This window comes from Nonomuraea turcica (assembly GCF_030718205.1).
Lineage (GTDB): Bacteria > Actinomycetota > Actinomycetes > Streptosporangiales > Streptosporangiaceae > Nonomuraea.
Genome location: NZ_JAUZQF010000052.1, coordinates 1 through 40,415, shown reverse-complemented (window position 1 = coordinate 40,415; position 40,415 = coordinate 1). Strand labels below are relative to the sequence as shown.

The following is a 40,415-nucleotide window of genomic DNA, read 5'->3' as shown; positions in this document are numbered from 1 at the left end:
ACGATGATCACCGTCCAGGTCTGGACGGGACGAACCGGGGAGGTATCTGGCCGTACGTGGGGAATCCCGTGGCCGTCAGTGGGGCGCTAAATGGCCGCCTATGGGGAGTATGTCGTGGCCGCTGTCAATGCCGCCCTGCCAGCAGTCACCGACGACAACTACACCTGGCTCTAGATCACCCATCCGCCCATGCTGGTGCCCACTGGCAACATGTGTGGCGGATCCACTTCGGGTTCGCGCCTCAATCGTCAGCGCGTGGAGTCATTGTCACGTACGTGATGACCTGGCCATCTGTGCTGAATGCCACGGCAGCCATGCCTCCGCTGCTCACGTCCTGGGACCGAATCATCGAGCCGTGCTCGATATTCCAGAGTCGGATAAGGCCGTCGGCGCCGCCGGTCGCCAGAGTGCGCCCGTCTGGGCTGAAGGCCACCGCGGTGATCCCCTTGCCGTGTTCGGGCAGAGTACGCACGCGTTCGCCAGCCAGAGTAAGCACGGTCTTGCCGGTGCGGATGTCCCATAGCCGGGCGACCCCATCGGCGCCGCCGGTCGCCAGGGTGCGCCCGTCTGGGCTGAAGGCCACCGCGGTGATCCCCTTGCCGTGTTCGGGCAGAGTACGTACGGTCTTGCCGGTGCGGATGTCCCATAGCCGGGCGACCCCATCGGCGCCGCCGGTCGCCAGGGTGCGCCCGTCTGGGCTGAAGGCCACCGCGGTGATCCCCTTGCCGTGTTCGGGCAGAGTACGTACGGTCTTGCCGGTGCGGATGTCCCATAGCCGGGCGACCCCATCGGCGCCGCCCGTTGCCAGCATGCGTCCATCGGAGCTCAACGCCACAGTCGTGTCGTCAAGGTCGATACGGCGGAATTCGATGTCTTCTCCGCCCGGCCATAGCCCATTGACCTGCACGACCCCGTTCCGGACGCTGGCCAGCGTGCCAAGCGAGTACCTGAGCGGCGAATCCACATTGAAGGGCACCACCCTGTCGTGCGAGCTGAGGGCCGCCGCATCCGCGGTACCCAGACTGTAGAAGAACCTGGGCAAACCAGACTCCAGCCCCGCCGGCCCGAATCTCTCGGTCGTCTTGTCTACACCGCACGCGACAGGGTCGGTGCAAGCAGCGCTGAACAGCACGCTCATGCCGCCGACCATGGTCACTACTGCGGCGGTGGCCATGGCGAGGCGGACGGCTCGGCCACGCTCCCGCAGATGGACCAGGCGCGCCATCGGCATCCCTGACAGAAGAGAGCAAACCGGCAGTACCAGCCACTTCTCCCACCATCTGAGCCCATCTTGTGCGACATCCGCCGGTTGACGTGATTGACCGCCAGTGGCCTCATCGATGACGCCACGCAGTCCTGTACGCATGTTCAGCTGCCGAGTCACCGTCGCCTGGCCCGTGGTGTGGAAGTCGGCCAGGATCTGGTCCAGTTCGGTATCGAGCATCTCGACGCGAGTGTGGCTTGGCGTCGTCCGGCGGTCACGCATGAGGGCCTCCCTCAACGAGAAGGTTCTTCAGTGCGTTGCGGGCCTTGAGGAGGTTGACGCGCACTGTTCCGCCTCGCAAGCCGAGCATCTTCGCGATCTCTCCAGGCGCGTACCCGTCCAGAGTCCAAGCCATGATCTGGCGCTGACGCCACGGCAACTGTCTGATCATGTTGAGCACCCGCTGTTGTTGATCGTCGAACTCGATGTCATCGAGGGCGTTATCGGGCCTGGCGACATGGTCGGGAACTTGATCAACAGGAAATTCCTTGTCGGCGATGTTTCGTCTGTGCCGATAAGCCCGGGTGATGCTGGCCCTGACGTAGGCGCGAGGACGAGCGATGGTCGCCCAATGCGGGTAGGCGGCGACCAGAGCATCGTGGGTAAGGTCGAGTGCTTCGTGACGTCTGGCACCCAGCAGCATCGCGAACCAGACCAATGCGCCGAGGTTGTTCTGGTACCACTCGGCGAAGTCCAGGAGATCGCTGTCGAGTTCCTCAAGAGGATCCGAGGCGTTCGTGTCGATCGTCGAAGGCGCTCCTGATCGACCGTCTGGCCTCACAGCACCTCACCCGTCGGCTTGCCGGGAGCCAATCCGCTGGGGGCGGATCCGATCTGTATTCTCACGCCCGCTCGTGCGTCGGCGTACTGGCTCCCCGGCGGGAGCATGGCCATGGCCAGCACGCGCTGCTGAATCGAACGCTCGCGAACCCAGGTGGTCAGCAGCTTCAGCAGATAGCCGACAGCCGCTAGCGCGGCTGTGATGAGTACAGCGTCCATCAGTTGTCCCGTCGACGTTGGCGAGAAAGGGGGTGTGCCGACCGCGCAGTTGAAGGCTTGTGCCCCATGCTCTACTTAGAGTCGCCGTCTCGTATCGCGTTAACTGCCCAGGCCTAGCCCGGGATGCCATTGTGCGCCGCCGTTCGGGGACGTCAGTCCCGAACGGAATCCCGACAAACCGGCGGCCGCGCCTGCCCGCCCGAAGACAGCGGTGGCCCGGAAGGGTTCGCCGACCTGCTGCGCGTGCTGCGGCACAAGAAGGGCTGGAAGTACCGCCAGGCGCGCAACGTGCTGGGCACCAGCTGCTGGGACGTCGCGGCCTGGGACCGCCACGAGGTCAACGCTCAGCTCGCCGAGCTCGGCAAGCAATGGACCTGGTATCGGCCAGCGGCCCGGCCGCGCCGTCGACCAGGGCGTGCAGTTGGGGGGCGGGCACGGGAGCATTGCCTGGTCCGCCACTTCGCCGGGCTGGCGCCGCCCCAACAGCATCTTGGGATGGCGACGACCCGCACCCGCTTGGGTCAGTGGAGCGGTCGCCCGCAAGGGCGCTCCCAAGGAGAAGGAGCCGCGATCATGAAACTGACGACTACCACGCAGGTTTCCGTCGAGTAAGCGAACCGCGGCTTCCCGCCGCGGCGGGACCGGCATCAATGCAGGTCAGCGAAATCCGACCAAAATTTCCCGGGACTACAGGAACCCCTCGATGGTGAACCTGTTCGACGGCCGGGCCGAGCTCTCCGATGGCCCCGCCAGAACTCGTCGCAGCCCAGCGGGAACGTGAAGCAAGGCTGTCGGAGCTGCACAGCCTCGCCTGGTGCGAGACGGTCGAGAACCTGCTCATGGCGCAGAGGGCGCTGATGCGGGCGGCCAGGGGCGGGCCGCTGGACGCCGCCTAGCCGGTGGCTGGGAAGGGGATGACCTCGACTAGGTCGCCGAGGTCCACCCACGGCAGCAACCCGTCCACGTCTGAACTGTAGGCGAGGAAGTAGCGACGGCCGTTCACCCTTTGTGTGATCTTGTAGAGCGGCGCTCTGTTGAGCATGATGACCTCGACCTGGATGCCGTCGGGTCCTCGCCATGTCGCCACACCCAAAATCTATACAAAGCGGACACTAGGTCTGTAATGTGGCGTCCGCTCCAGTCGGCGGCTGGCGCACCAAACGATCAAGCCCCCGCCACCTCGTCCCCACAGCGGCAGCCGGCCGACACCGATCAGCTATCGGGACGACCCGAGTGGAGACGTCCGATCGGGCTCCCGCACGTGCTGCCGACCGGGCGCCTCAGGTGCGAGCGCCCCTCCAGACACGCCACCGCACACGCTCATGCTTACCAGTGGCCGCCCGGCAGCAAGCACCGAACCATCGAACTCCGTACCCCTGCCGGCTACTTGGGCACGTACGCAGGTAGCGCCTGCTCGGCGGCCGCCGCGAAGGTCGCCACTTGGTCAGCGGTGTACTGACGCGGATGGCGTGCGATCCAGCCGCGCAAACGCGAGGCCCGAAGGAGCGTGGTGCCCCCCGCGTTGATGGCTCCCCAGCGGGGCATGCGAGCACCGTGTACAGCGATGACGGTGACGACGTCGACCGGCCGTCCCATGGCGTAGCGCAGCGCCTCGCTGACGGCGCGCGCCTCGAACGCCACAGAACGAGTGATCTTGTCGATCGGGGTGCGGCCGACCCAGAGCGCGCCGCCGCCGGACCTGATCGTCGTCCGGCGGTCCCACTTCTTGGAGTCGACGACGAACACACCGGTCGGGCCAATGACCAGGTGGTCAATATTGGCGCGGCTGCGTGGAACCGCGCGGTCGTGCAGCACGGTGTAGCCGGCCAGTTCCAGAGACCGGAGCCGGCGGGCGGTGGCCCGTTCTCCGGCGGCGCCCTTGCGCCAGGCCGTTGTTGAGGAGTGACGGCGCCAGTGATGGAGGAAGTCCGTGGCAGCGACGGCGGCGGCGGTGACGAGGGCGGCCTGCCAGCCGAGCAGCCACCACACCACGACACCGGCGAGCAGGGACAGCGCGGCGCGGATGGTCCATCGGCGGGTGCGTGTGGCGTCCAGGCGCGTACGGTAGGCGGCTTGTGCAGAGGCGCCCGCCTTGGAGGTGTTTGCCGGTTGTGGGATGGTCACTGGGCACCTCGCCTTCGTGGTTGAGGTCCGTGTCCGACGCCGCAACGGTACGCGCCGGCTCCGACAGTCGCCCCTGCTGTTCGTGCCTGTTCCCAAGCCTGTGATCTTGCCCCTGGCGATCAGCCCATGTTCGGGTCGAGCCGAGATAACGGGAATTCCGGCCATGGGTGGATCTTGAGCGCTCTGACCTGCTGCAACGTCGAGAGGGTTCGAGCTCCGCCGTACGACTCGGGGCCAGCCGTACTTCCGAGATGAGCCAATCTCGGAAGTGGATTCCAGGCCGTACTTCCGAGATTCCGCACTCCAGGACTCCGAAACTAGCCCAGTCCACTTCCGAGATCACGAACATGAGCGACCGTTGGCCGCTTCTGCTCGCATCTCGGCTCGACCCCTCCGGGGCCGGGCCGCCGGTCCTGTCTATGCTCAAGCCCATGGCACTGGAATGGGAACAGATCATCGTCGACTCCGCCGACCCTGTCGCTCTCGGGCGCTGGTGGGCCGAGGCTCTCGGCTGGGTTGTGGTCGACGAATCTGAGGAGATCATCGAGATCCGGCCTGAGCCGGACCGGATGCCGGGGCTGCTCTTCGTGCCTGTCGCCGAGGGCAAGATGTCGAAGAACCGGCTCCACCCCGACTTCCGCCCCGACGACCAGGAGGCCGAGGTCGCCCGACTGCTCTCCCTCGGTGCCCGGCGCGTCGACACCGTGCAGGACGAGCAGCACTGGGTGACCCTCCTCGACCCGGAGGGCAACGAGTTCTGCGTCCTGGGTGAGCGGAAGAGCTGAGCGGAAGCACTGGCGGAAGCGCTGGCGGAAGCGCTGAGCGGAGGCGGGCAGTTATTCGGGGCCCCGAGTCGTACGGCGGAGCTCGAACCCCCTCGACGTTGCAGCAGGTCAGAGCGCTCAAGATCCACCCATGGCCGGAATTCCCGTTATCTCGGCTCGACCCGATGTTGACCGTGCAGATCACGGCGGTCAGTGAAGAAGATGTTGATTGCGTTGATGGCCGGCGTCAGCAGATCCAGGTAGCGGCGATTAGCTCGCCGGATTGCGACAATCAGTGCTGTGGCCCAACGCGCGCGAGTTCGGGGTCAGCAGGATGCAAGCATGCTGGTCAATGCGCTCTTCTCGGCGGAGTCCACGCTGAGGCCCCAGTACCACTTCACCTGGATCCAGGCCCTGGCGTAGGTGCAGTCGAAGGAAGCCAGTGGTGGCTGCCACTCCGCGGGATCCTGGTCGGATTTGGATTGGTTGACGTTGTCGGTTACCGCCCACAGTTCGGGTCCGCCGAGGTCGTTGGCGTAGGTCTGGCGCTTGGAGGTGGTCCAGGCCCAGGCGCCGGAGCTCCATGCCTCGGCGAGCGGCACCATGTGGTCGATGTCGACGTCGGAGGCGGCGGTCCAGGTGGCGCCGTCGTAGGGGCTGTACCAGGAGCCGGAGACGGCGGCGCAAGAGGAGTCGGTGACCACGTTGATGCCGTCCCGCTTGAGCACCTGCTCTCGCGTGTTGCAGGTGCCGCTGATGGTGATCCAGTGGGGGAACAGGTCCCGGTCGTAGGTGGACTGGTGAGATTCGGCGGCAACGGTCAGCGCGGCGAGCCGGCTGGTGGCCGTAGAGGCGCTGGGGATGTTGGACGGGGTCGCTGACGTTGGTCCTACGATGAGCGTGAGGGCAAGTAAGGCCGTGACGGCGGAGGCGAGCATGGCGGCAGCTCGTCGCATCGGGGACCCTTCCTGGCAGCGGTCCTCGGCCAGGAAGATCCTGGTCAAGGGGGCGAGGCCGATACCAGAAGGACCATCTCAAAAAATCTCGTCGCCGGGACCGGTCGGACACGACAGATTCATGAACGCCAAGTGGCCGCACGGGACGGACGCACGAGGTCGGCTGGGCGCGTAGCCGTCGGCCCGGAGGGGCCGGCAGGCGAAGTGCTTCGCCCCAACCCCCGGAAGACTGGCGGATCCCTCCAGCTCGGGCAGGCCCGGCCGTTGATCATCACCGGGTCCCGTGGCCGGCTCTGACCAGCCCTATTAGCCCCTTCCGGCTTACTTGGTCTGCCCCCTTGGGGGCGTTGGGCTGGAGCTGGACGACGCGCGTCCACACCTGCGCCTGGCGATGGGGCCCCAGCTGAGTGCTCTCAACGATGACATTGCCTCGGTGTTCGGGACATTGCCGCCGCGGCATTGATGCCCTTTGGGGCCTGGTACGACAGTGGTCAGCAGACAGCCCCGCACGCGGTTCCCACATCCCCGCTTCAGCGTCAGCTCAATCAGCCGCGCTACTCCTGGGGCGCGGTGATCATCCTTCGGCTCAAAGGAGAAATTCGGTGCGCAAGACTGCTGCCCGCCCGTCCCATCCATCTGCCCGTCTACGCCCGGCCGTTCCACCGGACCTCGATCCGGGCATCCACGTCTCCACGGAGGCGCTCCGGGTGATCGTGAAAGGCGGGGTAATCGTCGTCGGTCTCATCGTCGGAGGGCTGATGGCCTACCTCGGCATGGACGCGACGTTCCTTGCCACCCTTTTCAAGATCAAGATGTGATGAGGTCGGTTTCTGATCGCCGTCACGGGCGCGCGCCGCTACGGACCGGGCAGGCGAGTAACCAGGCAATTTGTGAAAACGCGCCCCCGGTTCTCCTCAGTAGCTGGGAGCTCCAGATTTCGATGCCGAACATCTCGTTCTCGCACGTGCAGCGTTACAGCCAGCGCAGCTCGTCCACGACCAGCGCGAGTGCGGCGGTGTCGTCGCGGCGAGCCCCGTCGGGATGGTGGCCCTGGCCGCAGGGGCGTAGCCGAACCTCGATCCGGGCGACGGCGCCGGGCAGCCACCGGTCGAGAAACTCCGCCGCGTCGCCGGCGGTGGCCTCCTCCCACAGATAGGCAGTCCGCCAGCAGCAGTAGAGCATCGACAGCTCCTCGATCACGTCCCAGTGGCGCATCCAGCACGGCAGGATCGCGCGCTGGGCAGCGGGCCAGGCGAACAGCACCTGGGTCAGCCAGTCGCCGAGCTCGGCGAGCCGGTCGGCCTTGTCGGCGTGCGGCATGCGCAGCCACGACCAGGGCCGCGGGGGCGGCTCGGACGGCGTGGCTCGGTTCTTGGGCGGGGCGGTAGCCAGGCCAGCCACGACGGTGGCGAGTTGCTCAAGTTCGGCGGCGAGGTCGGCGATGATCTCGGCGTTCGCATCGCCCGCGGCGCCGCCGACGCCGCTTTCGTGGCGGGGTGTGCTGGTCACAGGTCGCTGCCCGGCCCGGCGGCGTGCCACGGTCGGGCGGTGCGTGCCTGGCGGCCGCCCGCCCGGGGCCCGCCGATCTGCTGCTGGTCGGCCGGGCGACCGATGGCATGACCAGCTGCTGGGGGCGGGCCGAGGCGCTGCAGCGGGATGTGGCCGTCCTTGGCGCGCCATCGTTTGTAGTCGCCTCGCTTCCACACCTTCTCGATGCGGACGATGGTGGGCAGCGCGTTGCGGCGCACGACCAAGGCCCGCCAGGTGCGCAGCATCCGGGCCTCTTCCGGGGGCAGGACCGGCACCATCTCCCAGCGGCGGGTGCGCATGCGTTTGCCGGAGGCGTCGACGGAGGCCTCCCAGTACGGCAGGGAGATCTGGCCGCAGAGCTTGGACATGGTTTCGGTGTCGTCGACGTCGCTGGTCGCGCCGAACAGCATCTTGGCCTTGGTGTTGTTCCAGATGGTCTTGGCACCGTGCGGGCCCCAGCGGTGTTCGAACTGCGACCAGGACTGGCCGCCGACCAGGAAGCAGAACCCGGATCCGGCGGCGGTGGCCAGCCATTTGGGCAACTGCGTAATCGGGCAGATCTCGGGGGCCTCGTCCAGGATGAAAGTGACGGGCGGGTCCAGGCGGCGGCTGGGTCGGCGGGAGGCGAGCTCGCGAGCGGTGTGGTGGATCTCCGCCACCAGGGCGCTGAACAGGATGGGCGTGGCCGGGCTGAGGCTGTCTCCGGAGATGAGGTAGAGGGTTTCGCGGCGGCGCAGCAGGTCTTCCAGATCGAGGCCATCGCCGGGGGGCGGGCACAGGGTCCAGGCGGTGGCCGGATCGTCCATGCACTGCAGCACCTGGCGCAGGGTCAGGAAAATGCTGTCGCGGGTGCGGACGTGCAGGGCGTGGTAGCGGCGCACCTGGGCGGCGGCGCGGTCGGTGTTGAGGCCGGGCCTGCGCCGGCTGAGGATCGTCAGCGGGGTGGGGTCCTCGTCCAGCGCCCAGGCGTCGACCTCGGCCATGGTCAGGCCCTCCAGGGCGGCGGCGTGCAGCAGGGCGGCCAGCACCATGGCCGCCTGGTTGGTCCAAAAGCCCTGGTCGGACAGGCCGCCGGTGTCGGTGGCGGCCACCATGTGGGCGGCCCGCCGGATCGCGGTGGCGGGGTCGTCGCATCCGTCGACGGGTGACCAGCGGACCGTGCTGCGCCACTCGCCGACCTGTTCGGGGTTGAACAGGTGCACCAGGCCGCGGCGTAGCCCGGCGGTGAGTTCCACGATGTCGTCGCGGATGCTGGTGACGATCACCGCTCCTGGGGCGTCGATGACCCGGCCGGCCAGGTGGGCGGTCTTGCCCTCCTTTTGCGGGGCGAGGGCGAGCAGGTTGTCCTCGAGGGTGGCATAGACGCGGAAACGCCAGATCCAGCCCTGAGCCCAGCCGAGGAAGACGGCGATCTCCCGGTGGTGCACCACGCGCCGTACCCACCAGCTGTGCAGGGAGGGGCGTGCCTGGCGGGCGACCTTGCGGGCGGCCGGCAGCCCGTAATGCCGATACAGCTCCAGCCGCCGGGCATACCCGCGGCCCGGGTACATCCGCCACAGCAGCCGCCAGCGCAGCGCGAGCCCATGACGGCGGCGCGGGTCGCGCAGCCGATCCACGATCACGACGGCAATCAGCGCGGCCACGGCGAGCCCGATCACGACGGCCAACGGCGGCGGAGCCGGGGCAGCCCGCACTGCGGCCAGCATCAACGGCTCGCCCGTCATCGGCCACCTTGACGGGGGCCACGCTGGTGGGGCACGGTCAGCCTTTCGGAGGGGTGTCGTGGCAATCGCCCCAGGTCACGCACGTGGGCGATGGCCGCGGACTGGCGGGCGGACGCGTAGGCGGGCCGGGTGGTTCTTCGGGCCCGTCCTGAGGCCGGGTGCGCTTGGGGGTGGGCGTGACGGTCACCTTCACCTTCCTGGTGACGGTCACCGTCGGCTGTGGCTGCGGCGGCCGAGTGGCGGAGGGCCGGATCGTGGTGGACTGACGGGCCGGAGGCGGAGAGGACACGCGGGAGGGGGTAGGAGCCGGCGTCGCACTCGTCCTGGGCGTCCGGCGCACGGTCGGCGTGGAGGACGTGGGAGTGCGCCAGGTAGGGGTGGGCCACCGGGTCGCCGGGTCCGGTACTGGGCGCTGGGACAGCGTCCGCCCGGGGGTAGGTGAGGCCGGAGGCGGTTGAGCGCCCTGCTCGGTGGCGGAGGGAATGGCCAGCCACACCCCGAGACCGGCGCAGACGAGCAACACGGCGATGGGTGCGATCACCTTCCAGGTGACGCGCTCCGGCTCCGGGCCATACCAGAAGGCGTCATCGTCGGAGGGAGCGGCGGCCGGCAGCGGGTTATGCAACCGGCGACCGGCCACCGGCGAGGCCGGCGGCACGAGTGAGTCTGCCTCGGGGTCCTGCGCCGGCTGGACTTGCTTGCCGCCCTGCGCGGCGCCCGTGGCATCTTCCTCGATGAGGTCTTCCTCGATCGGGTAGCCGCCGTCGACGTCGGAGAAGCCACGCGGCCCCTCGTAGCCGGGATAGGGGCGCCCGTCAGGCAGGTGAGGCGGCTCGTCGGGTGGCATCTGGCCTGGAGCTCTCCACAGTGAGATGAAGGGGTGGGGTGGCGGGTCAGACGAGGATGAAGATCTCGCTCACGCCCTTGGCCAGCGCGGCGATGTCGGCGGCGATGCCGCATTCGGTGGAGGCCGGGTCGAAGACGAGCGCGAGCCGTCCGCGCATGCCCTGGCCGGTCAGCGCGCTCCACATGGCGTTGCTGGCCGGGCCGCTGTCTTGGCAGCCGGCATCCAGCAGGCGATAGGTCTGCCCCTGGTCATCGCTCTTGTGTCCCCACAGCGTGATGGACGGCAGGCCGAGTGCGATCGCGGCGCCGACGCGGGCGTCGATCTGCACGGTGGCCTGTGTCTTGTCCCAGGGCGAGGTGTCACCGATGTGGGCCAGGCCGTACTCGCGGGCGCGCATCTGAGCGAGAGTGTCCCACTCCAGCGCCCGGATGCTCATCCATTGCGCGCGGGCGGCCAGCTCCGGCGTGATCGGGACGGACTTGCCGGTCTTCGGATCCGGCACCTGGTACTGGCTGTAGCTGCGGCCGAACAGCCCGCTGGAGATCTCCACCCGGTCGACGGCGCGAGTCTTGAGGTAGCGGCCGATCTGCTGCTTGGTGGCCAGCGGCGCTTTGGCCCGCATGGCCTGGATGCACTCCTTGGACGATCCGCAGCCCAGCTCCGCCACGACCACGCCGATGGCCAGCTGCTTGCCTGGCAGCGCGGCCCGCAGGGCTTGGCCGGCCCGGGTGAGGAAGCGGATGACGTCCTGGGCAGTGGTGAAGCCGCTGTAGCCGAGGTTGTCGGCGAACTTGACGCCGACCACGCCGGGCCGCTTGGCGGCGGCGATGAGGGCCTGCAGCGCCGCGGTGAACTGGCTGTCGCCGGCGGCGTAGTCGTCGGCCAGATCGGTCTCCACCCAGATACGCAGCCGAGGTTGCACCGCGGCAGCGGCCGCGATCGCCTGGCCGGCGGGGCTGTCGTCGGCCGCTGGGGCGGCGGTCGGCTCGCCGGTGGGCGTGGTGGCGGTCGGTTCGCTGCTCACCGTCGGAACCGCGGAGGAGGTGGCGGCGGGCGTGGTCGCCGAGGTGGAGGGGTTGCCGTCGGGTGGCGGCTCGGTCTGGTCAGTGGTGCCGACTGGGGTGGCGCTTGCCGACACGGTAGGCCCCTGGGTCGGGATGCTGGGCGGGGGTGCGGTGACCATCGTCGGGGTAGGGGTCGGCGTGCGGGACGGCCAAGTGGCCGGGGGTGGCACAGATCGTGCGACCCACTTGCCGTTGACGTACCCCTCGTAGGTGACCTTGCGGGTGACGCGGTTGGTGCACCGGTACCAGCCGCTGGCGTTGGGCAGTTGCTGGCAGAACGTCTCGCCGCCCTTGCATGTGGAGATCTTGGTCAGATCGGTCTTGCGGTTGCAGCGGATGAACTGTGCCGGCAGCGGCTGGGCGCGTTCGAGGTTGGCACCGTTGTCGGCCCCCCAGAACTCGGCCACCTGCGCGGCGTCCTGCGGCGGGGTCAGCCATCGGCACACCACGTAGTTGGGAGTGTCGGCGGGGAGCATGTTGCGGCAGGAGTCGCCCCGCTGGACATCGACCGGCTGCTCGGAAGTGGACGAGGCGCCCGCCCCGGGCCCGGTGCCGGGGACGAGACCAGGGTCCGCGACGGCGACGACAGGCAGCAGGAGCACCAGGGCGATGATGGTCCCGGCGGCGGCGAATAGCCGTTCCCGCCGGGAGATGCTGCTGAGGAACTGTTTCACGTCTTCCTTCTCCAAAGGGGGTGCGTGGCGAGCCTGGCGAGAGCTCAGCCGTTGGGGCAGTTCGACCAGTAGCCCTGGGTGGCCGGGTGGAAGTCGCCGGTGGCCACCCAGGTGCCCTTATCGGCCTCGACTGTCCAGGAGACAGACAGGATCAGGGTGCCGCCGCCGGTCGTGGTGCCTTCGCTGGTGCGGCCGTCGCCACTGGTGGTGCCGTTCCAAAAGATGGTGGCGGTGCCGGATTCGGTGGTGGAGGTGCAGCCGGTCCGGGAGCGGGGCGCGGAGACGCTGACGTGGGTGCCGGAGACGGTGATGCCGTTCGATCCGGAGGCGGAGGTGACCTGGCAGGTGCCGGTGCAGTGCAGCGTGAACGAGCCGGAGCGGCTGGTGCCCAGCGTCAGCGACGACGGGGACAGGCTGGCCGTCGGGGATGGCGGCTTGGGCAGTTTCCGTATGGTGCTGGAGGCGGTCGGCTGGCGGGTGGGCCGGGGCGGATCCTGCGGTCCGCCGTTCCTGATGGGCGGCGTCCGGGCGGGCTCCGGCCGGATGTCGGTCGCCGCCTTGGCCGGATGCCCTGGCGGGCTGGTCTTGCGCGAGGCCGGAGGTTTGGTCGCAGGGCCGGTCGGCCTGGCAGCGGTGGGCGTACTGGTGGGCCGCTGGGTCGGCTGCTCGGCGGGCGGATCTTCCGGGAGCGGGTCCAGCGGCGGGGGCTGGCTGCCGAGCAGGGTGATGGTGGCCGGGGCGGCCACCGGGGCCACGGTCGCCGACGGCTGATCGGGCTGCAGAGCCGACCAGGCCGCGCCGGCGGCGAGCACGCTGGCCACCGCCGCGGCGATGAGGCCGCTGACGCGCAGGGCGGGCACGAGCGGCCGCAGCGTCAGCCTTGCCTCAGGATCGGCCTCGTCATCTCGGCGTGACCAGAACTCTTCGCTGTCGCGGCTGCGCCGCTCCCAGGCGCGAAAGTCGTCCTTGCCGGCGGCCGGGGCGGGGACGGCTCCGGTGGTGGGCCGCGGGGTGGTGGGCCCCGCCGGGACGGGGCCGACGATGGTGGTCAACGCCTCGGCCAGCGCCTCTGCCAGCGTGTCGGCTTGTGCGGGGAAGCCGTCGGAGCGCCACGTTACCTCCGGGGCGAGCGGGGCGGCTTCGGCCAGCCGGTCGGTCATGGTGGCAGGTGCCGCGGCGATCGGCAATTGAGTCACAAGCGTGTCGGCGCCGGCGGTGCGCGGAGCGGCCTGGCAGGTCGGGCAGACGGCGATGTGCCGGGCGATGGCGGCGCGGCGGCGGCGCGCCAGGGTGGCGCCCGGCTCGGCAGCCAGATCGGCCAGCGCGGGGCAGCCGCCCTCGGCGCGGGCCGCATTGACGGCGGCGATCCACGTCTCCACCTGGCCGGCGGCGTCGGTGACCAGGTGCTCGATCTCGATCGCGCCCGCGTCGAAGATCAGGGCGATTTCCACGTCGGTCAGGCCGTGCCGGAGGGCCAGGTCCAGCGCTTCGCGATGCAGCCTCGGCAGGGCGGCCAAGGCCTCGCCCAGCAGCGGCTCGGCCACGCCTGGCCGGCTCCACGATCCGGCGCCGGCCGGGTTGGCGGCGGCACGGGCTGTGCGGTGGGCGCGGGCCAGCGCATACAGCCAGGCGCGCAGGTGCTCGGTGTCGGCCAGCCGGCCGGCGTGCTGGTGGGCGGACAGGAGCGCGCCGCAGGCGGCCCGTTCGGCGTCGTCGGCGGTGAGCTCGGTGCGGCAGTAGTCGAACAGGGCGGCTCCGTGAGCCTGGCAGACCTCTTCGATGGCCGCTCGAGCGTCGTCGGTCAGTGCGTGCCACGTCAACGGAGAACTCCCTCGGCATGCGGCTGGGGTCAGGGTCGGGGCGGCGCTTGTGCGGACCGGAAGTGGTGGGCTCGCGGGGTGCGCCGGCCGTTGGAGCAGATAGGGGTGTGCGTGCGCGGGTCAGCGGGCGAGTGCGGGCTGTGGCGTGCGCAGCTCGGTTCTGGCCTGTTCAGTCGACAGCGCCCGGCCGCAGCAGTCGGCGACATGCCGCAGCGCCATCACGTGCTGCTCGGGGGTGAAGGCGGCGACCGCGTCGCTGACGACAAACGGCTGGATGTCGCGCATGAACGCGTCCAGCGCGGTGGCCAGCACCCCGATGTGTGCGTGCAGCCCGCAGATGAGCAGCTGGTCGCGGCCCAGCTCGTCCAGGACCTCATCGAGCAGAGTGCCGACGAACGCCGAATAGCGCCGCTTGACGATGACCCGGTCGGACAGGCCCGGCACCAGGACCGGCGGCAGGTCGATGTCGGCGTGATCCGTGCTCGGGCCGGGTCCCCACCGGTCGGTCAGGAGCCCGCGCTCATCAGGGTGTTGTCCTCCCGGCTCGACCGAGTACAGCACCGGGATGCCGGCCTCGTGACAGGTCTCGCGCAGCGCGGCCGCGTTGGCCAGCAGGTCGGTCGCTGGCGGGGCGGTGGGAGTGTAGGGCCGCAGGACGTGGTACTGCATGTCCTGGATGAGCAGCGCGATCCTGCCCGGGGCGACCTGCCAGTCGAAAGCACTGGCGGGCGGTGGCGGCGGCAGGTACATGTCGGCGGTAGGCATCGGCATCGGGGCGGTGTCCTTTACGTCAGGATGCTGGGATCGGCGGGTGAGGTCGTGTTCCGAGGCGGGTGGGTGTGATGGGCTTATCCGGCCTGGCCAAGGCCGCTGGGCTCGTCGATCAAGCCGGGGTCGTCGAGCATGCTGGGCAGGGCGGGGATGAGGTCCGGATGGAACACCTCCTCGACATACAGCGCGGGCCGTCCCTGCAGGACGATCACGTAGGAGCGCCAGACGCTCATCGGGGTCTGGCTGACCGGCTCCGGAGGACCCCATGACCAGCGGCGCACCCCTGTGTCGAGCAGCTCTCGATGCTGCTCGACACGGGAGGCGGCCAGCAGCGGGCCGATGGGCACATCGATGCCGTCGACCAGTGGGGCCACGCTAGGATGGCGCGGATTGAGCACGACCTTGTTGGCCGTGACGGCGACGCCGGTCCTGGCCAGGATGAGCTGGGATCGGCGCAGGATCATGAGGTCGTCACTGGCCGCGCCCATCCGCGCAAGGGCTTTCGTCGCCAGCACGCCGGCGGCGGGACGGCTGGCCTGGAGCACCACCCGGATGCTCAGGGGCTCCTGCATCGCGGTGGCCAGGAGGTTGGTGGTGGAGCCGTCGTGCGCGAGCAGGATGCGGGTGAGCGTATGCGCATCAACGTGCAGCACGGCGGGGAATGCGGTAGGCGTCATGGCGAGGGCTTCCTATTGATCGACGAGGACGGGTGGCTAGCGGGGGTGCGTGGCGTACGGCTCGTAGGTCGGGATGGCACGCGGCCGCCAGGAGCACAGGGCTCCGGCCAGGCGGCACGGCGGCTGCGGCGCTCCCAACGGCAGGTGGCTCATCAGGCCGCGCTCCAGGGCGCCGTCGTGGATGCCGGGGTGTTGTGCTGGCGCCACCACGCCTGCGGGTGGGTGTGGGCGTGCAGCAGCAGGGGACCCGGCGCGGGCTGGGCCAGCCACTGCGACAGCAGGCTGAGGTCTTCCGCGTAACGGACCACCCCGGCTGCGCAGCCGTGCGCGGTGGCGATCTGCTCGAAGTCGATCCCGGGCTGTTCGTCGTAGACGACGATCAGCAGGCGGGCGTGCAGCCGGGCCGCCGTCTCGAGCTCGGCGGCGGCCGTCAGGGCGCCACGCGCATCGAGCGTGGTCACCGCCAGCCGGTCCGCTCTGGCCAGAGCCGCGCCGATGCCTCCGGCCAGAGCGAGATGAGGTGCCGGCGCGAGCACGAACCCGGCAGCGTCGGGCACCCGCAGATAGCTGATCGGGTAGCCGACGATGCTGTCGCACGCGACGGTGAGGGTGCGTTCGGCGGGCAGCAGCGTGTCCAGCAGCAGGGATAGCGTACGCGGATCGATGCGGCCCTGGCCGTCCAGCATGGGCTGGTAGCCGATGTCGTGCCAGCTGCGCTGCTCGGCGATGCGCCGGCGCACACTCTCGCTGCGATAGCCGCTTTGCGGCGGCAGGATCCGCCGGACCGCTGCGGCGGTGCGGCCCACGTCACCGGCAACGCCGAGATCGATCCGGTGGTGGGCGCCGAGCGCGGCCGGGTCGATGTCGACCTGCGCCACCCGGGCGTCCGGCGCCAGCAGCGTGCCGTGGCAGGTGGTCCAGTCGTTGAGGCTGCAGCCCCAGCCGATGACCGCGTCCGCGGCCGCTATCAGGTCGGCCATACCCGGTGTGGACAGCACGCCGGCGATGCCGATGTGCCAGGGGTTGCCCTCGCTCATGCCGTGCGCGGCCAGGGTCGTGGCCAGCAGCGCGGCTGCCTGGTCGGCCAGGGTTTCGAGCATGGCGCCGCTGGCGCGGGCGCCGCGGCCGGCGATGAACAGTGGCCGGCGCGCCTGGGTGAGTAGTCCGGCCAGGTCCTCCACGGCGGCAGGGTCGGCCACCGGAACCGCCTGCAGGTCCAGCGGCAGGTGCTCCAGGCTCTGATCGGCGTCCTGATCGGCGCCGTCGTCGGCGGGGGTGTTGGCAGGGTGGGGCGCGGAGACGGTGACCACGACCGGCCTGCGGTGCTCGCGTGCCGCCCGAACCGCCTCCGGCAGCAGGGCAGGCGCGTGCCGTAGGTGTGGCAGGTCCCGCACCAGCGCCCCGGCCGCCTCCAGCAGTTCGGCCTCGGCCCAGGCCATCGTGGTGTCTGGGCTGGGCTGCAGCTGGAGCACGAGCATCGGCGTCTGGGTCCTGGCGGCGTCGTAGATGCCGGCCAGGGCGTCGGCCAGCGCGTCGTCTGGGCCCAGGAGCAGGGCGGTGAGCTGCCCGCCGATGCGGGCGGCGGCGGTGGCCAGTGCGGCGGCGCCGCCGGCGTGCTGGGCGGTTACGTGACGCACCTGGTGTGCGGTGAGGGCGTCCGTCCAGGCGCAGGCGTCGCAGGTCAGCGTGCCGACGACGGTACGGACGCCGATCGCGGCCAGCGGTGCCGCCATGACGGCGGCCGCCGCGGCCGGCCTGTGGAGGCAGGTCATAGTGAGCCGGCTCCCTCCACCGACGGGCCGCCTGCCGCGTCCAGGAGGTCGAGCAGGAAGTCGATGTCGGCCATGCCGCGGTGGGCGTAGTCGCGGATGGCGCGCAGCCGCTCCATCGAGCGGATGTCGGTGGTGCGCAGCAGCGGCAGCGTGTCGACGCGGCCGTCCCAGTCCCAGCCGACCGGTGACATCACCGGCGGGGCGGTCGGCATGGACGGCGGCGGGGCCGGGGCCGTAAGGGGGCCCGTGAGGGGGGCCGTGAGGGGGGCGGGGTAGGGCATGCGGTAGCGCGGTGCGGGCGCGCCGATGTCCAGGGCGGTCATGGTGCTCCTTGCGGGGGCGGGGCGAACGACGACGACGGGTTCCAGGCAGCGGCGCGTCCGCGGCTGGAATCGGTGCGGGTGCTCAGCGTGATCAGCTCTTCCTCGGCGGTGCGGGCGATGGCCTCCAGGCGGGCGCGCTGGCGCTGCAGCGTCTGCCGCAGCCGCTCCACCTCCCCCGGCCGCGCGGCGAGCGCGGCCAGCGCGGGCGGGGCCGGCGGGGCGGAGATCACCGCCGCGCTCTTGGTGTGCCGGATGCGGCGCGCCAGCGACAGCACCCCCAGCAGCAGGCTCAAGCCGACACCGCCGGCCAGCACGTCGGGGTAGCCCTCACCCGGGTCCTGGCCGGTCGACGTCAGGTAAGCGAGCGCGGCCGCGGGCCCGATGGCGCCGCCGAGCATGCGCGCGGTGGTGATCGAACCGATGGCGGTGGCGTAGCGGGAGGGGGCCACGCCCAGGGTGCCCGCGATGGTCGCGGTCGTGGAGATGAACCCGAACCCCACACCGGTGACGACCAGCCCGGCGAGCGCACCGAGCGAGGTCTGCGGGGCGACGTACAACACCACCAGGCCGATGGCGCTGAGGTAGGCGCCGGCGTAGACCATCCAGGATGTGCCGGCGCGGCGGGCCGCCCGCGCCACCAGCGTGCTGGCCAGCATGACGGCGGCCGACAGCGGCGCCAGCGCCACGCCCACGCTGGTGGGGCTCATCCCGCCTTCGCGCAGCACCAGCGGCGCGACCGCTAGCAGCGGGAACGCGAGCAGCCCGTACAGCAGCGACGTCAGCAGCCCCCAGGAGAACCCCGGGCAGCGCCACAGCGGCGCATCCTCCCCACCGCCCGCCGGGCCGCCCGCCCGGCCGCCCACAGGGGGGCGGCGGGTGCGGGCCAAGGCCAGGCTCGTGCCGCTCACCATCACGGCGGCCGCCGCCAGCGTGGCGGGCGAGGTCCACCCCCACGACCCGCCGCAGGACAGCAGCAGCACGGCTGCCGCGATGGCGGCCGCCGAGGCGAGCATTCCCACCACGTTCAGCGGCCGACGCTCACCAGCCGGCGTGCGCGGCAGCGCCGCCACCAGCAGCAGCAGCGCCACGGCGGTGGTGCCCACCGGCAGATACAGCGCCCGCCACCCGTGAGTGTCGGCCATCAGCCCGCCGAATGCGTGCGCGACCAGCCCGCCGGCGCCGGTGGCCGCGCCCCACAGCGCGGCCGCGCCGCGGCGCTGCTGATCCCCCACCCGGCTCAGCAGCAGCCCCAGCGCGGACGGCAGCATCATCGCCGCCGCCACCCCTTGGGCCAGGCGGGCGATCAGCAGCAGCGCCCAGCTGGAGGCGAACGCCATCGTGAACGCGCCGGCCGTGAAGACGGCCAGGCCCACGGCCAGCACGGCGCGCCGGCCGATCAGGTCCGCCAGGCGTCCGGCCGGAGTCAGCAGCGCGGCGATGGCGGCGAGGTAGGCGGTGGTGAGCAGGCTGAGCTGCGCCAGCGGCACGCCTCGTGTGATCGGATCCTGGCCGAGCAGCGGCAGCACCAGGGTGGAGGCAAGCGTGTCGGCCATCACCAGGCCCGTCACGGCGGCACCGACCGCCCGCACCAGCACCTGCGACGACGACGGGCGGCGGTGCGAGGCGCCCGCGGAGGCGCGCGGCCGCGGCGACGCGACAGCATGGCCCGGCCCGACGGTCACGACCATCGCGGGCCCGTCCAGCTCGGCGCGCGGCCGTGGTTGGGGACGCTCACGGCGATGAGCCGGTCAGTCAGGCTGGCCACCGGCCCGCCGGCCACCAGCGGCAGTGGGTCCCCGCCATGGACCGCACGCTGGGCCAGCAACTCGCCGGCGCGCAGCCATGGCGCGGCAGCCGTCAGCACGCGCTGCTGGGCTCGATGCAGATCGCCGCTGCGGGCCAGGCGGCAGGCCGACGTGGCCAGCAGCCGCGCATACACCAGATGCTCGGCACACCTGTGGGCGATCTTCGCTTCCAGGCCGATGATCTGGGCGAGCAGGACCTGGTGTTCGGGCAGGTCGGAGTGGCGCATCCAGCCGTCCAGGTCAGCCAGCAAGCCCGGCCAGCGCAACTGCTCGCACACGAACGCGCAGGTCTGGGCAACCAGGAGGGCATCATCATCACCGCCGTCGTTTAGCCGCGCACACAGCTCAGCGGCGTGGGCGACGGCAACGTGCGCGGTGGTCTGGAAGTCGCTGAGCCGGTGGTCCAGGGCTGAACGCAGCTGACGCGCGCGGTGCATCAGGGACGGCACGCTCCATCCCAGGACCAGCAGTCCGCGGGCGTCCCGCTCAAGCTCCACATGCAGGCCGAGGAGCTGCAGTTGGCGCTGGAGGCGGTGCAGAGCCGCCCAGCCGGACGCCGCAGGGGCTGGGGCGCCGTCCAGCCAGATGTGCACTCCCTCGCCGGCGGCGAGTTCGCTCACTCGCACGGCGCAGGCGTCGGGCAGAGCGCGCCGGCAGACGCGGGAGGCCACCAGGGCTAAGGAACCGGCGTTGGCTGACCGCATGGGCAGAGGGTCGTTCAACGGCATCGTTGCATCTCCGAGGACGGGGGGCGACGGTGATCGGTTGTGAGCAGGCCGCTGCGCAGGTTTCCGGCCGCCACCAAACTCGCCCATATATGGGTGAGTTTGGTGATAAAGCACTCATTTATTGTTGAACACGATGTATATGAGGCAGGGGATGTGTCAAGATCTCCCGCCCATGTATTGTGAGATTCCTCGATCGGAGCCTTCATCTATGGAGGTGTGACCGTGAGGAGCGGGGATCGTGGCAGGCAAGAGTGATGCGCCTACAGCTCGGGAGCGCGTGATCGCGGAACGGATCCAGCGTGCTCTGACCGGCAAGAGCGACAAGGAGCTCCAGGCGGCGCTGGGCTGGAGCTCCAGTCAGGTTGGCCGCGCCAAAAGAGGCGAGATGACCAATCCGACCGCCAAGACCATGGGCGCGTTGCAAACGCTGTTTCCCGATGTGCCGCTCGGCTATTGGGCCGGCGAGAGCGCGCCGTCGGGCGGCGATGACGCCGGCGCGGCGTCCGATGCGGCAAGCACGGGGCCCACCCCGGAGATGTACGTTCTCACCCGCAGCATCGGTGAGCTGGATGAGGACGCCCGGCAGCAGATCATCGACTTCACGAACATGGTCCGCCGCGTCCACGGCCTGCCACCAGTGGATCAATGACCACCAGCACCCAGGCCCCTGATCGTTCTCTTGGAGGGAGGCCCGATGTTCCGGTGGCCCCGCCGAACGCTATTCGCGCAGTTACGGCGCGAGCACGCCACACTGCTACACCAGGTGCCCGACCCCTTCGACCTGGAACAATTCTGCGGCGTGCTCGGCCGCCTGGCGGCGCGTCATGTCGTCGCACACCCCTTTCAGCTCGGCCAATTCTCCCGGCTGGACGCCTGCGGCGTGGGCGGGCTCTACATCCGCACGAACGACCTGGACATCATCGGATACGCGGGCTACGTGCCCGCCCCGCACCAGCTCATGATGATCTTCCATGAGGCGGCGCATCTGGTCCTCGGCCACTACAAGGAGCCCGAGGCTCGCGAGAACATCGCCGCTCGGACCCTGTATCCGTCCGCCGACCAGGCCTCCTCGGATGCGGATCTGCTGGTCTTGACGCGCAGCATGGCGGAGCTGGACGAGGACGCCGGACGGCAGATCGTCGACTTCGCCGCCGCGATCCGCCAGGCACACGGCCTGCCTCCCACCCCCGGCGGACGATCCGCTATCCAGGCCGTGCTGGGCCGTACCCTGTGTGATCGGGGACGGCTGGAGAGCGAAGCCGACGCTCTGGCCACGGCCCTGGGCGACCGGGTCCGCCGTGGCGGGCTCAAGAGCCTCAACCCCGAGCAGGGCGGGGCCTTGCGCGAACTGGCCGGCCCGCTGCTCAACCCCTACCGCGACGAGTAGCGGCCGCGATGAACAGCAGCCTGATCATCGCTCTCGCCCTGGTCCCCATGTGGGTGATCGCACTCCTGCGCCTGCCCGGAATCCGCAGATCACCCCGGCACGCCCTGATCGGCGTTGCGCTGGTCAGCGCATGCCTGAACGCCACCATCGCGCCGCAACCCGCCTTCCATGAGGAGCTCTTGCGCGTCAGCAACCGGCCGGGTCTCGCGTTCGCCGTGGAAATGGCCACAGGGATCATCGCCTTGTCCGCGGTCGGCTGCTGGCTGCTGCTCGGCCGCGCGAGCCTGGGCCAGCGCCCGGTGCGCGTGCTGTGGCCGGTCTGGGCCACAGCCGCTGCTCTCATCGCCACCACCTCAGCCCTGGCCCTCACCCACAACCTGGAGCGCCTGACCACCTACGACGCCGTAGGAGGTCACCGGGCATCGGCTGCGCAAATGCTCGCCCTCGGGCTGTACGAGGGATACCTGCTGGCCGTCTATGTGTTCGCAGCCGTCTCCTTCGCGCTGCTGGGCCGCGCGGCTGCCTCCCGCCTGACCAGGATCGGCCTCTACCTCATGGCTATCGGCAATCTGGGTGGCACCCGCTCGCTGTACACGCTGCTCTACGTGGTGCCCGATGCCCTCAGAGCCTGGTTTCCCCACATCCCGCCCTGGCCCTGGCCCTGGTCGGCCGACCTGGCGGCGGTCATCAACTACCCCGGATACCTCATCGGCTTCTTCGGCTTGGCCCTGCCAGCACTGTCTCTGCCGCTGAACTGGTATCGGGCTCGCCGTGACCTTCGCCTGATCTCTCCGCTGTGGCACGCGTTGCGCACCGCCTACCCGCGGGTGATCCGCGTGCGGGAGGACCTGCCGATCGGCGCTCGGCTCATCGCCGCAGTCACCGAGATCCACGACGCGATCGGGCTCCTGGCGGCCTGGCCCGAGTCAGCCACGGTCCTGGCCAAGGCCCGTGCGGCAGCCGCGGCCGCCGGCCTGCCCACGGAGCGGATCGAGGCCGCCGCCCACGCGGCCTGGATCGCCGTGGCTCTCGTACAGCGACCCGACCTCGCCACCGAGCACTCCATGTGGGGTTACGGGCCGGACACCCCAGACGACATCGCGGGCGGCATCTCCTGGATCACCGCGATCGCCCGGGAATACGCTCACGGCCAGTTGCCCCTCGGTGCTGGCTCCGTGGCCCTCCCGCAACGCCCGGCTTAGACCGACGCTTCCGCGCGGGCCTTCAGCTGCTCATTGAGCTGGTGGAACAGTGGCTCAAACCGGCGCACCGTGGACCACATCATCGGGGCCATCGCCCCGGTGATGGTCTCTCTGTGAAGCACATGCGTGCCCCCTGCGTCGGGGGTCAGCTCGAAATCATGCAGTGAGCTGGCAACGCCGGAGGCGATCAGCCTGGTACGCCAGGCCAGCCGTCGTGGCGGGGTCGCCTCCTCCACCATCGCGCGCATCGGCACAACGATGGAGCTCCCCGGCTTCAAGGCGGTGGGCAGAGTCAACCGGCTTCCCACCACCGCCTCTCCGCGCATCCCGGGGACGAGCGGATTCCACTCCGGATAGCTCTTGAAATCAGTCAGGATCGCCCATACCTGCTCGGGAGTAGCGGAGATGTGGATCTCTGTCCGGATCTGGCGCACGCCTCACCTCATGGGTCGTCAGGGGGCATCCATGGCCACAACCCCGCCATAGATGGACGACTACACCATACATGGAGGAAAGATCTTGGTACAGAGTGGACAAGGACGCAACGAATTACCTGGTCACCAGGCATGGCGCGACGGGCGTCGATACTGCCGGATCAACCGGTCTCAGCAATCCATTGGCCATCGATCTTGACACACCCCCATTCACAGCGACATCTTGTGTACCAATTGATTGGCAAAAGATGAGGAACATCGCCAATATATGGCGATCCTCGCGACGGTGAAGAGAGTGTGCCCAGCATGCGAGTGGCCAACGTGACCCGGCTCCGCCAGGCCGGGACGGGCGCGCCTCAAGCCCCGGCGGCAGCCCGCCACAGCTCGCACCTCATCGCCACCAGCCCACCGCTTCCGGCCGGCTCGCTGATGTGATGGCTGAGAGCGTGATCCATGTAGCGCAGGTCCTCGCCCTGCTGTCCCCGTCCCCGGCTCCGGCAGAGGAGCTGAACACCCAAGGCCTGGCCGACTTCCTCCGGGGGTTCTTCGGACCGCTATTCCTGGTCACCGTCTCGGTGGTGGCGCTGTTCTTCCTGTTCACCAGAGAGATCACACGCTTCGTGCAGTTCCTAGCGATCACCATCGTCATCGGCGTCATCTTCTACGTCCCAAACATCATCGAGACCCTCGCCAGGGGCATCGCCGCTGCCCTGGGGGTCACATGAGACCCAGCGTGATACTCGCCTTCCCGCATGGAGGAGCCCATCGTTTCCTGGCCGCCGTCAGCGTCCGGACGCGCACATGCCGGCAAGTCCCACAGCAACAGACGAGGAGACCCTTGTGACCGCCACCCATGAGACCGCCCGGGCGGCGATGCCGCCAGGCCCCTACGGCACCCTCTCGCCCACCCTGGCCGAGCGCCGCAGCTCCGCTCCGCTCGCCCCCATGACCATGCCGAGCGGAGCCGACATCCTCACGGCCGTGAACTACGACGACGTGCAGGGTATCCTGGCCTGCCCGGGCAGCAGCCGTGATCTCACCGATCCCGCACTGCAGCGGCCGATCGACGGCCTGACCATCGAGGACGTGCCCGGCGTCCTGCTCAACATGGATCCCCCCGACCACAGTCGGCAGCGCCGGATCCTCCGCAGCGCCTTTACCGTGCAAGCGGCCGAGCGATGGCGGCAATCCTGCCACGCCCTCGCACACGAGCTTCTCGACCCCGCCAGCGCAGTCATCGACCTGGTGGCCGAGTACGCCCTGCCGCTTGCCTCGCGCATGATCTGTCAAGTGCTGGGCATACCCGCCGCCGACTATCAGCGCTTTCACACCTGGAGCACGGCTTTCCTGTCAACCAGCAGCGAGTCCGTCCAGGGCCGCATGGAGGCCTACGCCTCGTTCATGGAGTACGTGACCCGCTTGGTTGACAGCCACCGCGCCAACCCCGGTGACGACCTCCTCGATGAGCTCATCCGCGCCCATGACGAAGGAGACCAGCTGACGGAGACAGAGCTGGTCAACATCGCGTTCATGATCATTACTGCTGGCCACGAGACCACCGCCATGATGGTCTCCCGCGGCGTGTTCCGGCTGCTGCTGCACCCGCAGCAGTATCAGAGCCTCGTCGAGGACCCCGCGTTGATCCCCTCGGCAGTGGAGGAGATCCTTCGATACGACGGGCCTGGCAGCCCCGGGCTGGTCCGGCACGCCACCACCACCGTGGAACTCCCCTCGGGAGCGGTCGTACCCCCGGGCACCGTGGTGCTGCCACACCTCGCCGCGGCCAACCACGACCCGCAGGCATTCCGCTGCCCCGAGCGATTCGACATCCGCCGCTATGAGAAGGGCACCGATACTCGAGGACACCTGGCCTTCGGATACGGCCCGCACTACTGCCTCGGCCACGCTTTCGCCCGGATGGAGCTGCAGGAGGCGCTGCGCGCCCTCACAAGCCGGGCGCCGGCGCTGCGCTGTGCCATCCCCTTGCAGGATGCGCCCTGGACCACGCAGGGGATCACCCACAAGCCCGTCCGACTGCCCGTCCGGCTCGCCTGAGCAGGCAAGATCACACACCCTCATCGGCCACGGACGGGCCCTTCGTGCGGCGCGCCAGCACCGTCTGCCCCTGCACTCGACCAACCGCCCTTACCGGGCCTGCACGAGCCCAACGCCGCCGGATTCTGCCCACGGCTGACCCCGGGACCCGCCGGTCCCGGCGCTACGTCGGACGCCCGGACACCCTCGGCCTCGGGCCGGCTACCCCCCAAGGAGCCCTGCGACCATGTCACCGACACCGGCGCTTCCCTCGCGATCCGTCCCTGCCACAGATGCCCACCTCGGCGGTCCGCCGACGCCGTCGATGAGGCCGGAACACTTCCATCTGCTGCGCCTACGCCCCGACGAACTGCCCGACCTAGTCAGCGTGCCCCTTGCGCGCCAGCCCAGCGGCCCACACCACCTCATCGACGGCCTCGACCAGGTGACGATCGCCGACCCGCCTCGCCCCTGGGCCAGGGCGGTCGCCACCGCCGAGCACCGCATGCGCGCCATCCTCACCTACCTGTGGGACCACGGCCCTGCCGCCGCCCTGGCATCCGACGCGCTGGTCGAGCATGATCTGCAACACGGCGGCCGTACCGTCTGCACCGGGCTCCACCTTGACGGCACCACGCACTACGTCTGGACCCGCGGGACGCCGCCGTCCACCGCTCTGCCCGCGCTCCAGGACATAACCTTGATCACCGGCGTGTGCTTGGGCAGCGCCACCGCTGTGATGGGCATCACCGCCGGCGGCCGCCGCATGCCGGTCATCGGCAGCTGCGGCCTGGGCATCACCGAGGACATCATCGCCCTCGATCACGACCCGCGGCCCACCCTGCCCGAAGTCGACAGCAGTGTGCGGTTGATCGGGCTGTGCGCGGGCGTCGCCCGCCGCATTCCCCCTGCAGTCCCTGTCACCCGGCGCCTGAATTCGCCCTACCTGAGCTACCCGCTGAAGGGGCTCGCCGCCGCCTACGCCGGGCACCTGCCGGTGCCACTGCTGGCCGCCTGGTTCGACATCGCCGTGACCCGCCACCACCCCGTCACACGCCGTCAGATCGCCGCCGCGCGCGCGGCCCTCGCGTGCGGCCGTCCTGTCCGGATCCGGGTGGTGCCCGAGCTGTGGCGTGTGGCCCTGCACCTGCGGCGGGAGCTGGCCTCCGGCCGGTTGCCCAGCTTCGACCACCTCCTGGACGAGGTCGTCCTCAGCGACCGGCTGTGGCGGCAGTTGATCGAGATCGCCCGCCCCAGCAGTCCGCTGGAGCTCGGCTATCTCACCTACGTGGCCTCTCTCGTACGGCCCGCCTGGTCCACCTCCGGCCGCCGGCGGCTGCTGGTCCAGGTGGACGACCCCCGCGAGTGGCGCATCCTGGACCGGGTCCGCCAGCTGGCGCCGCTCCTGCGTGACAGCGCCGACGAACCGGTCGACGTTTCGGCGGTCGCGCTGTACCCGCTCAGCCGCTTCTGGATCCAGCCGCCCGTCCGGCCGGCGCGCCCCGACGCGCACGGCGTCGACCCTGGCCATCTCGCCCTCCAGGATGGGCGGCGCGTCAACCTGTTCAGCCTGGCCGCCAATATGTGCCCGACGACCCGTATGGCAGTTACTCCACTCTCTGCCAGCAGCGGTGCTTCGACTAGCTCTCGTCATCACTCCGCGGCCGGTGGCATGGCTCCTAGAGGCCGCTCAGACAAGGCCCCTTGACTCTAGGTCGGAGCAACTTGACACGCCTGCATGATCGGAGTCAAGACCGATGACTAACACCGTCCGGCAATCGGCCGACGGCCCTCGTAACGACGACTACACCTGCCAGGTCGCCACCGCCCCAACCGCGGCAGTCCGCGCGCTCAACCACGAGACGCTCTCGAATGCCGGTGTCACTTACCCTTCCACGATCAACGCCGTACTGGGCGCCATTGGCCACGACACGGCCAGACTTGACCTGCTACTGCAACAGCTAAGCGAAGCGCTACTTCGCATGCTGACCTCAACCCAATTGGGTGATGACCATGGTGATCGCTTCGAACGAGTTGACAACGCCCAGTCAGAGCTGACCGCCGCTCGCGCGGCAGCCCGAACGCTCATCGCCCGGCTGGAACACTCCTTCAACGCCACCGCTGACCTACATGTGACGGATGGGAGGGAAGATTGATGGGCATCTCCTATGAGACCTGGATATTCAACGGCGAACCTATCAACGGTGGCGCAGCGCCCCATCTCCCATTGCTTACACCGGCAGCCATCCTCTCCCGGGCCGCGGACGTGATCGAACGCAACGGGCTCGCTCATGGCGCCTACCACAGGCGACAACGCAACCTGAAGTCGCACGACGCGCCCGTGTGCACGCTTGGCGCCATCGCCATCGCTGTAGGAGCCGAACCCCATGCCTGGGAAGAGGCTGACTTCTGGAAGCGAGAGCTTGCAACTGCCGCTGTAGCGATTGATGCCCTCCTCGATTTTCTCGGCTTCGACGCTGAGGAGACGCCGGACGAGACGCTCGGCTCGTGGAACGACGCTCACAGCGCTGTTGCGGTTATTCGCGAGCTTCGCGCCGCCGCACGCGAGGCCACGCGCCACGAGCTCAATACGAAGGGGGCCACACGACTCACCTGAAACCATCCCATCTGGCACACCGTTATCGACGTCAGACTGACCGCGACTCGATGATCGAGTTACACGGTCAGTCGGTGCCTGGCTGCATGGCGCTGCTGAACGGGATCGCCGCGACAGCCCGGCCACAGTCGGTCCAGGTGACGTTCACGGCCCGATGGTAGGCAGGTGGGCGCGGGTGTTCCGGGAGTTCGCTGTGTAGCGCGCTCGCCTTTACTTGATAGATCAGAACGTCCAGGATTTCGCCTGGCCAGCCCTACCGGGTCAGTGACGTCATCGCCAAGACTCTCTTCGACCCCAGCCGCCGCACGACCAGCCCGCGCCATGCTGCTGCGGGCAGGCAGCGAACCGATCCCGGCCACGCCGCCCTGCTCGGCCGAGGTGGACCAGGTCCACGGAGCCGTGAAACATGACCACCCCCGGGTTCCACGTGGTAGAGCGCCGGCCAGGACTTGAACCTGATCCTCCCCGCCGGTAGCGGGTCTCCCATGGTGGAGGTCCGCAGCTCGGGTCGCGGGCGCTTTTGGGCGCCGCCTTCATCGAGGCTGGGCGCGGCGGTCGCCTTTCCGGAACTCGCCCCAGGTCGCGGCGCTCCTGCGCGCCGCCTTCGCGATGCTTCGATCCGGCTGACCGGGACACGTTCCGGACGAGTCGCGGCGCTCCAGCGGGGGTACGGCGTGCCCGCGGTTGCGGGATAACCGTTATCTGGCAACCCGGCGGATGGTGGGGGTCGGCACGGTGGATCCGGTCATCGCCGAGCAGCTCGGCCGCGCACACCCGCTCCGGCACCTGGACGATTTCCTCACCGATCTGGCCAACGCCGGCATCTCCGCGCACACCCGGCGCGCCTACCGCGGCGACCTGATCGCCTTCGCCGCTCACCACGGGGAGGAGATCGGCGCACTGTCCGCCGTGCCGGTTCGCGCGTTCCTGGCCGAGCTCGCCGAGCTGTCGCCAGCCAGCCGTAAGCGCAAGCGCGCCGCCGTCGCTTCCTTCGCCAAGTGGGCGGTCCGGCACGACCTCCTGGCCGCCAACCCGATGGACCGCATCGACACGGTCAAGGTGCCCAAGAGCCTGCCGCGCCCGGCCGCGGCCGCCGACGTCGTCAAGGTGCTGACCGCGATCTGCTCACGGCGGCCGCGCAAGGAGACGCCGCTGGACCGGCTACGCGACCGGGTGCTGTTCGAGACGGCCTACGTCTGCGGCGCCCGCGCCTCCGAAGTCTGCGGCCTATACGTGGAGGACCTCGATCTGCGCCTGGACGACGAACACGTGCGCATCCACGGCAAGGGCGGCAGCGTCCGTACCGTCCTGCCCGACGACCGCGGCTACGTTTCCCTGCTCAAGCTCTACCTGGCCCACGCCGGCTACACCGCGAGCCCGCTGTTCCGCGCCTCCATTGACGGGCGCGGCGGGCCGCTTCCTACGACGCCGCCCACCACCGCTGGCAGAACTACTGCGCCGCCGCACGCGTCGAGATCGACATCCACCAGCTGCGGCACGCCCACGCCAGCGAACTTCGCCGGCGTCTCCATCGAGGCGGTGCGCCGCCGCCTCGGCCACGCTTCTGTCGAGAACACCCAGCTGTATGCGCTGCTGGATGACAAGGTCGCGGACGCCGAGATTCGCGCCGCCTGATCGGGAGTGGTCCTCGACGACGTCTTCGCTATGGACGGTGCGTCGCGTACCAGACCATCCCCGCTCGTGCGGGGCCGACAGGCCGACGAGCCCAACGGCCGGTCTCATCATCGGACCATCCCCGCGCGTGCGGGCCGACGTGGGGGCGCGGCGCTGGGCCTGCCCGTGTTGGGGACCATCCCCGCGCGTGCGGGGCCGACCGACGAACTCAACGATCGACTTCTTCATGCGGAGGACCATCCCCGCGCGTGCGGGGCCGACCTTGATCTCGACGCGGAGGCTCTTGGTGTCCAAGGACCATCCCCGCGCGTGCGGGGCCGACACCTCCCACGGCCGGGCCACGCCGGCGCGGACCGGACCATCCCCGCGCGTGCGGGGCCGACCTGCTCGTACTGGCTGAGATGGATGATGATGAAGGACCATCCCCGCGCGTGCGGGGCCGACGCTTACGCCGGGCTCATCCTGGCCGTCGCGATCGGACCATCCCCGCGCGTGCGGGGCCGACCGCCGTAAATCACGACGACTCGCCACCCTCCTCGGACCATCCCCGCGCGTGCGGGGCCGACCCAGAGGATGGCACGCACGAACGCCGTAGCAACGGACCATCCCCGCGCGTGCGGGGCCGACGCCGGGCAAGAGCGTCACCGTCCGGTCGGGTCAGGACAATCCCGCGCGTGCGGGGCCGACGTCCTTCGGTCGCCTGGCCCGTGGGACTCAACCGGGCCATCCCCGCGCGTGCGGGGCCGACGCGCCGACCGCGCTCATGCCCATGGTGGCGAGCGGGCCATCCCCGCGCGTGCGGGGCCGACCGGCGTAGAACCGTGCCTCGGCCTCCCCGTGGGGGCCATCCCCGCGCGTGCGGGGCCGACATGAGCGCTTCCTTCGCGGCCTGAGACGCGCGGGGGCCATCCCCGCGCGTGCGGGGCCGACGAGCCCGTCGTCTTCGTGGCGGCCCATGTCAGGGGGCCATCCCCGCGCGTGCGGGGCCGACTAACCTCCGTCGCGATGAGACTCGCGACGAGGAGGGCCATCCCCGCGCGTGCGGGGCCGACGGTTCTCCGTCGACACATACGCGCGCCCACAAGGGGCCATCCCCGCGCGTGCGGGGCCGACACCTCGGCCGGCGGCGCGTCGTCGTCGTCGAGCGGGCCATCCCCGCGCGTGCGGGGCCGACGGTGCCCCATGGGAACACTGCACGAATCTGCGCGGGCCATCCCCGCGCGTGCGGGGCCGACACCTCGGCCGGCGGCGCGTCGTCGTCGTCGAGCGGGCCATCCCCGCGCGTGCGGGGCCGACGGTGCCCCATGGGAACACTGCACGAATCTGCGCGGGCCATCCCCGCGCGTGCGGGGCCGACACTTTTTGTGCTGGGGTTTTATCGACGGTTGCGGGCGGAGAGAATCAGTCCGTCAAAGTCGATGGGGTACCAGCGGTCTTTGCCAGCGGTGCGAATAGCCCAGCCTTGTTCGTTGGTGGCTGGTTCGACGAGGACGGCTTGGCAATCACCGATTCGGTTGGCGAGCAGTGTCCAGATGCGGTCGCGGATGCGTTTGCTGGGGTTGCCGACGAAGACGCCAGCGCTGACTTCGACCATCCAGCGGGTGAGGTGGCCGCGGAGTCCTTCGGGGGCGGCCACGAGGACGATCACGGTCATGTGTCGGCCGCCTCATTGCCGCGCCGAAGGCGGTCATGCGGTTCGTTGTCGAATTCGGGGCCGATGACGGCAATGTGTTCCTCACCCATGGTGGCTTGGGCGAACTCGACGAAGAGAGGATCGTCCGGAAATTCTTCGGTTCCGGCCCAGTTGACGCCTCCTGCGACGGTGCCGACCTTGTCGTCCCAGAGTTCATTGACGTCGATCTCTGGGATGTCGGATCCGTCGGTGGACAGCAAGGTTTTGATGTCGCGGACGATGCGTCCAAGGAGTTTGTCTTCGGCGATTCGGTCGCGCAGGCCGAGGCGGGCGTCGCGTTCTTCGGTCAGGCCTTTGGCGGCGAGGTCGAAGGCAAGGGGGATCGTGTAGTCGGCTTTGTAGAGGTCGGCGACGTCCATGACGAAAGAGGTGGCCGAGCCGGTGTGGACGAAGCCAAGCCCAGGACTGGCGCCGAGGCCGACGATGACGGCGTGGCAGATGCCGTAGAGAGCGGTGTTCGCGGCCGACAGCAGGCGGTTGAGGTCGTCGCCTGCGGCGAAGGGATCCCCAGGGCGGTAGTCGCGGCCGGTCCAGGCCACGCCGGTGCGGCGAGCGTGGTGTTGGTACTGCCTGCGGACACGAGCGCCTTCCCGGCCACGCAGTTGTTGCATGGTCATGTTGGAGACGTCTTCGCCAGGGAAGCGCATGCCGTACATGGCGCGGGCGACGGTTAGACGTTCTTTGGGGCGAGTGACGAGCCAGGCTTGGCGGTAGAGTAGCCCGGCTCCGCGGCTGGGGCCCAAGCCGGAGGCGTACAGGCGGACGCCTTGTTCGCCCACCCAGCACATGGCGGTGCCAGAGTCGCCGAGGAGTTGGACGGCACCGTGAGTGATGCGGGTGCCAGGTCCGATGAGCATGACGGCAACCATCGCGGCGGGGATGCGAACGGTGTCGCGTTTGTTGATGACCACGACAGCGTTTTCATCGCGGTCGATATGGCTGCGTTCGATGTAGACGCTGGAGACGCGGTCGGCGATGCGGTGCAGGTCGTGAGGGTGGGCCTTCCACCAGATGTCGGCCATCACCTCTCCTGTCGAAGGCCCGGGAGGGGGGCGAGGGTGAGCAGGCCGCAGCCGTAGGACTTGGCCGGTCCGATCCCGCTCAGGAGCCGCTCGGTGAATGTAGCCGCATCCGTGATGCGTAGTCGGCCTTCGAAGGTGGCGGTGTGCAAGACGACCGGCTTGCCACCGGTGTTCTTTTTCCGGAAGGAACGGCGCGCGCGAGCGATGATTCGTACCTCGCGCGGCGTCGTCGCCTGCTCTCCGTTGTCAGGCTGCAGGCCGGATGCCGGCGGATCGCTGCGCGCCGGTGGGACCTCGAATCCCCACCGCTCGGTATGGGACAGGAACCAGCCGAGTTGCTGCTCGGCAGTGCGGTGGCCGATGCGAAAGGAGCGGCGTTTGGTCTCCGCGGTGCGTTGGAGCTGGGTGGAGGTCGGTTTGACAGGCGTGGAGGTGTTCTGGACGGGATTGGCGGTGAGCCGGAAGGCGAACTCGCGGCCGACGGCGATCTGAGCGAGCAGCGGGGCGTAGTCGCGGATGGCGGCGTGTTCGCCGTCGGCGTCGGGCCACCCGGCCTGTTCGATGAGGTGGCTCCAGTCCGGCCGGGTGGCGGTCAGGACGAACAGCATGGGGCGGCGAGGGTCGTCGGCGTCCAGCCGCCACAGGATGCGCTGGCCAGTGGGTGCATCGGGGATGCCGTACATGACGGCGCCATGCATGGCGTGAGGGCTGGCCAACAACAACCGACTCTTCTCACGCAGCGGGTTGATTCTGATGCGGGACAGGTAGGTCATGTCGTAGGTCACCAACCCAGGAGGGCGAACGGGTCGTGGCTTCGCGGGTCATCCATGGTGCTGTCGGCCTTGGCGAACCCAGTCGGCAAGGTGATCCAACGGTGCCGAATGCGGCGGCTGCTAAAGCGGCGCTCACGGGGAGCGAAGGAGTGCGGGACATCAGTGAGGGAGTCCTCGCCGTCAGGATCGTCGAGGGTGGCCGACACATCGATGGTGGTGGGGCGGCCCCGACCGCGAGCGTAAAGCTGTTTAGCCGTGTCAGTGGCCTGCCAGGGCTCGGTTTCCAAAACCTCCAGCAGGGGTCCCTGACGGATGGCAAGAAAGAGCGGCTGGGTGGGGACGCAGGAACGGCGCCCCAGCGCAAGAGGGAAGGCCGGACGTTGGACAGCCTCAGCCAGCGTCTCCACCAGGGCGGCGGGTCCATGCAGAGCCGCGAGGAAGACCGCGTCTTGCAAGTAGAAGCGCTGGGTGACGTGCGTGTACTTGGCTGGCGAAGTGGGCTTCTGCACACCCTTCGCCGACACGCCCGCCTGCGGCAAGGGCCGTCCCCGGTAGTCACTGACGGTGTGATAGTCGCGCAGCAGGCTACCGGGCTGGTCGACGCGTACACCCAACTGGAGCCCGAGCAGATCGTCCAGGGATTCTTCGCGGGGCCGGCCGGAGGCGGCGGCGAGCAAGCCCAGGATCCCGGATTTGGTGGGTTCGGGCCGGGTCTCGCGTCGGTTGAAGACACTGCGGTCGCCCCACGACTGCAACGGGCCACCCAGGCGCAGGACCAGCGTGGCCTGGGGGGCGGTCATCGGACCTGCTGGATGTGCTCGGCCAACCTGGCGTGAAGGTCGGCGATCAAGGTGGGGAAGGTGGTGTTCGCGCCGAAGATCGTGGTAAGTCGTTCCCCAGTGTGCTGGTCGGGGTCGAAGGTGTGGCAGATCGCGGCGTGGATGGGGGTGTCACCCCATTGCCTAGTTGCGCGGTCGTATTCCACGGCCAGCCGGACGGCGGAGTCGGCGGCCAGCCCCTCGCCCTCGTTTTCGGGCTGCAGCGGCCTTTCGAATGCGGAGACGAGGTTGACTGGCTGATCTTCGCGGACCACGACGGCGAGCAGGCTGGGCAAGGTGCGGTGGGCGAAGGAATTTTGGTGCCCGGAGGGGATGGAACGGGCGAAGTGCTCTATGAAGGCATCGACCGCGACCAGAGCCGCATCGCTGTCGCCGAGGTTGGCGATCAGCTGGGGCACATTGATGGTGGCGTAGCGATACAAGGTGGCGGAGTTGAAACCGATCTGCCCAATCATGCCGGCGCCGGTCTCCTCCTTGAGATTCTCGTCGTCGACGGCGGTGTAGTAGTCGAACTCCAGGTCCACCGCGTGGGTGGACAGCGCATGCGCCACCTGAACGGCGGCATCGACGTTGAGGGCGGGGATGTCGGCGACCATGCGCCCGAACAGCGCCACGTCCATCGGATGACTCTGCTGCAGTTTCTCGGCCACCGGGAGGTCTTTGACCGCCTTGGCGAGCTCCTCGTCCTCCAGGGCAGTAAGGTCGGCGGCCTGGTGCACGACCAGGTCGACGATGTCCTCCAGCTGGCGGTAGCCGAAGAACAGCAGGTAGGCAGTGTCGCCCGCCTTTTTGCCCGGCTTAATGCCCAGCGGCTGCAGCAGCGCGGTTGCCAGGCGGGTGGCCTGCTCTGTCTCCAGCTCTGTACGATCGGCCAGTCGCCTGGCCAGTTCGGCGGCGATCCGCTTGGTCCGGGTGGCGTGGTCTTGCTGGGGGGCGTGTTCGGCGAAGCTGGTACGGCTGGCGCGCTTCCACGCCTGGGACGACACCCGCGCCCGACGGTGCCCGCCGAAGTAGGCCTCCTTCGGATTGCCTTGATCGTCACGGTTCAGATTCGCGGGCGGCACAGTCTGGATGATGTGCACGTCAATGTACAGGCGCCTGTCCATGGAAAGCTCCGGATGAGATCGGTGGATGAAAAGGGTCCGTAGCGGTCGGAACCGTTACGCGGGGGCGGAATTGGTTGTCGATTCGGCAGTCGACCGTGAAGGCGGTTGCCAGCCGTAGTAGTCGAGCCCAAGCCTGCGGCGGGCCAGCTGACGCGTGTCGGGCCGCTGCCAGTCGCGGATGTCTTTCAACAGCAGGTCGTAATCCAAGGGCGCGCCTACGGCGCGGAGCTGGGAGATCAGGCCTCGCAGGTGGGTGAGCAAGGCCGTGACTTGGGTGGCGGAGGCAGCGGCGTTCACACGCCGGTCCACCGCCTCTCGGGTGAATCCCTTGTCGTCCTCCGATTGCTTGTGGAGCCGTCGCAGGGCATGGCCCAGGCGGATGCCGGGATGGTGCATAGGGTCGGGGCGGGACTGCTGGTGCAGGCCGTACAGAGCGAGGGCGGCGTGTTCGGCGGTCAATTCGTCTGAGACCTTGCTCTGCTGGGCGAGGCGGTCGTCGATGGGGGACGTGTAGTACGGCCACAGGGCGGGCACGGTGCCGGCGGGGCGTCCCAATCCGGCGCGGAAGGCGGCCAGGTCCTCGCCCGGCGGCGGCCCCTGCTTGTCGCGCCAGGTACCGTCTGCGGCCACGTACCGGGCCCAATACCGGACGATGCGATCATTCGTGGAAATCATTTTGTCTCCCTCGCGCGTCTTCATGCTGATCGGGCGCTCGCCGCGACGGCTGGCTGCTCTGTATGGGCGTCGCGCTGGTCGCGTACGGTCTGAGCCCAGCGGGGCAGCGCGGCGCGTACCCGCTGACGGAAGTTCTGCTCGGCGGAGGCGAGCCGGTAGACGTAGTCACGGTTGTCCTTCCTCACCACTCGCCCGACGAACTCGCTGCCGGTGGCCGCGGCCAACAGCTGTTCCGCAACCTCCCGAGTCCGCTGCTGAGCGAGCCTTTCCCAGGCGGCCCGGCCCTGCTCTAGCAGGGCGGAATCGTCGGAGGCGGCCCGTACGTCGACCAGGAAACGCCGCACCAGCGGGTCGAGGGCGTGCAGCACATACTCGCCAGGGCGCTGCCCCTTGTCCCAAGGAATCGGGTCGGCTCCTCTGGCTCGGCGCAGGTCGGCCGACAGATCGTTGATGGCCTTTGCCAGGTCTTCGGCCTGCTCGGTCACCTCCACCAAGGTGGTGTAAGTGTCACTCTCGGTACGCAGCCCGGCCGCCGGCAGCGGGATCGAGTCGAACAACACGTCCTCCACCACCGCGGACTGCGTTCCGTAGACGATGCCGATCGTCTGCACCTGCAACGGGTAGTCGAAGGGGAGGAACCCGTCGGCTTGGACGTCAGCGAGCTGGCTGAGCAGAATCGACGTCTCGACGCCGCCATCACTGTCTTGCCGTTCCGCGGTCAGTAGCGCCTCCATTCCGCGCCAGGCGGCCTTGCCCGGGACGTGCCGACGCGGCCGGCGGACCGTTCCCGTTGGGCTCTTGGGCGCCTTTTGGAAGGTCCAGGCCGTGTGCGGCTCCCACTCGGGGATGGCTTGTAGCCGGTCTCCCGTGCACAACACCACTCGACAGACCCGCAGACCTTCGTCAGTCTGTTCCGGGATCAAACGGATGCGCCGTGCCTGCCATGTCCACAAATCCAGCAACCCAGTGGCCGATCGGATGTGCCAGGCCGCTTGTGCGAATGGGCGCCGCCACTGCGGTAGATCGTCGACTGGTTGCCGACCGATCGGGATGTTGAGCATCAGCGTCTCGAACAAGGTGCGCCCCATGGGGACGATTACTCCCAGAGCCCCCAGCGGACCGGTCACGTTCCCAGTGGTTTTACCTGCCTTCACAGCAGGGTCGTCGACCGCTCCCGATTTGATGCCAGCGGTGTCCCAGCAGTGGGCGTGCAGCAGCCACCGCGCCGCCTCAGCCGGGGGCAACGGCAGCGGGTTGGCCTCGGTGCGACTAGCGAACAGCGGCACATTGTTGCCGGATGCCTCAGTGGCGACTAGTAGTGCCGACCCCTTGGTCTCCTCCTTGGCCGTATGCAGCTGGGGTACCTGGGCGAAAGGTGCCTCGTTGCTGAAGAGGTCGAAGCGGGAGCGGTGCTCATCGAGGTAGTCGCTGATCGCCTGCTGCTGCTCTTCAGTGAAGCGGCCGTGAGCAAACCGGCGTGCCCATTCCGTACGGTCGCCGGGGCGTCCCAGGGCATCCATCACGACGGGCAGAAGCACCTGGCGCAGAAGCGCCGGGGTATGCGTGGAGATCTCGACCTCCAGCGCGTCGTACTCGTGGGCGTGCAACAGCGTGTGCCGCAATGACTGAGGCTCACTGGCGGGCCGACCACATGGCCGAGGCAGCAGCCACGGCGAGTCGATCAGGTCATAGCCGAACATTACGGCTCCTCTAACTAGTCCTGTTTAAGAACTCGCGGGTTGGAGCGTGCCATAGACAACACCGCCCCGTCAGACAAATGCTTAAAGTGGTTCGTGCGGCCTTGCGTGATCTGCCTTCGCGGGGATGGCCCTTAGTCGTGTTTGGGGCATGCGTTGGCCCCGCCATGCGGGGATCAAGACCAGCGTGAGCTAGGCGGCCTCTAGCGACGCCACGTTGCCTGAGGCCGCCTAGCCATGCGAGTCTCACCTGCGCCCCCGTACGGGACGGCGTGGACCACCCTCCACCATCAGCGCGAGCGCCTCGTCGTACCGCACCTGATACTCGCCCAAGTTGGCGTTGGTGTCGGCGCCCAGGACCAGCGCCAGACTTCGTTTCAGCCACGGGTGGCTCCGCCAGCCATCAAGTGGCGCCAGCTCGCGCTCGGCGTGCTCGGTCAACGTAGGAGGCAGCCGTACGGTCGCCCCGAGCACCTCCTCCACCACGTCATCTGACAGTGCCTCGCCGTTGATTCCCAGCCATCTGCCCGCCAGCGTGTGGTATCCCCTGTCGTCCTGGTGCACGAGGATTACCTCCACACTGCGCTCCCCATCCCGGACCACGGCCTCCAGCTTGTGCTCGGCCAGGCTGCCGGGAGCCGCGCCGTAGTGCAGCCCTTCCAGCGTCGCCTTTGTATGCTCGCCAGCCCGGGTGAGCAGGAAGTGCTCCGCGCTGCGAGCACGTTCCTCCTGCCGAGCCGCCCAATCCTGGCGCGCCTGCTGCTCATCCGTAATCCAGGCAGGCGGGACAAGATCGGAGGCCTCGCCATACACCCGATCGACAAGACGCGGCACATCACCTGGTATCGACCAGCTGCCGCCGTCGGCGGCGCAGACCACCGCGGCGGTGCGGAGCAGCAGATACCGGCCGTAGATGGTCTCGCTCGCCGGCAGGATCCATGGAGCGGCTCCGCTTCGCGGCGCGAACCCGCTGATGACCACCTCCGGCCGGCGAAGTTGGGGCGGCCGCTCCACTCCCTCGTGGCGATGCATCCGGCCCAAGCGTTGCAGTAGCAGGTCGATCGTGGTCAGATCGGTGACGAGCACGTCCGCGTCCACGTCGAAGGACTGCTCGGCCAGCTGGGTTGCGACCAGGATCAGCCGCTCAGGCCTCCGCGTCTCATCGTTGACCGGCGGACCCAGCAGTTGCAGACATTCCTCGGTGCCCACTGCCCGATCATGAGCGGTCATCCGTCCATGCAACAGCCGCACCTCACCATCACCGAACCGATCCCGCAGCACCTGGTAAGCGCGTTGCGCCCGGGGAACGGTGTTCCGGATCACCAACGCGCACCCGCCTTGAGCCAGCCGCTCCTGCAACAGCGCGGCAATCGCGTCCTCAGCCGCACGGCTCTCCTCCGCTGGGTCCACATCGGCGGTCTCTGGCAGGACGGTCACCGCCACGTTCAGATCCCGCCGCCACTGCCGCGCGTCATCGACGTCATAGATCGCCCGCCCGTCGACCAGGCACGCGGCAGTGACACTGGGATACCCCTGCGGCGACGGCAACCCCGCGACGTCGAACACCTCTACCGATGCCGCACCGGCCAGATACGCGGCAACGAGTTCGCGGCGCTGCGCCGGGGGCAATGTGGCCGATAACAACACCACCGGCACCCGCGCCTGCCCCAGCCAGCGCAACCCCTCTTTCAGGAACTGCGACATGTAGACGTCGGCCGCGTGCACCTCATCCAGGACGACGACCTTGCCCATCAGCCCGGCGGCGCGCAGCATCACATGCTTGGTCCGCGTCGCCGCGAAGAGCAACTGGTCGATGGTGCCGACGACGAATGGGCTCAGTAGCCCGCGCTTGCGGCCCAGGAACCATTCGGCTGGAGCCTGCCGCTGCGCACCCCCCTCCTTCTCCTGGCCGAAGGGCGAGTCCGCCAGTCCGTAGATGTCGTCTTCGTCGACGCTGCCGTAGAAGCTGTCGGGGTCACTGTCTGACCCGTCCAGCAGGCTCTGCCATTCCTTGTTGAACATCCGCTTGCCGTGTAGCAATGCCACCTGGCTGGCCAGCTCCCCATCGATCCGCGTCAGCCAGGCGCGTACCTGGCTGAACATCGGGTCGCTCGTCGCCTGCGTGGGCATCCCCACAAAGACCCCGTCGGCGCCGAACCGGGCGGACAGCACCTCGGCGGCCAACAGGGCAGCTTTGGTCTTGCCCTCGCCCATCGGTGCTTCGACGATCAGAAGTCCAGGAGCCGGTATCCGCCGGGCCGTACGTATGACAAGCTCTTGTGACGGGCGCGGCGACTGATCAAAACGGTGTACGAATGCATCCGAGGCCGGACTTTCCAACCGCCCCCAGCCACCACGCAGCCCAAGTTGTCCCCATGCCTTGACCGCGCGATCTCGGGCACCCTGCAAAGTCACCTCGGCCAGATCATCCACGCCCGGGAAGTGACGCTCGTCGCTGGCGATCCAGTCGGCCATCACCACCAGGCCGCTGAGCTGCAGTTGCACGGCACGACTGGGCACAATCCGGGGCTGCACGTCAGCAAGATCTTGGAACCCCACCAGCCGGGTGAACACGTCGACCAACACCGCTTGCACTCTGAGCCACGCCGGAGCCTTTCCCTGCGGCTCGCCCTGAGCGGTCCTCGGCCGCGCCAGCGCACCTACCGACGGCACCGTCCCGTGGTGCCCGGCGACCAGCGGCCACAGCCATGCGATCTGCTGAGCGTCCCAGCCGGTCTCCCGCAGCAGACGCAGCAGGAGCGTTCCACCAGCCTTGTCATGCCGCCACCGAACCCGTTTCACCACGGGCTCGTCCCAACTCAGCCCAGCCCGCCGCACCGCCTCGGCGCCTTCGTCGTCCACTCGCTGAAAGGCAGGAGTTGCCTTGCCGCAGTCATGCACCCCGCACAACCAAGCGAAAAACAGCCGCCCCCGCCCCTGCGAAAGGGCATCCAGAGTCTGTTTCGTGGAGGGTGCCAAATAGTGGTCCCATATCTGCTCCGCCACGGCCGCTGTGTCCAAGAGATGCGAAAGGAGGAGATTTGTCCGACCGCCTGCCTTATGGCGCGATTTACCCCAAAGCACCCCAAGCTGACGCATCACGACATGGTCGTAACCGAGCTCGTCATGCCACTGCATCGCACCTCCGTCCATCGACCCGCACCCTAGACACCGCCACCGACAAAACAGGGTGGCTATGCACACCTGCGGTATCGTTCATCTACGCGACAGCGTTAGCGCAGAACCGCTCCGGATAGGGTCACGGCACAGAAAATGCGACGCTCGTCAGTTCAGCAACCGAAGGAAAACGGCCTCCTGCGCCCATAAACCCGCTGTCGATGTGAGGGCTCAGGACATGCTTAACCGTTCGTTCTCGGGACACTATTGACAGATCGTGGCATGATGCTCGCCCAGAGTGACTGTGAAGTCGGGTGGCGAGCGTGGATCAGCAAGCTCTGG

The 40,415-nt window shown here is 68.9% G+C and carries 39 protein-coding genes and 1 CRISPR repeat array; of the genes, 13 read left to right on the top strand and 26 right to left on the bottom strand.

Translation table 11 applies throughout. From position 1 onward, the window contains the following. Positions 1-241 precede the first annotated feature (241 nt). Genes Q9G87_RS58685 through Q9G87_RS58675 form a run of 3 tightly spaced genes read right to left on the bottom strand, consistent with a single transcriptional unit; the run spans position 242 to position 2,263 of the window. Positions 242-1,486: a WD40 repeat domain-containing protein gene (locus Q9G87_RS58685; RefSeq protein ID WP_305925388.1), complete on the bottom strand. Its 1,245-nt coding sequence runs from the start codon at positions 1,484-1,486 to the stop codon at positions 242-244. After that, positions 1,479-2,045, bottom strand: coding sequence for a sigma-70 family RNA polymerase sigma factor (locus tag Q9G87_RS58680; RefSeq protein ID WP_305925387.1), 567 nt, complete (start codon positions 2,043-2,045; stop codon positions 1,479-1,481). The genes Q9G87_RS58685 and Q9G87_RS58680 overlap by 8 nt, the downstream gene beginning before the upstream one ends. Further along, positions 2,042-2,263: a hypothetical protein gene (locus Q9G87_RS58675; RefSeq protein WP_305925386.1), complete on the bottom strand. Its 222-nt coding sequence runs from the start codon at positions 2,261-2,263 to the stop codon at positions 2,042-2,044. The genes Q9G87_RS58680 and Q9G87_RS58675 overlap by 4 nt, the downstream gene beginning before the upstream one ends. A gap of 123 nt (positions 2,264-2,386) precedes the next feature. Between Q9G87_RS58675 and Q9G87_RS61240 the strand changes: the two genes are divergently transcribed. Next, complete coding sequence (locus Q9G87_RS61240) at positions 2,387-2,875, top strand: IS1096 element passenger TnpR family protein (protein ID WP_371826009.1); 489 nt, start codon at positions 2,387-2,389, stop codon at positions 2,873-2,875. A gap of 128 nt (positions 2,876-3,003) precedes the next feature. Beyond that, positions 3,004-3,159 carry a hypothetical protein gene (locus Q9G87_RS58670; RefSeq protein WP_305925385.1) on the top strand — a complete coding sequence of 52 codons (156 nt, stop codon included), beginning with the start codon at positions 3,004-3,006 and terminating at the stop codon, positions 3,157-3,159. Here the strand turns inward: Q9G87_RS58670 and Q9G87_RS58665 are convergent. Together Q9G87_RS58665 and Q9G87_RS58660 are read right to left on the bottom strand one after the other, a co-directional pair. Continuing rightward, a complete protein-coding gene (locus Q9G87_RS58665) occupies positions 3,156-3,350 on the bottom strand; it encodes a hypothetical protein (protein WP_305925384.1) in 195 nt (64 codons plus the stop codon). The genes Q9G87_RS58670 and Q9G87_RS58665 overlap by 4 nt on opposite strands. 296 nt (positions 3,351-3,646) lie before the next feature. Further along, a complete protein-coding gene (locus Q9G87_RS58660) occupies positions 3,647-4,387 on the bottom strand; it encodes a nuclease-related domain-containing protein (RefSeq protein ID WP_305925383.1) in 741 nt (246 codons plus the stop codon). Positions 4,388-4,818: 431 nt separating this feature from the next. Between Q9G87_RS58660 and Q9G87_RS58655 the strand changes: the two genes are divergently transcribed. Next, a complete protein-coding gene (locus tag Q9G87_RS58655) occupies positions 4,819-5,172 on the top strand; it encodes a VOC family protein (RefSeq protein WP_305925382.1) in 354 nt (117 codons plus the stop codon). 305 nt (positions 5,173-5,477) lie between these two features. Here Q9G87_RS58655 and Q9G87_RS58650 read toward each other — a convergent pair whose 3' ends face one another. Further along, entirely contained in the window at positions 5,478-6,107 is a 630-nt protein-coding gene (locus tag Q9G87_RS58650; RefSeq protein ID WP_305925381.1) for an HNH endonuclease family protein, read from the bottom strand. A gap of 602 nt (positions 6,108-6,709) precedes the next feature. Between Q9G87_RS58650 and Q9G87_RS58645 the strand changes: the two genes are divergently transcribed. Further along, positions 6,710-6,925, top strand: a complete 216-nt coding sequence (locus Q9G87_RS58645; RefSeq protein ID WP_305925380.1) for a hypothetical protein — start codon at positions 6,710-6,712, stop codon at positions 6,923-6,925. 154 nt (positions 6,926-7,079) lie between these two features. On the opposite strand, the gene Q9G87_RS58640 is transcribed toward Q9G87_RS58645, so the two are convergent. The 11 genes from Q9G87_RS58640 to Q9G87_RS58590 form a co-directional block, all read right to left on the bottom strand. Further along, complete coding sequence (locus Q9G87_RS58640) at positions 7,080-7,616, bottom strand: hypothetical protein (protein WP_305925379.1); 537 nt, start codon at positions 7,614-7,616, stop codon at positions 7,080-7,082. Then, positions 7,613-9,361 carry a type IV secretory system conjugative DNA transfer family protein gene (locus Q9G87_RS58635; protein WP_305925378.1) on the bottom strand — a complete coding sequence of 583 codons (1,749 nt, stop codon included), beginning with the start codon at positions 9,359-9,361 and terminating at the stop codon, positions 7,613-7,615. Before Q9G87_RS58635 ends, Q9G87_RS58640 begins: the two co-directional genes overlap by 4 nt. A gap of 37 nt (positions 9,362-9,398) precedes the next feature. After that, entirely contained in the window at positions 9,399-10,208 is an 810-nt protein-coding gene (locus tag Q9G87_RS58630; RefSeq protein WP_305925377.1) for a hypothetical protein, read from the bottom strand. A gap of 46 nt (positions 10,209-10,254) precedes the next feature. Continuing rightward, positions 10,255-11,946, bottom strand: coding sequence for a hypothetical protein (locus Q9G87_RS58625; RefSeq protein WP_305925376.1), 1,692 nt, complete (start codon positions 11,944-11,946; stop codon positions 10,255-10,257). A gap of 44 nt (positions 11,947-11,990) precedes the next feature. Beyond that, complete coding sequence (locus Q9G87_RS58620; protein ID WP_305925375.1) at positions 11,991-13,766, bottom strand: RNA polymerase sigma factor; 1,776 nt, start codon at positions 13,764-13,766, stop codon at positions 11,991-11,993. Positions 13,767-13,886: 120 nt separating this feature from the next. Beyond that, positions 13,887-14,537 carry an isochorismatase family protein gene (locus Q9G87_RS58615; RefSeq protein ID WP_305925374.1) on the bottom strand — a complete coding sequence of 217 codons (651 nt, stop codon included), beginning with the start codon at positions 14,535-14,537 and terminating at the stop codon, positions 13,887-13,889. A gap of 77 nt (positions 14,538-14,614) precedes the next feature. Continuing rightward, positions 14,615-15,214, bottom strand: a complete 600-nt coding sequence (locus Q9G87_RS58610) for a chorismate pyruvate-lyase family protein (protein WP_305925373.1) — start codon at positions 15,212-15,214, stop codon at positions 14,615-14,617. A gap of 152 nt (positions 15,215-15,366) precedes the next feature. After that, complete coding sequence (locus Q9G87_RS58605) at positions 15,367-16,986, bottom strand: thiamine pyrophosphate-binding protein (RefSeq protein WP_305925372.1); 1,620 nt, start codon at positions 16,984-16,986, stop codon at positions 15,367-15,369. After that, positions 16,983-17,309 carry a hypothetical protein gene (locus Q9G87_RS58600; protein ID WP_305925371.1) on the bottom strand — a complete coding sequence of 109 codons (327 nt, stop codon included), beginning with the start codon at positions 17,307-17,309 and terminating at the stop codon, positions 16,983-16,985. The genes Q9G87_RS58605 and Q9G87_RS58600 overlap by 4 nt, the downstream gene beginning before the upstream one ends. Then, the gene (locus tag Q9G87_RS58595) at positions 17,306-18,997 is read right to left on the bottom strand and encodes an MFS transporter (RefSeq protein WP_305925370.1); all 1,692 of its coding nucleotides are present in this window, start codon (positions 18,995-18,997) and stop codon (positions 17,306-17,308) included. Before Q9G87_RS58595 ends, Q9G87_RS58600 begins: the two co-directional genes overlap by 4 nt. Next, the gene (locus Q9G87_RS58590; protein WP_305925369.1) at positions 18,988-19,818 is read right to left on the bottom strand and encodes a hypothetical protein; all 831 of its coding nucleotides are present in this window, start codon (positions 19,816-19,818) and stop codon (positions 18,988-18,990) included. Before Q9G87_RS58590 ends, Q9G87_RS58595 begins: the two co-directional genes overlap by 10 nt. A gap of 262 nt (positions 19,819-20,080) precedes the next feature. On the opposite strand from Q9G87_RS58590, the gene Q9G87_RS58585 reads away from it, so the two are divergent. Genes Q9G87_RS58585 through Q9G87_RS58575 form a run of 3 tightly spaced genes read left to right on the top strand, consistent with a single transcriptional unit; the run spans position 20,081 to position 22,431 of the window. Beyond that, on the top strand, positions 20,081-20,491 hold the full coding sequence (locus Q9G87_RS58585) for a helix-turn-helix domain-containing protein (protein ID WP_305925368.1): 411 nt from the start codon (positions 20,081-20,083) through the stop codon (positions 20,489-20,491). Positions 20,492-20,536: 45 nt separating this feature from the next. Beyond that, positions 20,537-21,229 carry a hypothetical protein gene (locus tag Q9G87_RS58580; RefSeq protein WP_305925367.1) on the top strand — a complete coding sequence of 231 codons (693 nt, stop codon included), beginning with the start codon at positions 20,537-20,539 and terminating at the stop codon, positions 21,227-21,229. Between the two features lie 8 nt (positions 21,230-21,237). Next, complete coding sequence (locus tag Q9G87_RS58575; protein WP_305925366.1) at positions 21,238-22,431, top strand: DUF6545 domain-containing protein; 1,194 nt, start codon at positions 21,238-21,240, stop codon at positions 22,429-22,431. Here Q9G87_RS58575 and Q9G87_RS58570 read toward each other — a convergent pair. Further along, a complete protein-coding gene (locus tag Q9G87_RS58570) occupies positions 22,428-22,865 on the bottom strand; it encodes an SRPBCC domain-containing protein (RefSeq protein ID WP_305925365.1) in 438 nt (145 codons plus the stop codon). The genes Q9G87_RS58575 and Q9G87_RS58570 overlap by 4 nt on opposite strands. A 434-nt stretch (positions 22,866-23,299) precedes the next feature. Here Q9G87_RS58570 and Q9G87_RS58565 point away from each other — a divergent pair, with 434 nt between their 5' ends. The 6 genes from Q9G87_RS58565 (at position 23,300) to Q9G87_RS58540 (ending at position 29,151) form a co-directional block, all read left to right on the top strand. Continuing rightward, positions 23,300-23,590 carry a hypothetical protein gene (locus tag Q9G87_RS58565; RefSeq protein WP_305925364.1) on the top strand — a complete coding sequence of 97 codons (291 nt, stop codon included), beginning with the start codon at positions 23,300-23,302 and terminating at the stop codon, positions 23,588-23,590. A 115-nt stretch (positions 23,591-23,705) separates the two neighbouring features. Further along, positions 23,706-24,920 (top strand): cytochrome P450, encoded by a 1,215-nt coding sequence (locus Q9G87_RS58560; RefSeq protein ID WP_305925363.1) that lies wholly within the window; start codon positions 23,706-23,708, stop codon positions 24,918-24,920. A 304-nt stretch (positions 24,921-25,224) separates the two neighbouring features. Next, positions 25,225-26,607 (top strand): hypothetical protein, encoded by a 1,383-nt coding sequence (locus Q9G87_RS58555; protein ID WP_305925362.1) that lies wholly within the window; start codon positions 25,225-25,227, stop codon positions 26,605-26,607. Positions 26,608-26,656: 49 nt separating this feature from the next. Continuing rightward, entirely contained in the window at positions 26,657-27,055 is a 399-nt protein-coding gene (locus tag Q9G87_RS58550; protein WP_305925361.1) for a hypothetical protein, read from the top strand. Next, positions 27,055-27,516, top strand: coding sequence for a DUF6197 family protein (locus tag Q9G87_RS58545; protein WP_305925360.1), 462 nt, complete (start codon positions 27,055-27,057; stop codon positions 27,514-27,516). Before Q9G87_RS58550 ends, Q9G87_RS58545 begins: the two co-directional genes overlap by 1 nt. A 735-nt stretch (positions 27,517-28,251) precedes the next feature. After that, on the top strand, positions 28,252-29,151 hold the full coding sequence (locus Q9G87_RS58540; protein WP_305925359.1) for a tyrosine-type recombinase/integrase: 900 nt from the start codon (positions 28,252-28,254) through the stop codon (positions 29,149-29,151). A 172-nt stretch (positions 29,152-29,323) separates the two neighbouring features. Next, a CRISPR array of direct repeats spans positions 29,324-30,508; the repeat unit is 28 nt; unit sequence GGGCCATCCCCGCGCGTGCGGGGCCGAC. 18 nt (positions 30,509-30,526) lie between these two features. Here Q9G87_RS58540 and cas2e read toward each other — a convergent pair. The 8 genes from cas2e to cas3 all read right to left on the bottom strand — a co-directional run bounded on the left by cas2e (position 30,527) and on the right by cas3 (position 40,094). Next, entirely contained in the window at positions 30,527-30,805 is a 279-nt protein-coding gene (gene cas2e / locus Q9G87_RS58535; RefSeq protein WP_305925358.1) for a type I-E CRISPR-associated endoribonuclease Cas2e, read from the bottom strand. Next, positions 30,802-31,866, bottom strand: a complete 1,065-nt coding sequence (gene cas1e / locus Q9G87_RS58530; protein WP_305925357.1) for a type I-E CRISPR-associated endonuclease Cas1e — start codon at positions 31,864-31,866, stop codon at positions 30,802-30,804. Before cas1e ends, cas2e begins: the two co-directional genes overlap by 4 nt. After that, on the bottom strand, positions 31,866-32,651 hold the full coding sequence (gene cas6e / locus Q9G87_RS58525; protein WP_305925356.1) for a type I-E CRISPR-associated protein Cas6/Cse3/CasE: 786 nt from the start codon (positions 32,649-32,651) through the stop codon (positions 31,866-31,868). The genes cas1e and cas6e overlap by 1 nt, the downstream gene beginning before the upstream one ends. Further along, complete coding sequence (gene cas5e / locus Q9G87_RS58520; protein ID WP_305925355.1) at positions 32,648-33,439, bottom strand: type I-E CRISPR-associated protein Cas5/CasD; 792 nt, start codon at positions 33,437-33,439, stop codon at positions 32,648-32,650. The genes cas6e and cas5e overlap by 4 nt, the downstream gene beginning before the upstream one ends. After that, positions 33,436-34,584 carry a type I-E CRISPR-associated protein Cas7/Cse4/CasC gene (cas7e, locus tag Q9G87_RS58515; protein WP_305925354.1) on the bottom strand — a complete coding sequence of 383 codons (1,149 nt, stop codon included), beginning with the start codon at positions 34,582-34,584 and terminating at the stop codon, positions 33,436-33,438. Before cas7e ends, cas5e begins: the two co-directional genes overlap by 4 nt. 54 nt (positions 34,585-34,638) lie before the next feature. After that, on the bottom strand, positions 34,639-35,259 hold the full coding sequence (gene casB, locus Q9G87_RS58510) for a type I-E CRISPR-associated protein Cse2/CasB (RefSeq protein ID WP_305925353.1): 621 nt from the start codon (positions 35,257-35,259) through the stop codon (positions 34,639-34,641). A 20-nt stretch (positions 35,260-35,279) separates the two neighbouring features. Continuing rightward, positions 35,280-36,959: a type I-E CRISPR-associated protein Cse1/CasA gene (gene casA / locus Q9G87_RS58505; protein ID WP_305925352.1), complete on the bottom strand. Its 1,680-nt coding sequence runs from the start codon at positions 36,957-36,959 to the stop codon at positions 35,280-35,282. 243 nt (positions 36,960-37,202) lie between these two features. Continuing rightward, on the bottom strand, positions 37,203-40,094 hold the full coding sequence (gene cas3, locus Q9G87_RS58500; RefSeq protein ID WP_305925351.1) for a CRISPR-associated helicase Cas3': 2,892 nt from the start codon (positions 40,092-40,094) through the stop codon (positions 37,203-37,205). Positions 40,095-40,415: the final 321 nt, after the last annotated feature.

What these genes read in the sequence shown, in the direction of transcription:
- Q9G87_RS58685 (WP_305925388.1), bottom strand. Translation starts at nt 1,486, where the DNA reads ATGCGTGACCGCCGGACGACGCCAAGCCACACTCGCGTCGAGATGCTC.
- Q9G87_RS58675 (WP_305925386.1), bottom strand. Translation starts at nt 2,263, where the DNA reads ATGGACGCTGTACTCATCACAGCCGCGCTAGCGGCTGTCGGCTATCTG.
- Q9G87_RS61240 (WP_371826009.1), top strand. Translation starts at nt 2,387, where the DNA reads ATGCCATTGTGCGCCGCCGTTCGGGGACGTCAGTCCCGAACGGAATCC.
- Q9G87_RS58670 (WP_305925385.1), top strand. Translation starts at nt 3,004, where the DNA reads ATGGCCCCGCCAGAACTCGTCGCAGCCCAGCGGGAACGTGAAGCAAGG.
- Q9G87_RS58655 (WP_305925382.1), top strand. Translation starts at nt 4,819, where the DNA reads ATGGCACTGGAATGGGAACAGATCATCGTCGACTCCGCCGACCCTGTC.
- Q9G87_RS58650 (WP_305925381.1), bottom strand. Translation starts at nt 6,107, where the DNA reads ATGCGACGAGCTGCCGCCATGCTCGCCTCCGCCGTCACGGCCTTACTT.
- Q9G87_RS58635 (WP_305925378.1), bottom strand. Translation starts at nt 9,361, where the DNA reads ATGACGGGCGAGCCGTTGATGCTGGCCGCAGTGCGGGCTGCCCCGGCT.
- Q9G87_RS58630 (WP_305925377.1), bottom strand. Translation starts at nt 10,208, where the DNA reads ATGCCACCCGACGAGCCGCCTCACCTGCCTGACGGGCGCCCCTATCCC.
- Q9G87_RS58615 (WP_305925374.1), bottom strand. Translation starts at nt 14,537, where the DNA reads ATGCCGATGCCTACCGCCGACATGTACCTGCCGCCGCCACCGCCCGCC.
- Q9G87_RS58610 (WP_305925373.1), bottom strand. Translation starts at nt 15,214, where the DNA reads ATGACGCCTACCGCATTCCCCGCCGTGCTGCACGTTGATGCGCATACG.
- Q9G87_RS58605 (WP_305925372.1), bottom strand. Translation starts at nt 16,986, where the DNA reads ATGACCTGCCTCCACAGGCCGGCCGCGGCGGCCGCCGTCATGGCGGCA.
- Q9G87_RS58600 (WP_305925371.1), bottom strand. Translation starts at nt 17,309, where the DNA reads ATGACCGCCCTGGACATCGGCGCGCCCGCACCGCGCTACCGCATGCCC.
- Q9G87_RS58595 (WP_305925370.1), bottom strand. Translation starts at nt 18,997, where the DNA reads ATGGTCGTGACCGTCGGGCCGGGCCATGCTGTCGCGTCGCCGCGGCCG.
- Q9G87_RS58590 (WP_305925369.1), bottom strand. Translation starts at nt 19,818, where the DNA reads ATGCGGTCAGCCAACGCCGGTTCCTTAGCCCTGGTGGCCTCCCGCGTC.
- Q9G87_RS58580 (WP_305925367.1), top strand. Translation starts at nt 20,537, where the DNA reads ATGTTCCGGTGGCCCCGCCGAACGCTATTCGCGCAGTTACGGCGCGAG.
- Q9G87_RS58575 (WP_305925366.1), top strand. Translation starts at nt 21,238, where the DNA reads ATGAACAGCAGCCTGATCATCGCTCTCGCCCTGGTCCCCATGTGGGTG.
- Q9G87_RS58565 (WP_305925364.1), top strand. Translation starts at nt 23,300, where the DNA reads ATGGCTGAGAGCGTGATCCATGTAGCGCAGGTCCTCGCCCTGCTGTCC.
- Q9G87_RS58555 (WP_305925362.1), top strand. Translation starts at nt 25,225, where the DNA reads ATGAGGCCGGAACACTTCCATCTGCTGCGCCTACGCCCCGACGAACTG.
- Q9G87_RS58550 (WP_305925361.1), top strand. Translation starts at nt 26,657, where the DNA reads ATGACTAACACCGTCCGGCAATCGGCCGACGGCCCTCGTAACGACGAC.
- Q9G87_RS58545 (WP_305925360.1), top strand. Translation starts at nt 27,055, where the DNA reads ATGGGCATCTCCTATGAGACCTGGATATTCAACGGCGAACCTATCAAC.
- cas2e (WP_305925358.1), bottom strand. Translation starts at nt 30,805, where the DNA reads ATGACCGTGATCGTCCTCGTGGCCGCCCCCGAAGGACTCCGCGGCCAC.
- cas1e (WP_305925357.1), bottom strand. Translation starts at nt 31,866, where the DNA reads ATGGCCGACATCTGGTGGAAGGCCCACCCTCACGACCTGCACCGCATC.
- cas5e (WP_305925355.1), bottom strand. Translation starts at nt 33,439, where the DNA reads ATGACCGCCCCCCAGGCCACGCTGGTCCTGCGCCTGGGTGGCCCGTTG.
- cas7e (WP_305925354.1), bottom strand. Translation starts at nt 34,584, where the DNA reads ATGGACAGGCGCCTGTACATTGACGTGCACATCATCCAGACTGTGCCG.
- casB (WP_305925353.1), bottom strand. Translation starts at nt 35,259, where the DNA reads ATGATTTCCACGAATGATCGCATCGTCCGGTATTGGGCCCGGTACGTG.
- casA (WP_305925352.1), bottom strand. Translation starts at nt 36,959, where the DNA reads ATGTTCGGCTATGACCTGATCGACTCGCCGTGGCTGCTGCCTCGGCCA.
- cas3 (WP_305925351.1), bottom strand. Translation starts at nt 40,094, where the DNA reads ATGCAGTGGCATGACGAGCTCGGTTACGACCATGTCGTGATGCGTCAG.